This window comes from Streptomyces sp. NPDC101178 (assembly GCF_044767965.1).
GTDB lineage: Bacteria > Actinomycetota > Actinomycetes > Streptomycetales > Streptomycetaceae > Streptomyces.
In genome coordinates this window covers 435,427-491,565 of record NZ_JBIWOZ010000004.1, presented here as the reverse complement: position 1 = coordinate 491,565, position 56,139 = coordinate 435,427, and the positions used below count along the sequence as shown (strand labels likewise).

Sequence of the window (56,139 nt, the reverse complement as noted above, 5' to 3'; positions counted from 1 at the left end):
GCCCCCCCCCCGGGGGTGGGGCGGCCGCCGCCCCACCACACTGTTTGTTGGGGGGGGGCGGGGGGGGGGGCCCGCGCCCCCCGGGGGGGGGGGGGGGCGGGGGGGCCCCCCCCGCCCGGCCGGGCGGTGCGCCGCCCCCGTCCCCACGGTGCGGCGCCGGGTGGACCGCCCCCATCCGCTGGGACGGACGGTCCACGTCGGTCAGGACTCCGGTGTACCCGGGTCCCCGTCTGTCAGGGCTCCGGCCGGCGCCTCCGTCGTGAGCCCGAGCCCGAGTCCGGGCAGGATCGCCTTCTCGACGAACCTGCAGAGGTACGCCGCGTCCGCGTACCGCCCCTCCAGCAGCGGCCGCGCGCGCATCACGCCGAGCAGCTGGGCCGCCACGTACTCCGCACCCGGCAGGTCCGCCGCGATGTCGCCGCGCGCCCGGGCCCGCCGGACCATCGCGTCGATCGCCGCGATCTCCGGCAGGATCAACGCCTCGCGCAGCGCGCACAGCAGCTCGGGGCTCTGGAGCGCCGCGTGGCTGAGCGCGTGCATCAGCGGGGTGTCGCGCCCCGAGGCCTCGCCGATCGCCCGTGCCGCCTCCAGGAGGTCCCCGGCGAGCGTCCCGGTGTCGATGTCCGGGAGCCGCATCCGCCGGGTGCCGTGCAGTGCGGCGACGACCAGCTCCGGCTTGGAGCCCCACTGCCGATAGAGCGTCGACTTGCCGCAGCGGGTGCGGGCGGCGACGCCCTCCATGGTCAGCGACTCGTAACCGCTCTCCCGCAACAGGTCCAGTACCGCCGTGTAGAGCTCCTGTGCCCGCTCCGGTGTGATCTTCGACCGGCGGGAGGCGGGGGCCGGCTCCGATACGGAACGTACGGAATCGGGCGACGGCATGGGCGGTCCCTCCTGCGGCGGTGCGGCGAGGTTCTCGATACGCCAGTGTACCGATACGCATGTGTACCGATACGACTGTGTGTCGATACGCAGACGTATCGGTACACTGGCGTATCGATTCGGCACGGAGCGACCGTGCCGTCCTGATACCGCTTCGCATCCAAGGGGGCACCGGGTGACGTACGCCCGCACCGAGCCCACGGACCAGGAGCCGGACATACGTGCCCGACCGCCCCTCGTCCGCGAGTTCCTTCTCGTGGCCGGACTCTTCCTGGCCTACAAGTTCGGCCGCCAGGCGGCCAACGGCCATGTCGAGGAGGCGTTCCGCAACGCCGGGAACGTCTGGGACCTCGAACGCGCCCTGCACCTCCCGGGCGAGGGCGCTCTCCAGGGCCTGCTGCTGCAAAGCCAGACCCTGATCCACGCGGCGAACACCTATTACGCCACCGTGCACTTTCCGGCCACGGCTCTCTTCCTGGTGTGGCTCTACTGGCGCCGCCCGCTCCACTACCTCTGGTCACGGCGCATCCTCGCCGTCCTCACCGGCGGTGCCCTCGTGCTCCACCTGCTCTTCCCGCTCGCCCCGCCGCGGATGCTCCCGGCCGCCGGACTGATCGACACCGGCCAGGTCTACGGGCCGACGGTGTACGGCGCCACCCCCGCGACCGACACGATGGCCAACCAGTTCGCCGCGATGCCCTCCCTGCACGTCGGCTGGGCCGTGATGGTGGCCGTCGGCCTGATCGCCGCCACCCGCTCCCGGTGGCGCTGGCTCTGGCTGCTGCACCCGGCGGTCACGCTGTTCGTCGTCGTGGCCACGGCCAACCACTACTGGCTCGACGCGATCGTGGTCGTGGCGCTGCTGGCGGTGGCACTCGCCGTGCTCCGGCTGCCGCGTCCGGCCCGTGACGTACCGGCGCACCTGCCGTGGACGGCGGAGGGCGGGGCGGTGCCCGGCGGGCCTGCGGACGTACCGGCGTTCGCCGTCTCCGGTGCGGAGGTGGCAGGGGAGGCGTACGTCGTCGGCGCCGCGCACCCAGTACGGACCCCTGCCGGGCCCGTACACCCCGCAGATATTCCTGCCGGGCCCGTACACCCAGCACGGACCCCTGCCGGGACCGGAGCCGGCCGATGAACGCCACGCTGATCGCCGTCGCGCTCTCCCTCGTCTCCGCCGGCGCCTACGCGGCCGCCGCGGTGGCCCAGTCCCGGCTGGCGGGGCGTACCGAACCCTCCACCGGAGTCCTGCGGCTGCTCGGCCGGGGCGCCTGGTGGTCGGCGGTCGGCCTCAACGCCGGCGGAGCGCTCCTCCATGTCGCCGCGCTCAACTACGGCCCGCTCACCCTGGTTCAGCCGCTCGGCGCGCTGACGCTCGTCGCCGCCGTCCCGCTCGGGGCGCGTGTCGCCGGACGCCGGGTCGGGCGCACCGAATGGCGTGGCACGGCCCTCACGCTGCTCGGCCTCGGCGCGCTGCTCCTGACGGCGGGCGGCTCGGCCCCGCACGAGACCCTCACCCTGCCCGAGGCACTCGGCGTCGGCGCGGCCACCATGGCGGTCGTCGCCGGGCTCAGCCGGCCCGGCGCCCGCCCGGGGCTGCGGCACGCGGCGGCCTCCGGCATCACCTCCGGGGTCGCCTCCGCGCTGACCCAGACCCTCACGGTCGCCGTCACCGACCACTCCGGCGGGCCGCTGTTCAGCTGGCGGCTGCTCACGGTGGCGCTGCTCGTCTCCGCCTTCGCCATGGGCGGCCTGCTGCTGTCCCAGACCGCCTACCGGGGCGGCCTCGGCGCCCCGCTCGCCGTCGTCACCCTGGCCAACCCGGTGGCCGCCGCCGCGATCGGCCTGGCCCTCCTCGGCGAACGCCTCCAGGGCGGTCCGGTGAGCCTGGCCCTGGCGCTGGCCGGTACGGCGGCCGCCGTACGCGGGGTGGTCCTGCTCAGCCGGGCCCAGGCGCGCAGCGGTACGGACCCCGTCGCGGCGGCCGTGACTCCCGGGCCACTGGTGGACCCGCCTCCGTCCCGCGTCGTCATCGGCAGCCCCCGGCGCGCGGACAGTACGCCGTACGGCGCGGAACCCGTCGTCGTACGGGCGGGAGCGCACCCCCACCCGTGACGTCAGCCGTCCCCCAGGTCACCGATCGCGCGGGTCAGCCAGCCGATCCAGAACGTCTCCAGGTCGATGCCGCCGCGCAGCACCAGATGGCGCAGCCGGTCCGCGTCGGTCTCCGGCTCCGGAGTGAAGTCCCGTTCCTCGATCTCCCGGTACTCCGCCAACTGCCGCTCGTGCAGGGCCAGATGGCGGCGCAACTCCGCTCCCATCCCGTTCACCCCGACGACCGCCGCCGCCCGCATCCGCAGGAGCAGCGGATCACGGACCGGGCGCGGGTCCTCGGGGAGCGTCACCCAGGCCGCCAGCTCCTCGCGGCCGGCGGGCAGCACCTCGTACTCCTTCTTCCGCCCTCGGGCCGGAGCCGCCGTGGGCAGCGCCCTGATCCGTCCCGCCTGCTCCAGTTTTCCCAGCTCGCGGTAGATCTGCTGGTGCGTGGAGGGCCAGAAGTAGCCGATCGACCGGTCGAACCTGCGGGTCAGCTCCAGGCCAGAGGACGGCTTCTCCAGCAGAGCGGTGAGGATCGCGTGCGGCAGTGACATGACGTGCATCCTAAGGACGGGTGCCCACACGGCGGCCTACGGGCCTACAGCGCCGCCGCCAGCTCCGTGCCCTGGCGGATCGCCCGCTTCGCGTCCAGCTCGGCCACCACGTCCGCGCCGCCGATCAGGTGGACCGGTCCGCCCGCCGCGCGCAGTTCCTCGTACAGCTCCCGGCGCGGCTCCTGGCCCGCGCAGAGCACCACGGTGTCCACCGGCAGCACCCGCCGCTCACCGTCGACCGTGAGGTGGAGGCCCTCGTCGTCGATCAGGTCGTAGGAGGCACCGGCGATCATCTCGACGCCCCGGTGGCGCAGTTCGGTGCGGTGGATCCAGCCGGTCGTCTTGCCGAGGCCCGCGCCGACCTTGGTGGTCTTGCGCTGGACGAGGTGGACGGTGCGGGGCGTCTTGGGGCGCTCGGGAGCGCGCAGCCCGCCCCGGTCCGCGTAGGCCGTGTCGACGCCCCACTGCCGGAAGAACGTGTCCGCGTCCAGGCTCGCCGCGTCGCCGCCGTCGGTGAGGAACTCCGCCACGTCGAAGCCGATGCCGCCCGCGCCCACGATCGCGACCCGGTCGCCGACCGGAGCGCCGTCGCGCAGCACGTCCAGGTAGCTGACGACGTTCGGTTGGCCCGTTCCGGGGATCGCGGGGGTACGCGGCTCGACGCCGGTGGCGAGCACGATCTCGTCGAAGCCGTCCAGCGTCCCGGCGTCGGCCCGGGTGGACAGGCGCAGCTCGACGTCCAGCTCCGCCAGCCGCGTACGGAAGTAGCGCAGCGTCTCGTCGAACTCCTCCTTGCCCGGCACCCGGCGCGCCACGTTGAGCTGGCCGCCGATCTCGTCCGCCGAGTCGAACAGCGTCACCGCGTGGCCGCGTTCGGCCGCCGTGACCGAGCAGGCGAGCCCGGCCGGACCGGCACCGACCACGGCGACGCGTTTGCGGGTCCGGGTGGGGCTCAGGACGAGTTCGGTCTCGTGGCAGGCGCGCGGATTGACCAGGCACGAGGTGATCTGGAGGCTGAAGATGTGGTCCAGGCAGGCCTGGTTGCAGCCGATGCAGGTGTTGATCGCGTCCGCCCGGCCCGCCGCCGCCTTGGCGACGAACTCCGGGTCGGCGAGGAAGGGCCGCGCCATCGAGACCATGTCCGCCCGGCCCGAGGCGAGGACCTCCTCGGCGACCTCGGGCGTGTTGATGCGGTTGCTCGTCACCAGCGGTACGGAGACGGCTCCGCGCACCCGCTCGGTCACCCAGGTGAAGGCGGCGCGCGGGACGGAGGTGGCGATGGTCGGGATGCGCGCCTCGTGCCAGCCGATGCCGGTGTTGATGATCGTCGCGCCCGCCGCCTCGATCTCCTTCGCCAGCGCCACGACCTCCTCCAGCGTCGAGCCGCCCGGCACCAGGTCCAGCATGGAGAGCCGGTAGATCAGGATGAAGTCGCTGCCGACCCGCTCGCGGACCCGGCGGACGATCTCGACGGGGAACCGGATGCGGTTCTCGTAATCGCCGCCCCAGCGGTCGGTGCGGTGGTTGGTCGCGGAGACGATGAACTCGTTGATCAGATAGCCCTCGGAGCCCATGATCTCGACGCCGTCGTAACCGGCGAGCTGAGCCAGCTCCGCCGCCCGGACGAACTCCTCGATGGTCTCCTCGACCTGCTCGTCGGTCAGGGCGCTCGGGGTGAACCGGCTGATGGGGGCCTTGAGGGCGCTCGGTGCGACCAGGTCGGGGTGGTGCGCGTACCGGCCGAAGTGCAGGATCTGCATCGCGATCCGGCCGCCCGCCGCGTGCACCGCCGAGGTGATCTCGCGGTGCTGCTCCGCCTCCGCCTCTGTGGTCATCTTGGCGCCGCCCGGGAAGGAGCAGGCCCGTTCGCTGGGTGCGATGCCGCCGGTGACGATGAGCCCGACGCCGCCCCGTGCGCGCTCGGCGTAGAAGGCCGCCATCCGCTCGAAGCCGCGCTCGGCCTCCTCCAGGCCGATGTGCATCGATCCCATGAGGACCCGGTTGGGGAGGGTGGTGAACCCGAGGTCCAGCGGGCTCAGCAAGGTCGGGTACAGGCTCATCCGGGTCTCCTCCGCACAGGGTCGTCGCGTCCTCATGCCGGTCTCCTCCGCATGAGGGCGTCGGGTCAGTTGTAGACCACCGCGAACCGCTTATGCAACAAGTTGCACAATGATCTGTGTCGCACCCGCAGCCCTTGCGGCGCCGGGCCCGTGCCCCGTACGGCGTACTCGGCCGGGCCCGCCCGCCACCGGCCGACCAGAGTGGGATCCACAGCGCGTCCCCTCACCCCGGGAGTCCCCATGGTCAGCGTCAACCGGCGTGATCTCGGCCTGCTCGCCCTGCGCGTCGGCACCGGTGCGGTGCTCGCCGCCCACGGCAGCCAGAAGCTGGCCGGCTGGTTCGGCGGCGGAGGCATCCAGGGCACCACGGCCGCGATGGAGGCGATGGGCTTCCATCCGCCCAAGCACAGCGCCGTGGCCGCCGGACTCGGTGAGGCGGGCGGCGGTGTGCTGCTGGCCCTCGGTCTTGCCACGCCCGCCGCCGGTGCCGCGGCCGCCGGGGCGATGGCCGGCGCGGTCGCCGTACACGCTCCGGCGGGCTTCTTCGCGCAGGGCGGCGGCTACGAGTACCCGGCGTTCCTCGGCTTCACCGCCGCCGGCATCGGGCTGACCGGCCCCGGCCGCTACTCGGTGGACCACGTCACCTGCCACCTCTTCGACCGGCCCTGGATGGTCGCCCTCGCCTTCGCCGGCAGCGCGGCGGCGGCCGCCGCGGTGGTCGGCAAGCGCGCCAAGGGCCAGGCCGCCGAGGAGCGGGAGGCGGACCGGTGAGCGAGGACCCGCGCCTGTACGACGGCACCTCCGGCCCGCCTCCGGTGCCCGACCCGGAGAGTGTCTGGGTCACCGGAGGGGTGCTGTTCGCCGGGGTGCTGATGCTGTGCCAGGGTGCCGTGGCGGCCCTGCAGGGCATCGCGGCCCTCGCCGACGGCGACATCTACGGCACCGTCGGCGAGTACCTCTACCGGTTCAGCCTCACCAGCTGGGGCTGGATCCACCTGGCGCTCGGTCTCTGCGCGGTGATCACCGGCGCCGGGCTCCTCAAGGGCGCCGGCTGGGCCCGGGTGACCGGCATCGTCCTGGCCTCCCTCACGCTGTTCGCGCAGTTCCTCTTCCTGCCGTACGCACCGGTCTGGTCGGTGCTCATGATCGGGCTGGACATCTTCGTGATCTGGGCCCTGTCCGCCTACCGGCCCCCGGCCGCCGGCGTCTCTCCGCGCTGACCGCCGTCCGTGCCCTCGCGGCTCAGTACGCCCGGCCACCAGGCCTTCGGCCCGATGTCCCTGACCAGCGCCGGGACGAGGAGCGAGCGGACGACCAGGGTGTCCAGCAGGACACCGAACGCGACGATGAAGGCGATCTGTACGAGGAACGCCAGCGGGATCACGCCCAGTGCGGCGAAGGTGGCCGCGAGCACGACACCGGCCGAGGTGATGACCCCGCCGGTCGTGGTCAGCCCGCGCAGGATGCCCTCCCGGGTGCCGTGACGCAGCGACTCCTCACGGACCCGGGACATCAGGAAGATGTTGTAGTCGACGCCGAGGGCGACCAGGAACACGAACCCGTACAGCGGCACCGAGGAATCCGTACCGCTGAAGCCGAACACATGGGTGAACACCAGCGAGGAAATGCCCAGCGTGGCCAGGAAGTTCAGCGCGACCGTGGTCACCAGCAGCACCGGCATCAGCAGCGATCGCAGCAGGAAGACCAGAATCACCAGGATGATCGCCAGCACCACCGGAACGATCAGCATGCGGTCGTCCTCGGCCGTGCGCTGGGTGTCGTACTGCTGGGCCGTGTAGCCGCCGACCAGTGCGTCCGAACCCGGCACCGCGTGCACCGCCTCGCGCAGCGCGGCCACCGCCTCCTTGGCGTTGTCGCTGTCGGCGGCGTCCTCCAGGGTCGCGTCGATCCGGACCTTGCCGTCCACGACCAGCGGTTCGCCGCCGGGCCGGCCGCCCTCGCTCACCGGCGCGACCGAGGCCACCCCGTCGGTACGGGTCGCGGCCTCGCTCACTTCGGTCAGCTTGTCGGCCGCCGCGATGATCACCGCCGGATTGCCGGAGCCGCCGGGGAAGTGCTCGCCGAGCGTCTGCTGAGCGGCCACGGACGGGGCGTCGTTGACGAAGATCTCGTCCAGCGGCACGCCCTTGGAGGTGAGGGTGGGGGCGAAGGCGGCGCAGGCGATCAGCGCGGCGAGAGTGATCGCCCAGACCTTGCGGGGAGCCCGGTCGACCAGGTCGGCGACCTTGCTCCAGACGCCGTGACCGCCGGTCCCGTCCTGGGGGGCCTTGGGCTTCGCCGGCCAGTACGCCTTGCGGCCCAGCAGCACCAGAGCCGCGGGCAGGAAGGTGAGCGCGCTGAGGACCGAGCAGACGATGCCGATCGCGCCGACCGGCCCGAGCGCCCGGTTGTTGGTGAGGTCGCTGAGCAGCAGGGCGAGCAGGCCCACGGCCACGGTCGCGGCGCTCGCGGTGATCGGGCCGAAGGACTCGCGCAGCGCGACCCGCATCGCGGTGACCCGGTCACCCTGGACGGCGAGTTCCTCCCGGAACCGGGCGGTGAGCAGCAGCGCGTAGTCCGTCGCGGCGCCGATCACCAGGATCGACAGGATGCCCTGCACCTGGCCGTCCACCCGCACGATGTCGTGGTCCGCGAGCACGTAGACGATCGCGCAGGCCAGCCCCAGCGCGAACACCGCACCGAGGATGATGAGGAAGGGCAGCAGCACACTGCGGTACACGAGCAGCAGGATCACCAGCACGGTGATCAGCGCCACGCCGAGGAGCAGCCCGTCGATGCCCGCGAAGGCGTCGGAGAGGTCGGCCTGACTGGCCGCCGGACCTGCCAACTGCACCGTCGCGTCCGGCACTTCCGCACCGGCCTTCTCGACCTCCGCCAGCACCGTCGGCAGCTCCTCCCCGAGGTCGGGGCTCAGCTGCACGATGCCCTGGAGCGCGAGACCGTCCTTTGACGGCAGTGCGGGGGAGGCCTTCCCGACGACACCTTCGGTGCCCGCGAGCGAGGCGAGAGCGCCGGTGGCGGCTTCCCGCTGCGCCTCGCTCACCGGTGCGCCCTCGTCCTTCGCCGTCCATACGAGGATGACGGGAAGGGTCTCGTTCTGCTGGAACGCCTTCTGGGCGTCGATGACCTGAGTGGATTCCGCGTTCTGGGGCAGGAAGGACGCCTGGTCGTTGGTGGCGACCTCGCCGAGCTTGCCCGCGTACGGACCGAGTCCGCCGCCGATACCGAGCCAGGCGATCAGCAGGACGACAGGGATCAGCCAGCGGGCCGACCGTGCAGGGGTGAACATGCCTCTCCCGGGGTGCGAGCAGTATCTCAATGGTGAACAATCTCAATGATTGAAATACATTAGCGGAGAGTTCGCGGTGGGAGTCGCCCGGGCCCCGTCGCGGCTTCAGGGCTGGGCCTCTTCGCGTTCGCGGGGTGCCGGGCGGGGTGCGTACGGCCAGTGGTTCGGCGGCTCATCCCTCAACGGATGCACCCGGCGGCGGAGAAACTCGGCGGCGCGCCGGAGCGGTCCTCAGCGCGCCTGCGGAGCCTCGGACAGCTCCTCGTTCATGGCGGCGAGGAAGCGGAGGACGGTCGTCAGCTCCGCCTCGCTGAAACGCGCCCTCGCCCGGTCCGTGGCCTCGGCGAGCGGCATGAAGTAGTCGCGGGCGGCCATCCGGGCACTCGCCTCGTAGTAGACGTGCACCACCCGGCGGTCGCTGCTCTCGCGGGCCCGCCGGATGTGACCGGCCCGCTCCAGGCGGTCGAGACAGGCGGTCACCGCGCCGGAGGTGAGCCCCAGGTGCTCACGCAGCGCGCCCGGTGTCAGAGGGGCGGGGGCGTCGAGAATGGCCGCGAGCGCGGTCACGTCCGTCGGGTGCAGCTGCTGGTGCGCGGCGAAACCGTGGGTCATCCGGTTGATCTCGCCGTTCATCCGGCGGAGCTCGACCGCGAACGCCTGAAGACCGGCGGCAGCTCCGGGGTCCGGGGCGGCCCCGGACTCCGAGGCGCGGCCCCGGCTCTGTCGGCTGTCAGCGCTGGTCACGTACTCAGCGTATAGAACGGCTGCCCATGGCCGGTGCCCGGACCGTCACTCGGTCCGGGCACCGGCCGTGACGCGTGGCTGCCGTCAGTGCGGCGGCCCGGTCACCGTCACGAGGTCGGCATGAGCACCGTGTCGACCAGGTTGACCGTGGCGTTGGCCGTCGGCACATTGCCACAGACGATCTTCGAGGAGTCGTTCACCGTGAAGTCCGAACCGGAGCCCTTCACGGTGAGATCGGTGCCCTGCAAGGTCTTGTAGGTGCCGTCCTCAAGTTGCTTCGTGGTCAGTTTCTCGCCCACCACGTGGTACGTCAGTACCTTGGTCAGCTCCTCCTTGTTGTTGAGGAGCGCGTTGAGATCCGCCTGCGGGATCTTCTCGAAGGCGGCGTTCGTCGGTGCGAACACCGTGATGTTCTTGGCGTTGTTGAGCGTGTCCACCAGGCCGGCCTTCTGCACGGCGCTGACCAGGGTGGAGAGCTCGGGGTTGTTGGAGGCGGCGGTGGCGACCGGATCCTTCGCCATGCCCTCCAGACTGCCCGCGCCTTCCTTCGGGACGGAAGCGCAGGCCGGGCCGAACGGTTCCGCCGGAGCCTGTGCCTGCGCCTGCGGCGCGAAGAACGCCATGGAGGCGGGGAACGCGAGAGCTGCGGCGGCCGCCGCGGTGCGCTGCAAGCGGGTGATGGTGGTCATGATGTCTCCTCCGGCGGGTGGGGGTGATATTCACGCCGTACGGCCGTAGTGGGCCATGAAATCCAGTAGCACACAGAACGTGTTCCGGGTCAAATGCGGGATCCTCGGAAAAGGAATTCTGCCGCTGATTTCCACCGGGCGGTGAAGGTGACCGGGCGGTCATGGTGTCCGGGGACGTGCGGCCCGACGCCCGAAGACCCCGTCTCACGTGCGGATACTCCCCGGTTTCGACGCAGGAACGACGCGGCGGGCGAGGTGGGTGGGGTGTGGTGCACCGTGGTGGGAGCATCGGTCGGCACGACGAAATTCCTGCCGCCCGATAAGCCTCCGCATATCCTGCCGCCCGATTGACTTCCGTATATGACGTCCTGCGCATTGGCCAATAATGTGCACGGACTCATTTGTCTGCCCGCTCCGGCAGTCCGGTGGCCGCCCCGGAGGGCGTAGGCGCGGGCCCGCCGCCGGCGCCCGTCCGAACCCGGCCCCACCCCGGCAGGAGTTGATCCGCCAGGTCGGGGCAATCGGCATGACATGAATACCAGTTCAGTAGCAGCCCAGGGGCGCGGCCAGGCAAGACGAGCCGCCAACAGCAAGGCGCTGGAGGTCGGAGCCCGTGCCGGGTTCGGCGCCCGCGGAGTCATCTACGTGCTCGTGGGCGCCCTCGCCCTGCAGATCGCGCTCTCCGGAGGCGGCGGCAAGCAGGCGGACCGGGGCGGCGCGATCGCGGAGATAGCCGAGAAGCCGTTCGGCGAGATCGTGTTGTGGCTGCTGGGCGTAGCCCTGGTGGGGATGGCGCTCTGGCGGCTGTCCGAGGCCCTCTTCGGTTCGGCGGGACCCGACGGCGACAAGGCCTCCAAGCGGGCCATGGCCGCGGGACGGTTCGTCTTCTACAGCTTCGTCGCCTACTCCGTCCTGTCCTTCGCCGCGGGCGACTCGGGCAGTGGAGGCGGCTCCTCCGACCAGCAGTCCCAGGACGTCACCGCCAAGGTGCTGGGCTGGCCCGGCGGCCAGTGGATCGTCGGTATCGGAGGCGTGGTGATCGCCGGCGCCGGTATCTGGATCGCGGTCCGGGCCATCATGCGGAAGTACCACAAGGACCTGAAGATGGCCGAGATGTCGCAGAAGGTGCGCCGGGCGGTCGACATCACCGGGGTGTTCGGCGGCTCGGCCCGCGGCGCCGTCTTCGCCACCGCGGGCGGCTTCGCCGTCGCCGCGGCCATCAAGCACAACCCCGACCAGACCAAGGGGATGGACGACACTCTGCGCTCGTTCACGGAGACCCCTGTCGGTCCGTGGCTTCTGGTCGTCATCGCCCTCGGCCTGGTCGCCTTCGGCATCTTCTCCTGGTTCAACGCCCGCTACCGCAAGGTCTGACGGGCTACCCAACGTTCTGGCGGCTACCGCAGGGTGTGGCCGACGCCGCCCCCGGTCAACCGGGGCGGCCCGGCCGCCGCATCCCGGCGGGCCGCGTCCTCACGGGCGGCCTCCTCGGGGTGCCGGCTACGCCAGAAGGGGTTGTCATGCGGCAGCCCGCCGGTGACCCGCCCGTACATGCCGAACGTCAGGATCAGCAGCCCCATCACGAAGCTGAAGATCACGTTGGACATACCGAAGTCCAGGATGTTCGCGCTCTTGTCCAGGATGAAGATGTGGACGAACCCGCTGATCAGGAAGAGCGTGCCGACCGTCATGTTCACCATCGACGCGACGTTCCCCCCGATCACCGCCCCGGCCATCAGAACGAGTCCGACGACGACCGAGATCAGGCTCAGGAGTCCGTTCGTCGACAGCCCGGCCACATGAGTGCCGCTGGTGTCGAAGAAGGCCAGCTGGTTGGTGAAGCCGAGGATGCCGAAGGTCAGCAGGATGGCCCCGCACAGGCCCGCTCCGACCCGGTAGACGGTCGCGAGCCGATGGTCCACGGGGAGTTCGTCGCTCAGTTTCATGGCTGTCTCCTGTCGATGACTGATCCGAGACCCCCCTCTTCTTCTGCTGTGCCCCCGCACGTCACTCCCTCACGAGGGAGCCCTGCACGGAGGAGTCCTACGCGCAGGAGCCCTCCGCGACGGAGCGCCGGATGCGCAATATCGCGCGTCGGACGTGACTCTTCACTGTGCCGAGCGGAAGGCCGGTCCGCTCGGCGATCTGGACGTGGGTGAGGTCGTCGAAGAACGCCAGACGCAGGATGTCCCGCTGTACCGGCGGCAGCTTGCGCAGCTCCTGGGTCACCAGGACGCGGTCCAGCGCCGCCTCCGGCCGTTCGGCCGTCCCGGGGGCGTCGGCACCCTCGCGCGCCGCGTGGGCGGCGGCCAGCTCCGTACGCCGGGAACGGGCCGCGTGGGCGTCGGCGATCTTGCGGCGGGCGATGCCGACCAGCCAGCCGGGCAGCGGCCCGCGCACGGCGTGATAGCCGTGGCGACCCCGCCACGCGGCGAGGAACGTCTGCTGCGCCACGTCCTCGGCCTCCCGCGCGTCCCCCAGGGACCGGGCGGCCAGCGTGTACACCAGCGCGCCCCACCGCCGGTACACCAACGCGAAACTGTCCTCGTCACCGCGTACGAACCCGGCGGCCAGCCGCTCCGACTCGGCCCGGTCCTCGGTCCGGTCCAGGGCCCGTTCGACGGCCGGCGCGGGCACCCCGGCCGTCGTGCCCACCGTTCCTGCCGGGCTCAGGAGCGCCGTCATCTCGGTCCGTCCTCTCCGCTCCGCCGCGGTCCCATCCACCGGCACCGGCGGGCCGTCCCGCGCGCTCACGCGCCGGACGGGTGCCGTCCGGGTACGTTCGTCGCCCCGCCGATCACCAGGAAACCGGGCGGCGCCCTTCCGGGCAACATGCATCGTTTCTGCGTCGTATGGTGGAGGGCATGGACGACGCGGTTCCCACGCTCACCGCAGCAGCCGCCGCCGGTGGCCTGACCACCGGGGCGGTGGCCCGGCTGCTGGGAGTGGCGCCGACCACCCTGCGCTCCTGGGACCGGCGCTACGGGATCGGCCCGGCCTCCCGCGAAGGCGGCCGGCACCGCCGCTGGACATCGGCCGACATTAGGCTGCTGGAGTGCATGTGCGACCTGACGAACGCCGGAATGCCCCCGGCCGAGGCCGCCCGCGCGGCCCTGGCGGCGGCCTCTCCGCAGGGCCCCGCCCGGCCGGACGATCAGGAGGACGGCGCCAGGAAGCCGGCCTCCCACGCCCCCGGCGCACTCCCGCTCGGCCGGGCCCGCCAGGAGTGCCGCGGGCTGGCCAGGGCCGCCGTCCGGCTGGACGCGCGGGCCATGGACGACCTGCTGGCCGCCGCGATCGAGCGGTACGGCCTGCTCGCCGCCTGGGAGTCGGTCATCATGCCGACGCTGCACGCCGTCGGCCGTAAGTGGGAGACCGCGGGGGAGCGGTACATCGAGGTCGAGCACCTGCTGTCCTGGCACGTCTCCAGCGCGCTGCGCCGGGTCGCCGCGCAGCGCGCGCCGGTGGCCGGTTCCGGGGTCTCGCTCCTGGCCTGCACACCGGGCGAGAGTCATACCCTGGCCCTGGAGGCGCTCGCCGCCGGACTGGCCCAGCAGGGCCTTCCCGTGCGGATGTTCGGCGCGGCCCTGCCGGTGGAGGCGATGGAGGAGGCGGTACGCCGCACAGGCCCCGCCGCCGTGGTGCTCTGGGCCCAGTCCCGGTCCACCGCGAGCCGGGCGCTGGCGGCGCGGGTGGAGTCCATCGAATGGGGCGTACGGGGAGCCCGGCGCCGGCCGGCCGTCCTGGTGGCCGGACCGGGCTGGGCCGGACAGCTGCCGCCCGGCGCCCGCCACCCGTCCGGCCTCGCCGAGGCGCTGGACGCGCTCGCGGCGATCAACCGCCCCTGACCCGCCCGCTCTCGGGAAGCCGGGCCGCTCAGCCCAGGAAACCCGCCAGCCCCGCCAGCAGCCGCTCCACATCGTCGGTGTCGTTGTACGGGGACAGCCCCACCCGCAGGCCACCGTCGGCGCCGAGGCCCAGGTGGCGGGAGGCCTCCAGGGCGTAGAAGGAACCGGCCGGGGCGTGGACGCCGGACCGCGCGAGGAAGCGGTACGCGTCCGAGGCGTCCCGGCCCTCGAAGGTCAGCAGCAGCGTGGGTGTCCGCTCGGCCGCCCGCGAGTGCACCGTCACCCCGCCCAGCTCGCCCAGCGCCTTCTCGGCCACCTCCAGCAGTGTGTTCTCGTGGGCACCGATCGCCGCGAAGGCCGAGCGCAGCCGCTCCCGCCGTCCGCCCGCCGCGCCGCCCAGGTCCGCGATGAAGTCGACGGCCGCACGGGTGGCCGCCAGGGACTCGTACGGCAGGGTGCCGAGCTCGAAGCGCTCGGGAACCGCGTCGCCGGACGGCACCAGCTTGTCGGGGCGCAGGGTCTCCAGCAGCTCCGGGCGGGCGGCGAGCACGCCGTGGTGGGGGCCGAAGAACTTGTACGGCGAGCAGACGAAGAAGTCCGCGCCCAGCCGCTCCACGTCCACGAATTCGTGCGCCGTCAGGTGCACCCCGTCGACGTGGAACAGGGCACCGGCCCGGTGGACCAGTTCGGCGACGGCGGGGAGGTCCGGACGGGTGCCGATCAGGTTGGAGGCCCCGGTCACGGCCACCAGCCGGGTCCGCTCGGTCAGCACCGCGCCGACGGCCTGAGCGGGCAGCTCGCCGGTGGCCGGGTCGAACTCCGCCCACCGCACCACCGCACCCACCCGCTCGGCCGCCTGCACCCACGGCCGGATGTTGGCGTCGTGGTCGAGCCGGCTCACCACCACCTCGTCGCCCGGCGCCCAACTCCTGGACAGCACACGGGAGATGTCGTACGTGAGCTGGGTCGCGCTGCGTCCGTGGACGATCCCGCCCGGGTCCGCGCCCAGCAGATCAGCCAGCGCCTGCCGGAAGTCACCGACGATCGTCTCCGCGTGTATCTCGCCCGGCAGTGCGGCGCCCCGGATCGACAGCGGCCGGCTCAGCGCCTCGGTGAAGGCCGCGATGACGGGCGCCGGGGTCTGTGTCCCGCCGGGCCCGTCGAAGTGCGCCGTACCGGCCCGGAGGGCGGGGAACTGCGCGCGCACCGCGGTGACGTCGTAACTCAAGGAGACTCCCTCGCTTGTGGGCGCCCAGGCCGGGTCACGGTCGCGGCGCGCCGGCGGTTCTTCGCCGCGGCTCCGCCTCAAGGCGGAGCGCGCGGTCCGCCGCCGATCATCGCAGGCGGTACCCGCCCCCGGAAGCGCGCCTCACACCGACCGGTACGCGGGCGTACCGCCGAGGGCCGGGAGTGCACCTCCGCGTGCGGATGCGCATCGTGGCGCATTTGTGTGCGCCGGTCACACGGCACAGCGATGATCCGATGAGGGAATTCCTCGTACAAATTTACTCGCCCATAGATTATTGAGGCTCCGTGAAAGGGTCCCGCATTCTTCCGCTGTCGAAATCTCAATTCAGTGGCGCGGCGGTGATTAAAGCCGTGGGGATCGGAAATGAATCATCTGGGCCGATGGAGCTGGGGGGCATCGGTTCACGCCACGGCCCGATTCGCCGGAGCTGGTGTCCGGAATCGATCGATGCATACGACTGCTCGCGCCCTGGGTGACCACCAACCCCTCGGGCGCCCCCTCGGCAGCTCCTCAGGCGCCTCTGCACTGTGCTGATGCGATGTTTCTGCCTGGATCCCGTCTTCTGTGGAGGGTCACGGATGGATGAGCGTGAACGGTCCGCCGATGGCGAGATCGATTCGGTTGACTATTCGGCCGGCTTTACGTCCGGCCATTCGGGCGGAGGGGAGAGAGCGGCCGGAATCTCCCCGGCTTCCGTCCTCCGGGCGACCGCCTACCCACTTCTCTTGCTGGCCGTCGTCCTTGTCGGTGCGTCCGCACTGGTTCTCCGCTGGGATCCGGCCATCGTGAGCCCGCTTTTCCTGGTCGGCACCCTGACGTATCTGGCCCTACTCGAACAGCTGATTCCCTATGACCGCACCTGGCATCCCGGAAAGGACGAGTGGCGCTGGTACGGCATCTACTTTCTGCTCACCATGGCCGGAAGCGCTCTGGCGCAACTCCTGGTCACGGCCGCGGTCGGGTGGATCTCGGCCGAGGAGCGGGGCCGTCACCTGTGGGCCGAGATCCCGGGCGCCCTGCTGGCCGGATCACTCGTCAGCTATCTGGTGCACCGGCTGGGCCACACCAGCGCCCTCCTCTGGCGCCTGCACGGAGTGCACCACGTACCGCAGAAGGTCAACGTCGCCAACAACGGCGTCAACCACGTGCTGGACATCGTGCTCGCCCAGAGCCTCGTCCAGCTCACTTTGGCCCTGGCCGGATTCTCCCGCTCGGCCGTGCTGGTGACCGGGCTCTTCGTCGTCGCCCAGGGCTACTTCGTCCACGCCAACATCGACGTCCGCATCGGCCGGTTCAACCATCTGCTGGCCAGTCCCGAACAGCACCGCCTGCACCACAGCACCGACCTGTCCGAAGCCGGCCACTACGGCTCCGACCTCTCGTGCTGGGACCACCTCTTCGGCAGCTTCACCTGGCGACCCGGCCGCGAACCCGCCGCCGTGGGCCTCCACGACCCGGCCTCCTTCCCCGCCACCGGAGAGATCCTCGCCGCCCTGCTGCACCCCTGGCGCCGGCCGGGACCGGATCCCGTGGCCGGACCGGACGGCAACCTCTGATGCGCCACCACGACTTGAGGAGTTCGACCATGGCCGACGCGAACAACCGGGCGTTACGCGACAAGGTGGCGATCATCGGCATGGGCTGCCGCTTCCCCGGCGGCGCCTCGGACCACCGGACGTTCTGGCGGAACCTGGTGGCGGGCAAGGACTGCATCACGCCCACACCGCCCGACCGGTACGACGTCACCACTCTCGGCAGCCGCTTCCGCGACAAACCCGGCCGCCTCGTCGGCGGCCGCGGCGGATACATCGACGGCTTCGATACGTTCGACCCCGCGTTCTTCGGCATCAGCCCCCGCGAGGCCGACCACATGGACCCGCAGCAGCGAAAGCTGCTGGAGGTGGCCTGGGAGACGCTGGAGGACGGCGGCCAGCGCCCCGCCGACCTGGCCGGGGAGAACGTCGCCGTCTACGTCGGCGCTTTCACCCTGGACTACAAGATCCTCCAGTTCGCCGACCTGGGCTTCACCTCGCTGGCCGCGCACACCGCGACCGGCACCATGATGACGATGGTGTCGAACCGGATCTCGTACTGCTTCGACTTCCGCGGCCCCAGCCTCTCCATCGACACCGCGTGCAGCTCCTCCCTGGTCGCCGTCCACCTCGCCTGCCAGGCCCTGAGCAGGGGTGAGACCGATCTCGCGCTGGCCGGCGGCACCCTGCTGAACCTGGCCCCGCAGTACACGATCGCCGAGACGAAGGGCGGCTTCCTCTCGCCCGAAGGCCGCTCCCGTACGTTCGACGCCGCCGCCGACGGCTATGTACGGGCCGAGGGCGTCGGCCTGGTCGCGCTGAAGCGGCTGGCGGACGCCGTACGGGACGGGGACCGGATCCACGCCGTGATCCTCGGCAGCGGGGTCAACCAGGACGGCCACACCAACGGCATCACCGTGCCCAACCCGGACGCCCAGGTCTCCCTCATCCGCCGGGTCTGCGCCGAGGCCGGCATCGTGCCCGGCGACCTCCAGTACATGGAGGCGCACGGCACCTCCACCCCGGTCGGCGACCCGATCGAGGCCGGCGCGCTGGCCCGCGCCCTGGCCATCGGGCGTATGCCGGGCGCTCGCGCGTACGTCGGGTCGGTGAAGACCAACATCGGGCACACGGAGTCCGCCGCCGGGATCGCCGGACTGATCAAGACCGTCCTCTGCCTCAAGCACCGGCACATCCCGCCCCACATCAACCTGGAGCACCTCAACCCGGCCATCGACCAGGCCTCACTGCCGTACGAGATCCCGACCCGGCCGACGCCCTGGCCCGAGCACGACGGACCCGCCCGGGCCGGCGTGAACTCGTTCGGCTTCGGCGGCACCAACGCCCATGTCGTCCTGGAGGAGGCCCCGGCACCCGTTCAGGAGCCCGCCGCCTCCGAGGAACGGACCTGGAGCATCCTGCCGCTCAGCGCCCGCCACCCGGACGCCCTGCCGGAGCTGGCCGCCGGCATCCGCGCCGAACTGGCCGGCGAGAGGGGCCCAGCCGTGGCCCTGTCCGACCTCGGCCACACCCTGGCCCACCGGCGCCAGCACCTCCCGTACCGGCTCTCCGTCGTCCACTCCTCGCGCGCCTCCCTCGACGAGGCGCTCGCCGCCCAGCTGCGCGGCGAGGCCCACCCCCGGATCGCCCAGGACCGCGCGCGGGACGCCGAAGCGCGCCGCCTGGTCTGGGTGTTCACCGGGATGGGGCCGCAGTGGTGGGGCATGGGCCGCCAACTCCTGCGCGATGAGCCGGTGTTCCGAGACGCGGTCACCGCATGCGACCACGCCCTGCGGGAGTTCGCCGACTGGTCGCTGATCGAGGAGCTGACCGCCGACGAGTCCGCCTCCCGCATGGCCGAGACCTGGCTCGCGCAGCCCGCGAACTTCGCCCTCCAGGTCGGTCTCGCGGCGCTCTGGCGGGCGTACGGCGTCCGGCCGGACGCCGTCGTCGGTCACAGCACCGGCGAGATCGCCGCCTTCTACGAGGCGGGCGTCTACTCCCTCCGCGACGCGGCCCGGATCGCGGTGCACCGCAGCCGCCTCCAGCACACCCTGGCCGGGACCGGCACCATGCTCGCGGTGGCGCTCACGGAGGAGGAGGCGGAGCGCCGGGTGGGCCCGTACCGGGAGCGGGTCTCGATCGCCGCCGTCAACAGCCCCACCTCCATCACCCTGGCCGGAGAGGCGGAGGCCCTGGCGCTGCTGGCCGAGGAGCTGCGGGCCGAGCGGCAGTTCACGAAGTTCCTCACCGTACAAGTGCCGTACCACAGCGTCGTAATGGAACGGATCAAGGGCGAACTACTGGATGCTCTGGCCGTTCTGGAGCCGCGCCCTGCCCAACTGCCGCTCTATCTCACCGGGTCCGAAGGGACCGCCCAGGGCGGTGAGCTGGATGCCGGCTACTGGTGGACGAACGTACGCGAGCGGGTACGGTTCCGGGCCGCGGTCGACCGGCTCGCGGGCGACGGCCACCAGGTGTTCCTGGAGATCGGCCCGCACCCGGTCCTCGGCCATGCCATCCGCGAGTGCCTGGAGGCCACCGGGGCTTCCGGGCTGACGCTGCCCTCGATCCGCCGACAGGAGGACGAGAGCGAGCGGTTCGCGCTCTCCCTGGCCTCCCTCCACAACCTCGGCGCCGACATCGACTGGGACGTCCTCCAGCCCACCGGCCGCCCGGTCACCCTGCCCCCTCACCCCTTCCGCCGCGACCGGCACTGGACCGAGCCCCCGGCCGTCGCCCAGGTCCGCCTCGGCCGGATCGACCACCCGCTGCTCGGCCGCCGCACCGAACCGGCCTGGCAGGCCCGCCTGGACACCGAGACGCTGCCCTATCTGGCCGACCACCGCATCCAGGACACCGTGGTCTTTCCGGCCGCCGGCTACATCGAGATGGCGACCCAGGCCGTCCTGCGGCTCACCGGTGGGACCACCGCCGTCCTCGCCGACATCGACCTGCGCAAGGCACTCTTCCTGCCGGACGGCGAGGACCGGACCGTCGAGGTGTCGCTCTCGACGGAGGACGCGGCCTTCACGATCGCCTCGCCCGCGACCGGCGACGACGGCGAGCGGACCGTCCACGCGAGCGGGATCGTCCGCACCGGACAGCGCCGCAGGACCGGTACTCCGCTCGACCCCGCCGCGATCCGGGCCCGTACCGTACGCCGACTCGACGGCCCCGACTGCTACACCGCGCTGGCCGGGCTCGGCTACCACTACGGACCCGCCTTCCGGGCCATCGAGGAGGTGTGGATCGGCGACGGCGAAGTCCTCGCGCGGATCCGGCCGCCCGAGGGTGTCGACACCTCCGGCCATCACCTCCACCCGGTCCTGCTCGACGCCTGCTTCCAGGCGCTGCTCACCCCGCAGCTCCTCCACGACCTGGCACCGGCAGCCGGGATCAAGCTGCCGCTCTCGCTGGCCGAGGTCGCCGTCGAACCGGTCGGAGACCGGCCGCTGTGGGCGCATGCCACGGTGCGGCCCTCGGACGCCGACACCACGCTCGGGGACATCGCGCTGTACGGGGACGACGGCACACCGCTCGGCCGGATCGAGGGGTTCCGGGCCGCCGACGTGGAGAAGGCGGCCACCGCCGTCGCCCGCACCACCATCGACTCCTGGCTCGCGGAGACGGTCTGGACCCGGTGCCCGGAGCCGGTGGAGGAGGATCCGCTCGCGCCCGCCGTGATAGCCGCCCGGGAACACGGCTGGCTGGTCCTCGCCGACACCCAGGGCGTCGCCGACGCCTTCGCCGCGCTCGTGGAGGCGCGAGGCGAACGCTGCCGGCTGGTGCGCCGAGGAGAGGCGTACGCCGGCGCGGGGCCGGACGGCTCGTACACCGTGGACCCGGAGTCCACCGCCGACCTGGAGCGCGTCCTCGCCGGCCTGGACCGGGACGGCGAGCCGTTCCGCGGGGCCGTCCTGCATCTGTGGAACCTCGACCGGCCGTCGCTGGCCGCCTGCGGCCCGCAGGCCGTACGCGACCATGCGGGCCCGGGCTCGTACTCCCTGATCGCCCTGGCCCGGACCCTGCTCGCCCGAAGCGGAAGCGGCCGCCTGCACATCGTCACCCGAGGCGCCCAGCCCGTCCTGCCCGACGAACCCGTCGAACCGCTCGGGGCACCCGCCTGGGGCGTCGGGCGCGTCCTGCGCCACCAGGAACTGGCACACCACCCAGGCAAGTTGATCGACCTCGACCCCGAGTGGCGGCCAGGTCCTAAGGGAGCCGTCGCCGAGGCCGAGGCGCTCCTGCGCGAGGTGCTGACCGACGACGAGGAGGAGATCGCGCTGCGCGACGGCGTGCGCCGCACGAGCCGCCTCCGCCCCGCCGAAGGCCTCACCCGGCCGCTGCCGCCACGGCTGCGGGCCGACGGCAACTACCTGGTGACCGGAGCCTTCGGCGCACTCGGCCGACTGCTGTGCCGCACCCTCGTCCGGCGCGGGGCCCGCAGGCTCATCCTGGTGGGGCGCACGCCGGTGCCCGCCCGCGAGAAATGGGCAGCCACCGACCCCACCACCCCCGAGGGCCGCGCGGTGGCCCTGCTCCGCGAGCTGGAGGCGCTCGGCGCCCAGGCCGTTGCGGCTCCGTTCGACATCACCGACGAGGACGCCCTGACGGGCTGGCTCGACGCCTACCGGCGCACCGGCTCCCCGCCCGTACGCGGAGTGTTCCACCTCGCCGGACAGGTCCGCGACACCCTGGTCACCGACCTGGACCGGCCCGCCTTCGACGCCGTCCACGACCCCAAGACCGTCGGTGCCTACCTCCTCCACCGGCACCTGCGGGACGAACCTCTCGACCACTTCGTCCTCTTCGCCTCCATCGCCTCCCTGCTCACCACCGCCGGCCAGACCAACTACGCGGCGGGCAACGCCTTCCTGGACGCGCTGGCCCACCACCGCCGGGCGCACGGCCTGCCCGCGCTCAGCCTCGACTGGGGCCCTTGGGCCACCGGAATGATCGAGGAACTCGGCCTGGTCGACCACTACCTGCACAGCCGCGGCATGAGCTCCCTGGCCCCCGACGCCGGCATGGCCGTCCTGGACCGCGTCATCGGCCAGGACCACGCCCAACTGGTCGTCGCCACCGTCGTCGACTGGCCCACCTTCCTCGCCTGGTACCCCTCCCCACCTCAGCTGGTCACCGCCCTGGCCGCAGCGGCCGCCCCGCCCCCGGCCGCCACCCAGGGCAACGGCTTCCTCAGCACCTTCCGTACCGCCGACGAGGGGACCCGCCGCTCCCTGGTCGCCGACCGCTTCGCCGCCCTCTCCGCCGCCGTCCTGCGCACCGGCACCGACCGCATCGACCCCGCCGAAGGCCTCGGCCGACTCGGACTCGACTCCCTGCTCGCCATGGAGCTGCGCGCCCGCATCCACGCCGAACTCGGCGTCGCCCTCCCCGTGGTCGCCCTGCTCAGCGGAACCCCGGCCGGCGAACTGGCCGCACAGCTCCACGACGGCCTGGTGGAACTCGCCTCCGCCGAGGACACCCACACCACGGACCGGACCGTCCTCCTCCACGACGACCCGACGCGCTACCCGCTCACCCAGAACCAGAAAGCGCTCTGGTTCCTCAAACACCTCAACCCCGACGGGTACGCCTACAACATCGGCGGAGCCGTCGAGGTCGACGTCGCCCTCGAACCGGACCTGATGTTCGAGGCCGTCCGCCGGCTCATCGCCCGCCACCCCGCCCTCCGCACCAACTTCCTGCTGGAGGACGGACAGGCCGTGCAGCGGGTCTCCGAGGACGTCCAGCCCGACCTCGCCCTCTTCGACGTCCAGGGCGAGGAGTGGGAGACCATCCACGCCACCATCGTCGCCGAGTACCGCAAGCCCTACGACCTCGCCCACGATCCGCTGGTCCGCTTCCGCCTCTTCAAACGCGGCCACGACCGCTGGATCATCATGAAGGCCGTCCACCACATCGTCTCAGACGCCATCTCCACGTTCACCTTCATCGAGGAGCTCTTCCAGGTCTACGAGGCCCTGCGGCAGGGGCACGAACCCCAACTCCCGCCCGTGGAAGCCCGCTACCTCGACTTCCTCAACCAGCAGAACACCTTCCTCGCCGGTCGCGAGGCCGCCGGGATGCTCGACTACTGGCGCTCGCACCTGCCCGCCGAGGTCCCGCTCCTGGACCTCCCCACCGACAAGCCGCGCCCGGCGGTCCAGACCCACAACGGAGCCTCCGAGTTCTTCGTGCTCGACGCCGAACTCAGCTCCCGCGTCCATGCCTTGGCCCGCGCGCACGACGTCACGCCGTTCATGGTGCTGCTGAGCGCCTACTACCTGCTGCTCCACCGCTACTCGGGCCAGGACCACATCGTCGTCGGCTCACCGGTGACCGGCCGCACCCGCCAGGACTTCGCCTCCGTCTACGGCTACTTCGTCAACCCGCTTCCGCTCCACGCCGACCTCACCGGCGACCCCACGGTCGCCGAACTCCTGGAACAGGTGCGCCGGACCGTCCTCGGCGGCCTGGACAACCAGGAGTACCCGTTCGTCCTGCTCGTCGACGAACTGGGGCTCCAGCACGACCCCAGCCGCTCGGCCGTCTTCCAGGCGATGTTCATCCTCCTCACCCACAAGGTCGCCACCGAACAGTACGGCTACCGGCTGGACTACATCGAACTACCTGAGGAGGAAGGCCAGTTCGACATCACGCTCTCCGCCTACGAGGACGAGGCGGACCTGCGCTTCCACTGCGTCTTCAAGTACAACACCGACCTCTTCCTCCCGCAGACCATGCGCCGCATGGCCGCCCACTACACCCGCCTGCTCGGCCACATGACCCGGACCCCCGGCGAACACCCCTCCTCCCGGCTGGAGATGCTGGACGAGGAAGAACGGGAACAGCTGCTGGGGGAGTGGGGCCGGCCCGACCTGCCCGCGGTGGCCACTGCGGATTCGCCGTTCAGGCCGGTCCACGAGCTGGTGAGCGAGGTGGCGGCCGCTCACCCCGCGTCGGTCGCCGTCACCCTGCCGCTTCCGGGCGGAGGCGCGCGGCGGCTGACGTACGGGGAGCTGGAGCGGCGGGCCGCCGACGCGGCCGCCCGGCTGCGCGCCCTGGGTGTCACCGCCGGCTCGGTGGTCGTCGTCTGCCTGGACAAGTCGCCGGAGCTGATCGTCACCCTGCTCGCCGTGCTCAAGGCCGGCGGCGCCTACCTGCCACTGCGGCCCGGCCAGCCCGCCGACCGCGTCGCGCACCTCGTCCGGGCCACCGGAGCGGGTCTCGTCATCGTCTCCGGCGAGCCCGCACGCGAGGGCACGAACGTGCTGCCGGTCATCACCCTGACCCTCGACGCGCTCCACGCCACCGAGCCGGATCCGGAGGGCCCGAGCCGGGACACGGACCCGGACTCGACCGCGTACGTCATCACCACCTCCGGCTCCACCGGCCGCCCCAAGGCCGTCCGGGTCAGCCACCGCAACCTCGCCTCCGCGTACGAGGCATGGCGCCGGGAGTACCGGCTCGAGAGCGACGTCCGCGTGCACCTCCAGCTGGCCGAGCCGTCGTTCGACGTGTTCACCGGCGACCTGGTCCGTGCGCTCTGCTCGGGCGGCACCCTCGTCCTGGCCGACCGCGATCTCTTCTTCGACACCGCACAGCTGTATCGGACGATGCGCCAGGAACGCGTCGACGTAGCGGAGTTCGTCCCGGCGGCGGTGCGCGGCCTGATGGACCACTGTGTGCGGGAGCGGCTGCGGCTGGACTTCCTGCGGCTGCTGGTCGTCGGCTCGGACGCCTGGAAGGTGGTGGAGTACGAGAGGCTGAGCGAGCTCTGCGGTCCGGCGACGCGGCTCGTCAACTCCTACGGCCTCACCGAGGCGACCGTCGACAGCGCCTTCTTCGAAGGGCCGGTCGACGACCTGGAACCGGGCCTGATGGTGCCCATCGGCCGGCCTCTGCCCAACAGCACCCTCCACGTCCTGGACGCCCACGGCGAACCCGTGCCGCCGGGAGTCCCCGGTGAGCTGTGGATCGGCGGTGACGGTGTGGCGCTCGGCTACGCCGGAGATCCCGAGCAGACGGCGGCCCGTTTCGTCACCCGTACGCTCAGCAAACGCCCAGGCGCCCGCCCCGAACGGCTCTACCGGACCGGCGACACCGCCCGCTGGGACGCCCACGGCCGTGTCCACCTGCTCGGCCGAACGGACAGCCAGGTCAAACTGCGCGGCCACCGGATCGAGATCGGCGAGATCGAGGCCCACCTCGCCCAGTGGCCCCCGCTCGCCCGGGCCGTCGTCACCGTGGCCACGGACACCGGGGGCGAGGCCGCGCTCGTCGCCTACTGCGTACCGGCGACACCGGGCGCCGCGCTCGACCGCCGGGCCCTGCGCCGCCATCTGGCCGGCGCGCTGCCCTCGTACATGATCCCGTCGTACGTCGTCGAGCTGCCCGCCCTACCGCTCACCGCCAACGGCAAGATCGACACCGCCGCCCTGCCCGCACCCCGGGCCGAGACCGGCGAACGTCCTCACGAGGAGCCCGTGACGCTCTACGAAGTCGGCGTGGCCCGGCACTGGAAAGCGCTGCTCGGCCTCCGACAGGTCGGGCTGGAGGACGACTTCTTCGAGATCGGCGGCTCCTCCATCAAGCTCATCGAGCTTCTCCACCACCTGCGCACCGAATTCGGCGTCAGCGTCCCCGTGAGCCGCCTCTACCAGGTCACCACCCTCCACGGCATGGCCGCCACCGTCCAGGAGGTCCTGCACAGCACCAGCGCCGACGAACTGCCCTACCTCACCTTCAACTCCGGTCAGTCACCGCACCTCTTCTGCTTCCCGCCCGCCGGCGGCCACGGCCTCGTCTACCGGGGCCTCGCCGCCCAGCTCCCGGAGTACGCCGTCATCGGCTTCAACTACCTGCCCGGCGACGACAAGGTGGTCCGGTACGCCGACCTGATCGAGGCCGCCCGGCCTAAAGGCGCCTGCCTGCTCCTCGGCTACTCCCTCGGCGGCAACCTCGCCTTCGAGACGGCCAAGGAGTTGGAGCGGCGCGGGCGGCGGGTCGGCCATGTGGTCATCATCGACTCCCGCCGCATCATGGAGCGTTACGAGCCCGGGGACGAGGGCATCCGCGTCTTCGAGGCGGAACTCGCCGACCACCTGCGGAAACACACCGGCTCGGAGGCCGTGGCGCAGGAGACCCTCGCGCACGCCGCCGAATACCTCACCTTCTGCGGCCGTACCCCCAACACCGGAACGGTCGACGCGCCGCTCAGCGTGATCACCGACGAGGAGAAGGCCGCTCTGTACGCCGTCGGCAGGCACGGCACCTGGCACGGCAGCTCCACCGCCACCACCGTCGTCCTGCGCGGCTCCGGCGTCCACGCCGACATGCTCGACCCCAAGCACCTCGCCCGCAACGCCGCCCTCGTGCGCTCCGTACTGACGGGAGACGCGGCCCATGGCGGATGACCCGAGCACCGTCGAAACCGCTCCCGACGACTGGACCAGCCGCGAGCGCACCCCCGGCACACCGCCCCGCGTCATCGTCATCGGCGCGGGCGTGGCCGGCCTCTCCACCGGCTGCTACGCCCAGATGAGCGGCGCCAGGACCCGCATCTTCGAGAAGCACGTCCTGCCCGGCGGCTGCTGCACCGCCTGGTCCCGCGACGGCTATCTCTTCGACTACTGCATCGAGTGGCTGATCGGCACGGCGCCGGGCAACAACGCCCACCAGGTGTGGCGGGAGCTGGGCGCGCTCGACGGCAAGACCGTCACCAACTTCGAGCTGTTCAACAAGGTCGAGGACGAGAGCGGCCGCTCGGTCACCTTCTACAACGACCCGGACCGCCTGGAGGCCCACCTGCTGGCGATCTCACCCGCCGACGCGCCCCTGATCCGCGCCTTCACCCGCGATCTGCGGCGGTTCATCGCCATCGAGCTGTACCCGTTCCTCACCGCACCGGCGCTGCGGACCGTACGCGAGCGGGCGGCGACCCTGCGCACGGTGCTGCCGGCCTTCCGGCTGTTCTGGCGGACGGCCGCCACGCCGATGCACGTCTTCGCCGACAGGTTCCAGGACCCGTTGCTGCGACGGGCGTTCCGCAACATCTTCTTCCAGGATCCGGAGGGCTTCCCGCTTCTGCCGTACCTGTTCAACATGGCGGCCGCGTACCACCTCAACGCCGGATTCCCGCAAGGCGGTTCGCTCGGTCTCTCGCGCTCGATCGAGGAGCGCTATCTGAGCCTGGGCGGACAGGTCTCCTACCGGGCCCGTACGGAGCGGATCCTGGTCGAGAACGACCGCGCGGTCGGCATCGAACTCCGCAACGGCGCACGGTACTTCGCCGAGCACATCGTCTCCGCCGCCGACGGCCACACCACCGTCCACGAACTGCTCGGCGGCCGGTACACCGGACCCAGGATCGACAAGCTCTACACCGACCTCCTCCACCGCCCCGGCACACTCTTCCCCGCCGTCGTCTCCGCCTTCGTCGGCCTGCGCGGCGACTTCGACCCCGACGAGGCCCACAGCACCACCCACCTCCTCACCGACGCGGACGGCAAGCGGCTCCCCGGCGCCCTCCAGAACAGCCTGGTCGTCCAGGCGCGCTCCCGCTACTGCGACGGCTTCGCGCCTCCGGGCCGTTCCGTCCTGCACTGCACCTACTTCAGCGACTACGCGTACTGGAAGGAGCTGCGCACCAGGAACCGCAAGGAGTACCGCCGACGCAAGGAGGAGGTGGCCGACTTCGTCCGCACGTTCCTGGAGCGCCGCCACCCGGGCATCAACGACCGCATCGACCTCGTCGACATCGCCTCGCCCGCCACCACCCACCGCTACACCGGCAACCACAACGGCTCCATCCTCGCCTGGAAGGCCTTCTCCGATGCCGACGACGTCTCCGCCCGGCTGGTCGGGCGGGACCGGATGCGACTGCCCGGCCTGACCGGTTTCTCCATGGCCGGGCAGTGGGTCGGCATGGGCGGTCTGATCCGTGCCGCCTCCACCGGCCGCTTCGCCGTCCAGTACCTCTGCCGTGAACTCGGCCTGCGATTCCACGCGTCGGAGAGCGAGGCCACCGAGCCCTGGCACCCCGGAAAGCTCGGCCGGCTGCCTCAGCTGGACCGATGGCCGGCACGGGAGGACACCAGCTCATGACCGCCTCCACGACCGGCAGGGCCCGGCGGCCACGTGAGTCGATGATCATCATCGGCGGTGGCCTCGGCGGTCTCTCCACCGGCTGCTACGCCCGCATGAACGGCTACCGCACCCACATCCTGGAAATGCACGAACTGCCCGGCGGCTGCTGCACCGCCTGGGAGCGCGGCGGCTTCACCCTGGACGCCTGCGTCAGCTGGCTCCTCGGCAGCGGCCCCGGCAACGAGATGCACCAGATCTGGCTGGAGCTGGGCGCCTTGCAGGGCAAGGAGATCCGGCACTTCGACGTGTTCAACATCGTGCGCGGACAGGACGGGCGGGCCGTCCACTTCTACTCCGACCCGGACCGGCTGGAGGCCCATCTCATCGAGGTCTCGCCCGCCGACGCCCGTACCGTACGCAGGTTCTGCGCCCAACTCCGCAGCTTCCGCAAGGCGCTCGCCGTCTACCCGTTCCTCAAACCCGTCGGCCTCATGGGCCGGTGGGAGCGGTGGCGGATGCTCGCCTCGTTCGTCCCGTACGTCAACGCCGTACGCACGACGATCACGGTCCTGATGACCGAGTACTCGGCGAAGTTCAGGGACCCGCTCCTGCGGGAGGCGTTCAACTTCATCCTGTACGAGAAGCACCCCAACTTCCCCGTCCTGCCGTTCCACTTCCAACTCGCTTCCCACGCCAATCTGTCGGCAGGCGTCCCCGAAGGCGGTTCGCTGGGTCTCGCCCGGTCGATCGAGGCCCGCTACCGACGGCTCGGCGGAGAGATCTCGTACAACACGAAGGTCGTGAAGGTGATCGTCGAGGACGACCGCGCGGTCGGTGTCCGGCTCAGCGACGGCCATGAACTGCGCGCCGACATCGTGGTGTCGGCATGCGACGGATACACCACCACCATGAAGTTCCTGGACGGCAAGTACCTGGGCGAGGAGTACCGCAAGCTCTACACCCGGACCATCCACGAGCCGGGCATGGTCTTCCCCGGCTACTTCACCCTCTTCCTCGGCCTCTCCCGGCCCTTCCCGGCCGGCGACCCCTGCACGACCTACCTGCTCGACGACGCCACGGCCGCCGAGCTGACCGGCATCCGCCACGCCAGCATCAACGTCCAGTTCCGCAGCCGCCATTACCCCGAACTCTCCCCGGACGGAACCACCGTCGTCTACGCCACCTACTTCTGCGACATCGCCCCCTGGCGGGCCCTGGACGAAGGCCCCGAACAGGTCACCCGCTCCCGTGGCGGCCAGGAGCTGCACACCTTGCCCGTCCGCCACGGCCGCGGCTACTACGCGGCCAAGCGGCGCGCGCGGGAGGCGCTCGTGGACTTCCTGGAGCAGCGTTTCCCGGGCCTGCGCGACGCCATCGTCGTACGCGACGTCTCCAGCCCGCTCACCCAGGTCCGCTACACCGGCAACTACGACGGTACGGTGCTGGGCTGGCAGCCGTTCGTGGAGAGCGGCGAGACCCTCGAAGAGCTGGTCAAGAAGTACGGCCCCGGGCTGCCGGGCCTCGCGAACTTCTACCAGTCCGGCGTCTGGGCCACCACCGGCGGGCTGATCCGGGCCGCCGCCGCCGGGCGGCACGTCACCCAGTTCATCTGCCGCGACGACGGCAGACCCTTCACCGCGTCGGTCGACCACACCGCGCCCCCGCCGACCCACCGCGTCATCCCCGTACCGACGACAGGGAAGAGCACATGAAGATCGAGAAGTGGGTGGTCCGCGAGCACGTCGAAGGCGTGCCCGACGTGGACCGCGTCTACGCGAAGGTCGTCGAGAACGTCGATGTGTCCCTGGCCCCCGACGAGATGCTCCTGCGCACGCTGTACGTCTCCGTCGACCCCTACCTCCAGGGCATCGCCCTCGACACCCCGATCGGGACCCACATGGGCGCCGACTCGATCATGGAGGTCGTCGAGGCCGGACCGCGCGCCGCCCACGGCGTCGGCGACCTCGTCCAGGGCTTCGGCGGCTGGCGGTCCCACGTCGTCTCCAACGGGGAGGCCGAGCTCTGGCAGACCGGTACGTTTCCCATGGTCTTCCCGGCCTACCGCAGGCTGGACCCGCAGTGGTACGACGACGCCCTGCCGCTCCCGACCGCGCTGAGCGTGATGGGCGGACCGGGGATGACGGCCTGGGGGACCCTCGCCAAGTACATGACGGTGACCCCGGGGGACACCTTCGTCATCAGCGGGGCCTCCGGTGCGGTCGGCGCGCTCGTCGGCCAGCTCGCCGCGCTCGCGGGTGCCCGCGTCGTCGGCACGACCTCGTCCCCGCAGAAGGCGGAGTACCTCCTCGGCCTCGGCTTCGACACGGTCGTCGTCTACCGCCACACCGACAGCGCCGGCACCGTCCGCGAGGCGCTGGCCCGGGCGGCCCCGGACGGCGTCGACCGCTACTTCGACAACCTCGGCGGCACCGTCACCGACGTGGTGTTCTCCATGCTCAACGTCGGCAGCCAGGTGGCGGTGTGCTGGCAGTGGGCGACCCAGGTCGGCAACGAGGGCACCGGCCCCCGCCTGCTGCCCTATCTGATGTTCCCGCGTGCGACGGTCCGCGGGATCTTCTCGCTGGAGTGGTTCACCGAGCAGAACTGGAAGGACCTGCACGCGGAGCTGGGCGGCCGGGTCCGGCGCGGCGAGGTCGTGTGCGATCACACGCTCCACCACGGCTTCGACGCCATCCCGGCCGCCTACGCGAGCCTCTTCCGCGACCGGTCGGACCACCGGGGCAAGGTGCTGGTCGCGCTGTGAGGACCGTCGAGCCTCAACCGCTCTCCCCGCCTCAGGAGTTCACCATGACCACCGCCGATCCGTCCCTGATCCCCCTGCACCGCCTGAGCTTCGAGGAGCCGGGCCCGCCCCGGCTGGGCGAGCTGCCCGGCGGCGCGCCCGCTTGGCTGGTGAGCCGGTACGCGGACGTCCGCCAGGTGCTGTCCGATCCGCGCTTCGGCAGGTCCCGGCTGTACGCGGTGGACGCACCCGCCCTCTCCGACGTACCGGACCTCGTGAACGACCCCGACCTGATGTTCAACCAGGACGGGCCCGACCACCTGCGGCTCCGCCGGACCCTGCGCCGCGCGTTCACCCCGAGGGCCGTGGCCCGGTGGCGGCCGTGGATCGCCGCGATCGTGGAGGAGCGCCTGGACCGGCTGGAGGAGCGGGGACAACCGGCGGACGTGGTCGAGGAGTTCACCCTGCCCCTCCCGGTGGCGGTGATCAGCCGGCTGATGGGCCTGGACGCCGCCGCCCGCGACCGGATGCGCCACTGGAGCGAGCACGCCTTCTCGGACGGCTCGCACGGCGGCGAGGAGGTGGAGGCCGTGCTGAAGGAGTTCAGCGCGTTCGGCGCGGAGCTCCTCACCGAGCGGCGGCGCAGTCCCGCCGACGACCTGATCAGCAGCCTGGTGCGGGCCGCCGACGAGGAGGGAGGCCTGCCTGAGGCACAGTTGGTGAGCCTGGTGTGCGGTCTTGTGGTCGGCGGCCACGACAGCACGATGACGATGCTGGGCAACGCGCTGCTCTACCTCCTCGGCGAACGCCCGGAGAGCTGGCCGCGCATCGGCGCGGACGAGGACGCGGCCGGACGCGCGGCGGACCGGCTCATCCACCTCGTCCCGCTGGGCGACGACCGCGGCACGGCGCGCCATGCCGCGGCGGACGTCGAGGTCGGCGGAGTGGTGATCCCGGCCGGCGCGGTCGTGCTCGCGGACTGCGGCGCCGCCAACCGCGACCCGGCCGTCTTCCCCCGCCACACCCGCGAGGACCTGTTCGCCCCGCTGGAGGCCCCCACCCTCTCCTTCGGAGCCGGGGCGCACTACTGCCTGGGAGCCTGGCTGGCCCGTACGGAACTCCAACTCGCCCTGCACCGCCTCTCCGCCCGCTTCCCGGAGCTGTGCCTGGCCGAGCCGGTGGACGCCGTCGTCTGGCGGACCGGAACCACCTCGCGCAGTCCGCGGAGGCTGGGGGTGCGGTGGTAGGACGGTCCCGCCTCGGCTGACCCGCCCGAAGCCCGGCCCGCAGGCGCCGGCCCTGACCCGCACGGCCGCCGCCATCCCGCAGGTCTGTCCGGCCGCCGTCAGGGAACACGGCCTAGCGCCGGGAAGAACAGGCTTCCCCGGCCCGCCGTCCGGCGGACGACCCGGGGGATCCGATGGAGACCACCACACCCGCGAGAGCCACCGCCCCGACCGGAGCTCCGGCCCCGCCACACCTCGGCGACTCGCCGGCCCTGCACAGCGGCGCCGGCCGCGCGGTGGCGCGGATCGCGGCGTTCGCGGTCTGCCAGGCGGCGATGATCGCGGGCCTCGGCCTGCTGATCACCGGGCCGGCACGGAACCTGTGGCCGCTCTCGGCCGAGGACGCGCTGAACGACGCCTTCGAACGCGTACGCAACGACTCCCTGACCACCGCATCGGCGATCGCCTCCGGGGCGGCAGACACCCACGTCATCGTCGGCGTCACCGTCCTGTGCTGCCTGGCGCTCCTCGTGGTGCCTCCGCTGCCCCGTTGGCGCGCGGCGCTCTTCCTGGCCCTGGCCGTGTGGCTCCAGTCCCTGGTCTTCCTGCTCATCACGGAGGCCGTGGACCGGACGCGTCCTGATGTGGAGCGCCTGGACGCCTCGCCACCGACGTCGAGTTACACCTCCGGGCACACCGGAGCGGCCACCGCGCTCTACGCCGGTCTCGCCGTCCTGGTGCTGTCCCGGGTCCGTGGCCGCTGGGGCAGGGTGGTCGCGGTCCTCCTGTTGCTGATCCCGATCCTGGTGGGACTGGCCCGGCTCTACCGCGGCATGCACCATCCCAGCGACGTGGTGGCGGGGCTGCTCAACGGCGCGCTCTCACTGTTCGTCGTCGGCCGTGCCGTGCTCGCCGACGACGCCTGGGCCGCACGGCCGCCCGCCGACGCGGTGGACATCGCCGTGGCCGCCGCCGAGCGCCGGCCCGGACCGTCGCGCGAGCGCGCGGTGGTGATCGTCAATCCGACCGTCACCGACGCCGCCACCCGCGACCGGCTGCGGCTCGTCCTCGCGCAACAGGGTTATACCGGCGTGACGTTCGTCGAGACCACCGAGCACGACACCGGCGGCGGCCAGGCAGCGGACGCGGTCCGTGACGGAGCGGGCCTCGTGGTGGCCTGCGGCGGCGACGGCACCATCCGCGCGGTCGCCGACGCTCTGGCCGGAACCGGCGTCACGCTGGCCGTCGTGCCCTGCGGTACGGGCAACCTGCTGGCCCGGAACCTCGGCCTGCCCCTCGACCCCGCCGACGCGCTGGCCGCAGGGCTCACCGGCGAACCCCGGGCGCTCGACCTCGGCACCATCAGCGGCGACGGCATCGCCCGCACGCACTTCACGGCCATGTCGGGGGCCGGACTCGACGCGGCGGTGATGGGCTCCACCTCCGACCGCGCCAAGTCGGCGATCGGCTGGCCCGCCTACGTCCTGTCCGGATTCGGCGAACTGCGGGGCCCCCGGATGCGGCTGGTGGTCACGCTCGACGGCGGACCGGCGCTGCACCGCACCGCCCGCATGGTCCTCATCGCCAACATCGGCACCGTCCAGGGCGGCACGGCCCTCGTTCCCGGCGCCCGGCCCGACGACGGGCTCCTGGACCTCGCGCTCTTCGACCCTCACGGCGCGGGCGGCTGGCTGCGCACGGTGGGCGTGCTCCTGCGCGGATCGCGGCCCACCGGCAGCGGGCCCGCTCCCGGATCACACCGAGGCCCGGTCGAGTTCTTCACCTTCCGCCGCGCCGAACTGACCTTCACCCGGCCCCAGCCCCGCGAGGTCGACGGCGACCCGGTGGCCCCCGGCCGGCGGATCACCGCGGAGGTCAGGCCCGGTGTCCTCACCGTCCTGCTGCCCGCCGGGCCCGAAGCGAACGGAACCGCCGTGCCGCCGCCCGCCGCGCGGAAAGTGGGGGGAACCCGGCGCGGAACGCCGGCAACCGGCCGGGAGACGAAGAAGACCACCGTCCCACCCCCCGCCGGAGAGAAGTGATGGGAACCGCGACCCGGGTGCCGGTCACCCACGACATGACCGGCGACGAACTCTCCGCCGACGAAGCCCTCGTGGCGCTCCGCCGGTACGGCCGCTGGCCCCTCCTGCGCGACGCCTTCGTACGCTTCCGCTACGCCGACGGCTTCAGCCACTCCCGCGCGCTGGCCCTCCAGACGATCCTGGCGATCATCCCGCTGGTGATCGCGTTCGTCGGCCTCTCCACCGCACTGCACACCGAGAACGCCGGCCGACTCGCCGAACTGACCATCCGCAGCATGAGCGAAGGGCCGAGCGCCTCCGTGGTGGACGAGGCACTGGACCGCAACCGGAGCGGGGACGGCGACGGAGCCGAGATCGCCCTCTGGTTCGGGCTCCTCTTCTCCCTGGTCAACGTCACGACGGCGATGTGCCAGATCGAGCGCGGCGCCAACCGCATCTACGGCGTCGAGCGGGACCGGGTCTTCCACCGCAAGTACCTGCGCGGCCTGGTCATGTCGCTGAGCGCCGGGATACCGCTCGGCATCGCCTCGATCATGATCGTGGCCGGCGGGGACTTCGTGAGAGCCACCACCACCGTCTACGGACTCGGCGACGGCGCCCGGACGGCCTGGGACCTGCTCCGCATCCCGCTCGGCCTGCTGCTGGCCCTGCTCTCCGCCAGCGCGATCTTCCGCCGCTCGCCGCGCCGCAAGCAGCCCGGTTACACCTGGCTCGCCTTCGGTGCCGCCGTGTACCTGGTGCTGTGGACCCTGCTGACCTGGCTGCTCAGCCTCTACCTCCAGCTCAGCGGCTCCTTCGACACGGTCTACGGCCCGCTCAGCCTCTTCATGGCCCTGCTCCTGTGGTCCTACCTCACCTCCCTCTCCCTCTTCCTCGGGCTCTCCTTCGCCGCGCAGCTCGAAGCCGTACGCGCGGGGAAGCCCGGCCCGATCACCGCCGATCCAGGAACCTGACATGCCGACACGCACCACCACCCCGCCCACCGCGGCGCAGCGCACGCGCCGCGCCGACCGCCGGTTCGGCGTCCGCCTGCTGGGAGCCGTGGCCGTCGCGGCCGCCGCCGCGATCCCCTTCGCGCTGGTCCTCGTCCTCGTCGAAGCGAGCTGGCCACCGCTGCGGCGCGTCGACGCGGGAGCGGCCCGCCGACTGCACGCCGTCGCGCTCGAACACCCGGCGTGGACCGGTACGCTGCGGTTCCTTTCCGACGTGGTGTGGGACCCGGCGACCCTGCGCATCGCCGTCGCGCTGCTCACGCTCTGGCTCCTGCACCGGCGCGCCTGGCGTCTCGCCGCCTGGGCCGCGGTGACGGCGACCGGCGGGGCGCTGACCGGTGTGCTGGTCAAGGTGGTCGTGGAGCGGGCGCGGCCGTCGCTGGAGGATCCGGTCGCGCAGGCGCCCGGCTACTCCTTCCCCTCCGGCCACGCGATGACGGCGACCACCTCGTTCGCCGTGCTGCTCCTGGTACTGCTGCCGATGGTCCCCCGTGCCTGGCGCGCGCTCTGCTGGAGTGTGGCGGTGCTGTCGGTCCTGGGCGTGGGCTTCACGCGGATCGCGCTCGGTGTCCACTGGTTCAGCGACGTCATCGGCGGATGGCTGCTGGGCGCCGCCGTCGTGGTCCTGACCGGCTGGGCCTTCGAGGCGTGGCGGACGGATGCCGGCCGCCGCCCCACGAGCGTGGCCGAAGGCCTGGAACCCGAGCTCACCGACGAGGACCCGGAGCCGCCGGCTGCCGTCGGTCACAGGTGAGCCGTCGGCACCGCACCGCTCGGCTGCCGGACATTGGACGTCTCGGTGCCGTGCCGCTCAGCGCCCCGGCGCGCCCGCGCGCAGCCCGTCCATGACGAAGTCCAGCAGCCGGGCGGCCCGCGGCTGCCATTCCTCCCGCGGATCGAGCTGCCAGAGCCCGGCTATGGCCAGGAAGAAGTCGTCCGGCGTCACGCCCGCCCGTACGGTGCCGGCCTCCTCGTTGGCGCGGAGCAGTGTTCCGGCGGCCTCCAGCACCGGCGCGGGGCCGGGCTTGGCCGGGCCGCCCGGGGCGCTGGTGACCAGCCGGATCGCGTCCGCCAGGCCCGCTTTGGTCATGGCGAACCCGGCGAGCCGGTCCATCCACTCGCGCAGGGCCGCCTCGGGCTCACGGTTGGACAACAACTCCGCTGCTGCGTCGGCCACTTGCTGCATCTCGTAGCGGTAGATCTCCAGCACGAGCGCTTCGCGGTGCGGGAAGTTGCGGTAGAAGGTGCCCTGCCCGACGCCCGCCTTCTTGGCGATCGTGCTCAGCGGGACGTCCGGACGCACCGTCAGCTCGGCCATGGCGACGCGCAGGATGCGCTCGCGGTTGCGCACCGCGTCCGAACGTGCCGGCCCGTCCGCACGCGTGGGCGCATCCGAACCTGCCTGCCCGTCCGCACGTGCGGGCGCGTCCTTCCTCGGCTGGGACACGCGTCCTCCTCCACGGGTTCGTGGCCGAATCCCGTCCTTGATAAGCGGACAGCTGTCCGTTACGTTGAATGGCAAAGCGGACAGTAGTCCGGATAGGGCTACCTTAGCGCGGCCCGCCGCCGGTGGACACCCGGTGGCGGCTCCCGGACCCGACACGCCGCGGCGGCCCCGGACCGCTGCCGCCACGCCGATCTCCTGTCACCGGACACCGAAGAAGGCTGATCATGGCCCCAGCATCCTCGTCGACCACCAGCGCGATCACCCTGAACATCAACGGCGAGAAGCGCCACCTGTCCGTCGACCACCGCACCACCCTGCTCGACGCGCTCCGCGAGCGCCTCGATCTCACCGGCACCAAGAAGGGCTGCGACCAGGGACAGTGCGGCGCCTGCACCGTCCTGATCGACCGGCGTCGCGCCGTCGCCTGCCTCACCCTCGCCGTAGCGGCCAAGGGGCGCGAGGTCACCACCATCGAAGGCATCGCCGACGGCGACGACCTGCACCCCGTCCAGCAGGCCTTCCTCGACCTCGACGGCTACCAGTGCGGCTACTGCACCCCCGGCCAGATCTGTTCGGCCATCGCCGTCATCGAGGAGCACGCGGCGGGCTGGCCGAGCGCCGCCACCGACGACGTACGACCCGGGTCCGCGCCACCACCCCTGACGCCGGACGAGATCCGCGAACGCATGAGCGGCAACCTGTGCCGCTGCGGCGCGTACGTCTCCATCGTCCAGGCCGTCGCCCGAGGCGCCCAGGCCCACGAACAGGCCCGTACGGCAGAGACTGAGGAGGCCGCCGCGTGAAGGAGTTCGGCTATCGGCGAGCCCACGACGTCGGCGGCGCGGTCGCGCTGCTCGCGGCCGACCCCGAGGCGCGGTTCCTCGGCGGCGGCACCAATCTCGTCGACCTGATGAAGACCGGTGTCGAACGGCCCGGCCTGCTCGTCGACGTGACCGAACTGCCCCTGGACCGGGTTGACTCCACGGCGGAGGGCGGTCTGCGCATCGGAGCCACCGTCACCAACAGCGACCTCGCCGCCCACCCCGAAGTCCGCAGCCGCTACCCGGCGTTGGCCCAGTCCGTCCTGGCCGGAGCCTCCGGACAGCTGCGCAACATGGCCACCGTCGGCGGCAATCTGCTCCAGCGCACCCGCTGCGGCTACTTCTCCGACGTCAGCGGGCCCTGCAACAAGCGTGTCCCGGGCAGTGGTTGCCCGGCCGTCGCCGGTGAGCACCACAACCACGCGGTCCTCGGCGCCTCCGACCACTGTGTGGCCGTCCACCCGTCCGACATGGGCGTGGCCCTGACGGCGTTCGACGCCCAGATCGCGTACGAGACGCACGACGGGCCGGGCCAGATGCCGCTCACCGACCTCTACCTCCCCGTCGACGACACCCCGCACCGCGAAACCGCCCTGCCGCCCGGCGCGTTGATCACCCACGTCACCCTGCCCGCCGCCCCGGTCGCCACCAACTCCCGCTACCGCAAGGTACGCGAACGCGCCTCGTACGCCTTCGCCATCGGCTCCGTCGCCGCGGCGCTCGCCGTCGAGGACGGGCGGGTACGCGAAGCCCGGCTCGCGCTCGGTGCCGTCGCCTCCCGGCCCTGGCGTGCCCGTGCCGCGGAATCCGTCCTGACCGGCGCACCGGCCACCGGCGACACCTTCGCCGCCGCCGCGGACGCCGAACTCGCCGCCGCCAGGCCTCTGCCCGACAACGCTTACAAGGTGACCCTCATGCGCAACCTCGTGGTCTCCGTCCTCACCGAACTGGCCGAAGGAGGCGCCCGATGACCACCACCACACCGGGCCCCCGAGCCCTGCGCGCGACCGTCGGCACCGCCCGTACCCGAGTCGAGGGCCGCGACAAGGTCACCGGCGCCGCGCGTTACGCCGGAGAGATCCCCTTCGCCGATCTGGCCCACGGCTGGCTGGTGCTCTCCACCGTCACCCGAGGCCGCATCGTCACGATCGACACCGCCCCGGTCCTCGCCCTGCCGGGCGTCCTCACCGTGCTCCACCATGCCAACGCCCCGCGCCTGCACACCGATTACGTCGGCATGCTCGGCACTCCGCCGGACCCGGCCGCCGCCGTCTTCCAGGACGACAGAGTGCCGTTCGCCGGCTGGCCCGTCGCTCTGGTCGTCGCCGAGACGCCCGAACAGGCCCGGGAGGCAGCGGAAGCGCTGGTGGTGACGTACGACGAGGAGCCGCACACCACCGCGCTGCTGGCCGACGACCCCGCCGCCTATCCCGCCGCCGGTCACATGCCCGCGGAGACCGGGAAGGGCGACCTGGCGGCCCAACTCGCCGCCTCCGCAGTCGTGCTGGACGAGGAGTACACCACTCCCGAGGAACAGCACAGCATGATGGAGCCGCACGCGGCGACCGCGCTGTGGGACGGCGGCCGACTGGAGGTCGTCGACTCCAACCAGGGCACCACCTGGGTCCAGTCCGAGCTGGCGACACTGTTCTCGCTCGACGCGTCCTCGGTACGGGTGCGCTCCGAACACATCGGCGGCGGCTTCGGCAGCAAGGGCCTGCGTGCTCACCAGGTGTCCGCCGTCATGGCCGCCACGGCGCTGCAGCGGCCGGTGCGCGTGGTCATGACGAGGCGTCAGACGTTCTCGCTGGCCGGATACCGCAGCCCCACCACCCAGCGGATCAGGCTCGGCGCCGACGCCGACGGCAGGCTGCGCGCTCTGGAGCACCGCTCGCTCAACCAGACCTCGACGGTGTACGAGTTCGTCGAGCCGAGCGCGGGCGTCGCGCGGGTCATGTACGACGCCGACGCCCACCGCACGGCCAACCACGTCGTCCGGCTCGACGTGCCGTCCCCGACCTGGATGCGGGCACCGGGCGAGGCGCCGGGTTCGTTCGCCGTCGAGGCGGCCCTCGACGAACTCGCCGAACGCGCCGGTCTCGACCCGATCGGACTGCGGCTGCGCAACGAGCCCGAGGCCGGTCCCGTCTCCGGCCTGCCCTTCAGCAGCCGCAACCTGGCCGCCTGCTTCCACGAGGGCGCCCGCCGGTTCGGCTGGGCCGACCGCGACCCGCGCCCCGGCCTCCGCCGCGACGGCCGCTGGCTGCTGGGCACCGGAACGGCCGCGGCCTCCTTCGGAGCCGGAGCGGCCCCCTCCACCGCCCTGGTGACGGCGGAGGCGGACGGCTCCTTCACCGTACGGATCGCCGCCGCGGACATCGGCACCGGAGCCCGCACGGCGCTTACCCAGATCGCCGCCGACGCCCTGGAGACCACGCCGGAGCGGGTCCACGTCCGCATCGGTGACAGCGACTTCGGCCCAGCGATGATCGCCGGAGGATCGATGGGCACCCGCTCCTGGGCCTGGGCGATCACGGCGGCCGCCACCGTACTGCGCGAGCGGCTCGCGACGGCCCCGGACGTTCCTCCCGAAGGCATCACCGTACGCTCCGACACCACCGAGGCCCTCCGCGCCCTCGCACAGAAGGAACGGCACTCCTTCGGCGCCCAGTTCGCGGAGGTCGCCGTGGACACCACCACCGGCGAGGTCCGGGTCCGGCGCATGCTCGGCATCTTCGCCGCGGGCCGGATCGTCAACCCGCTCACCGCCCGCAACCAGCTGGTCGGCGGTATGACGTGGGGCATCTCCATGGCCCTGCACGAGGAGGCGGTCCGCGACCGGAACAGCGGCCGCCACTACAGCCCGGACCTGGCCGGCTACCACGTGGCCACGCACGCCGACGTCCCGGACATCGAGGCGGACTGGGTGGACGACCACGACCCGGACGACCCGGTCGGCATCAAGGGCGTCGGCGAGATCGGCATCGTGGGCGCGGCGGCGGCCGTCGCCAACGCGGTCTGGCACGCCACCGGCGTACGCCACCGGAGTCTGCCGATCCGCCCGGACCGCATCCTCGCGGCATCGGCATCCCCCGCTGCGGGTGGGGGAGTGGCGGATGCTTGACATCGCCGACGACCTCCACCACTGGCTGTCCGAGGGCCGGGAGTTCGCGGTCGCCACCGTCGTCTCCGTCAGCGGCAGCGCCCCGCGCGGCCCCGGAGCCGCCCTCGCCGTCGACCGCGACGGCACGGTGATCGGGTCGGTCTCCGGCGGCTGTGTGGAGGGGGCGGTGTACGAGCTGTGCCAGCAGGCTCTGGAGGACGGGAAGTCCGTCCGCGAGCGCTTCGGCTACAGCGACGAGGACGCCTTCGCGGTCGGCCTGACCTGCGGCGGCGTCATCGACATCCTGGTCACACCGGTACGGGCGGACTCACGCGAGCGGCCGGTGCTGCGGGCCGCGCTCGCCGCCGCCACCGCCGGGGAGGCCGTGGCCCTGGCCCGCGTGGTACGCGGCCCGGCGGATCTGCTCGGGAGGGCCCTGCTGGTCCGTCCCGACGGCAGTCGTACGGGCGGGCTCGGCGGCCCCGAGGAGCGTGACCGTACGGCGGCTGCCGAAGCCGGAGCCCTTCTGGACACTGGCCGGACCGGCACCGTCACGCTCGCCGAGGACGGCTCGCACTGCCCCGGCGGGCTGACCCTGCTCGTGGAGTGCGGCGTGGAGCCGCCGCGCATGATCGTGTTCGGCGCCGTCGATTTCGCGGCGGCTCTGGTCCGGGCCGGAAAGTTCCTGGGCCACCATGTGACGGTGTGCGACGCCCGGTCCGTCTTCGCCACCCGGGCCCGCTTCCCCGAGGCGGACGAAGTCGTCGTCGACTGGCCGCACCGCTACCTGCGCTCCACCCGCACCGATGGGCGCACGGTGCTGTGCGTGCTCACCCACGAGGCCCGGTTCGACGTGCCACTGCTCACGGAGGCGCTGCGGAGACCGACCGCGTTCGTCGGCGCGATGGGCTCACGCCGGACCCACGAGGACCGGCTGCGGCGGCTGCGCGAGGCCGGACTGAACCAGGACGAACTGGCGCGGCTGCGATCACCCATCGGCCTGGACCTCGGAGCCCGTACGCCGGAGGAGACGGCCCTGTCCATCGTCGCGGAGATCATCGCGGCCCGGCGCGGCGGGACCGGTCTGCCGCTGACCGGCGGGGCGGAGCCCATCCACCGAGCGGCCTGACGGCTTCGCCGCCCGCCCGTCCGCCTCAGCGCACACGCCGAATGCGGATCGGCCCACGCGCCGCGTCCGGATCGGCGGGCCGCCCCCCTTGGGTGACCTCCACCTCCCCGGCCGCCACCAGCCGCCGAGCCGCCCGGCGGGCCGGCTCCATGAGCGCGCGCCAGCCGTCGTCATCACCGTCGTAGACCGCTCGCGCGGCGTCGGACGGGCAGATGGTGGCGGTGGGCGCGCGCCCGTCCAGCAACTCCAGGATGGCCTGTTCGAGCCGCTGGTCCTCCCGCTGTCCGTTTCCGGTCATGCGGCGAGTGTCCCACCCGTACCGAAAGGCCGCGCGGAGAACGCCCGGGCAGCACATCGACCGGATCGACCGGTCAGCCGAATCGCCCGCCGTCTCCCGGGGCCACCAGCCGACGCAGAGCGAGACGGGCCAACGGCGCGTACACCACGACCACCGCTGCCGGCCCCTCGATGCGCAGCTCGGTCTCCGCCCCGGACGGTGCGCGATCCCGCACGGCATGCCACAGCCGCATGCGCACCGGTCCCACCCGAACCCGCCAGCACCAGGTACGCGCCTCATGGTCGACGGCCTCGACGAGAAAGTCGACGCGCGGCCCGACAACAGGCACCACCCGCCCACGCATCCCGGCCCTCAGCCGCGCCTCCGCCGCCTCCACGGTCCGGATCTGCGGAGCCCACACCGGCCAGCAAGCGGTCTCCACGTACCGCTCCCAGACCCTCTCCGCGCTCACCGGGCCCATGGCGCTCACCGTTCGTCTCACGCCCCCACCCTGCTCACGGCGCCCCTCCACGGCAAGCGGGGGACGCCGGCCGGACAGCCAATACGTTCATCACGGTTGGGTCCCGAGCCGGAATTATGGCTTCCGTCACAGCCAAGGCGATCTTGTCCTGGTGAGATCACCGGGTGCTCGGTCTCCTCTTCCGGCTCCTGCCCTTCTGGGTCCGTGAGCCCCTGTTCATCGTGGTCGGATCGGTTTTCGGCGTACGCATCATGTATCTCGCACTCCACGAGCGCGCATGGCCGGCGGTCGGGATCGGCGCGGTGTTCCTGGTGTTCACCGCGGTGCGCGTCCACACGGTGGTCCGGGCGCTCCGTGCCCGCCGGGACGCGAGGTCGGCGGCGCTCCGGGACGACGCTGCGCCCGAGGCTCCTGTCCAGCCGCAGCCTCCAGTTCAGCCCCAGACCCAGCCTCCGGCGGGGCAGCGGCTCGCACCGGCCGCCCGGGAGAAGGAACCCAACGCGTGGCTCCAGGCCTTCGCGGCCGTGGCCGTGTTCGCGGCGCTCGGTGCGGTGCTGTGGCTGGGCCCGCAGCTGCTGCCTTCCGACGAGCCCGGCACGCCGCAGGCGGCCTCGTGTTCGCGCGAGGAGGGCGAGGCGCTGCCGGGCGCGTACGGGAAGACGCCCGGGGCGGTCACCGGCGACGAGCTGTGCAAGGCGCTCAACAGATCCGACCTGCCCCAGCTCCTCGGAACACCCACGGAGATCGTGACCGCGGCATCCGGAACCAACAGCACCGCCATGCTGACCGACGGAAAGGTCGCCCAACCGGAGGCTCAGGTCCAGTTCGACACCTACACCGTGAACGTCTCGGTCACGTACAACAAGTTGTCGATCGCCCAGTACGTGGACCTGATGGAATTCGGGAACAGCACGGACGTCAGGAAGCTCTCGGTCCTCGACCGGCCCGCGGTCCTCTCCTCGGATCACACGATGGCGATCGAGATCGATCTCGGGTCCAGCGGATCCGGCGGACCCGTCGGGCAAGGCCCCCTGGCCAGAACACTGTCCGTGGCCCTCGACGGGAAGGACCGGGGCGGCTACTGCGACATCACGGTCTGGAGCAAATCGGGAGCACTGCCCAAGGACAGCGCGCTCCTCGGCATTGCCGAGGCGATTCTGCCGGCGATCCCCGAACGGACCGTGTGACGAAGCGCTCGGAGCCTCAGGAGCAGGACGGGAGCTGACCGGAACCGCGCCTCGTCGTGGGGTGACTGCTGATCGCGGTCCGCGTCCACCGCGAGGCGGATGGCGGCGATGTTCAAGGCGCTTTCCGACCCGGTTCGGCTGCGACTGCTCTGCGTCCGACCGCCACCGGCAGCTGAACTCCGGCCAGGTCGTGGCTGCCGCTCCCGCCATGGCGCAGGGTATTTCCGCTCACCCGGGGTCGGCTGCGGCCCCGGGTGGAAGGGGGTGAAGCTGTGGCACCTGAGGTTTGGGCAGCTCGGTGTGAACCCCGTGGCCGGTGGGCAGGGCTTGACGGACCTGGCAGGTGCATGAGTGGCTCGTGATCCGGGCGGGGGGAGCGTCGCCCGGGGTCTTTGCGCCATCCATCGAGGGTCCGGTGGGCGGCCGACCATGCTGCCGAGTCTGTCTCCGAAAGGTCACGAATGAAGCACTTCCGGCTGCTCGTGGTGGGTAACGGCTTATCCGCGTACGGCAGTTACCTGAACATGGTGGCGCTGAACGTCTTCGTCTACGACGTTACCGGGAGCGCCCTGGCCGCCGGGCTCTTCATGGCCGTACGGCTGGGGACGAGTGTCGCCTCGGGCTTCGTGAGCGGGCGACTGGCCTCGGCCTTCGACCGTAAACGCCTGATCATCGGTGCGGACCTCGGCCAGGCCGCTGCGCTGCTGGCGCTGCTCCTGGCACCGGAAGCCGGCCGGCTGCCTCTGCTGTACGGCCTCGCCGTGGTCACCGGATTCTGTTCCACGCTCTCCCAGGTGGCCCTGCGGAGCAGCATCCCGGAGATCGTTGGGCCCGAACGCAGGGCCCAGGCCAACGGTCTTCTGGTGACAGGCCGTTCGCTGGCGATGATCGCCGGATTCTACTCTGCGGGCGTCGTAGTGGCACAACTGGGCTACACGGCGGCCTTCCTGCTGGACGCGTGCACCTTCCTGGCGTCCGCCACCATCCTCATGCTGCTGCCGATCCGCACGAGGGCATCTGCGGGGAAGGGCGCGGGCACCGAGCAGAGCGAAGAGGGAGCCGGACGACGGTCTCTCAGGCTGCTGTGGGCCACGGCGCCGGTACTGATGGCGATGATCGCCCTGCGGGCCGTGGACGGTCTGGGCTCCTCATCGCACAACGTCGCGCTGCCCGTCTACTCCAGCATCCTCGACCCCGACCATCCGGCCACCTTCATCAGCCAGTTCTGGGCGACCTGGGCGGTCGGCACGATCATCGCCCAGCAGGTGCTGGCGCGGTACAACCGCCGGAGCGGCCGCACCCTGGGGGAACGGGCCTTCGCGATCGGCGCCTGTGTCATGTCGGCGGCGTTCATCGTCGTGTTCACCGGTCTGCCGACCGGGCCGACCCTCGCGGTGGCGCTCGTCGCCGGAGCGGCGGACGGCCTTACCGAAGTCGTCTACGTGTCGCGCCTCCAAACGGTCCCGGACGCGGAGCGGGGCCGGATCTTCGGGCTTTCCGCCTCGGTCGAGAACGCCGGGTTCGGTCTGGGCATGCTGGTCAGCGGTTTCCTCCTGGACTCCTACTCCCCGCTCCAGGTGGTCGCCTCCCTGCACGGCCTCGCCATCGCGGGGTGCCTCGCCCTGCTGGCGTATCTCGTGCTGCGCCGTCCCTCCGCCGAGCCGGACGCCCGGGTGCGACCACCCGGCGGTGGCGTTCTACGCGAGGAGCGAGGCTGATGGGCACCGGCGGGCCGGACCCGCGCCTCGCCGTGATCGGGATGGCCTTCCGGCTCCCCGGCGCGGACACGCCGGAGGACCTGTGGCGCGTCATCCGTAACGGAGAGCGGCGCTTCACCCGGTTCAGCCGGGAGGAGCTGAAGGCCGCGGGCGTGCCCGAGGAGCTGTACCGGCGCGACGACTTCATCGGAACGTCGGCCGTCCTGGACGACATCTCCGGCTTCGACGCCCGGCACTTCGGGATGAGCGCCCGCGAGGCACGCCTCACCGACCCCCAGCACCGACTGTTCCTGGAGTGCGCGCAGCACGCACTGGAGAACGCCGGCTATCCCGACGAGCGGGACGGGAAACGGATCGGGGTCTACGCCAGCGCCGGCTACCACCTCTACAACATGCAGTCCTACCTGCTCAACAACGTGCTGCCGAGCGAGGACATCGGCGACTGGCTGGCCGGGATGCAGGTGATGGTCGGCAACTTCACCGACTTCAACGCGACCCGGGTCGCCTACCGGCTCGGCCTCACCGGTCCCGCCGTCAACGTGCAGACGGCCTGCTCCAGTTCGCTGGTCGGCGTGCAGCTGGCCGCCCACTCCCTGCTGCTCGACGAATGCGACATCGCGCTGGTCGGCGCCGGTTCCGTCCATGTCCCGCAGATCCTCGGCTACCACTACGTGAAGGGGTCGATCCTCTCCAGGACCGGCGATCTGCGGGCGTTCGACGCGGCCGCGAACGGCACCGTCGGCGGCACCGGTGTCCTGGCCGTCGTGCTCAAAAGGCTGTCCCGCGCGCTCGCGGACGGGGATACCGTGCACGGCGTCATCCGCGGCTGGGGTGTGTGCAACGACGGTGCCGGCAAGAAGACGTACGCGGCTCCCAGCGCCCAGGGCCAGCAGAACGCCGTACGCCGGGCCCTGGACCACGCGAGTGTCGGCGCCGACACCATCGGGTATCTGGAGACCCACGGCACCGGGACCCTCAAGGGCGACCCCATTGAGCTGGCGGGAGCGACAGCGGCGTTCCGCCAGGACACGGAGCGGACCGGCTACTGCGCCCTCGGAGCCGTCAAGAGCAACATCGGCCACCTCGACGTGGCCTCCGGGCTGGCCGGCCTCGTCAAGGCGCTGCTGGTGGTCAGACACGGGGTCATCCCGCCGATCGCCGGCTTCACCGAGCCCAATCCGCTGCTCGAACTGGAGACCGGCCCGTTTTACGCCCCCCGCTCCCTGCGGCCATGGCCCGAGACCGGTCACCCGCGGCGGGCCGGGGTCACCTCGCTCGGCATCGGCGGCACCAACGTCCACCTCGTCCTGGAGGAAGCCCCCGAGCCCGCCCCGCGCACCGCCGTCACGGCCCCGCCTGACGTGCTCCTGGTCTCCGCGACGAGCGGAGAAGCCCTGACCGACAACGTACGGTCCCTGCGCGACGTTCTCCGCAGACGGACCGCTCTGCCCTTGGCCGACCTGATCACGACCACTGCTCTGGGCCGGTCGCACGGCCGTCACCGCGCCGCGTTCCGGGGAACCAGTCCCTCCGCACTGGCGGACGCCCTCGACGCCTGGCTCGTCCGTCCCGGTCCGCCCGCGTCCGTCGATGACCCCGGCCCGGCGTCGGACCAGACCGCCGGGGCGGTGTTCCAGTTCACCGGCCAAGGTGCTCTCCGCCCCGGAGCGGCAGCCGACCTGTACGAGCGGTTCCCCGTCGTACGCCAGGTGCTGGACGCCTGCGAGGCACAGCACCGCCGGCTCACCGGCGAATCGTTACTCCGGTATCTGCTGGCCGGGGTGGACGATGCTCCCGGAGGTGTCCTGCCGACCGAGGCGGGGCAGCCCGCCCTCTACGCCCTGCAATGCGCCCTGGTCCGGCTCTGGGAGGAGTCCGGTATCCGTCCCCGGGCGGTGACGGGCCACAGCGTCGGGGAGTATGCGGCGCTCTTCGCGGCCGGTGCGCTGTCCCTGGCCGACGGTCTCGAACTCAGTACGCAACGAGGCCGCCTGATGCGGGACCACTGCGAGCCGGGCGCGATGGTGGCGGTGGCCCTGGAACGGGAGGCCGCGCTGGAGCTGAGCGCCGCACACCCCGGCCTGGAGCCGGCCGTGACCAACGGGGAGCGTTCCCAGGTGCTGGCCGGGCCCGACGCGGTGGTCCGCCGGGTGTGCGCCGTCCTCGACGAACGGCGCATCCCGTACGAACGCCTCGCCGTGGACCGTGCCTTCCACACCGCCGCCGTGGAGCCGATGCTCGACCGGTTCGGCAAGGTCCTGGCCAAAACCCCCCTCGCTCCCGTACACACCCGCTTCATCAGCTCACTGGACGGCCGGACCCGCGAGCCGGGCTGGACGCCGGACGCGGACCACTTCCTGCGCCATGCCCGGGAGCCCGTGCGCTACGACGCCGCACTGCGCTCCGTCGCCGCCGAACGGCCCGCCGTCCTTGTGGAGATCGGCCCGCACACCACGCTGACCGGTCTGGCCCGCCGCTCCCTGCCCACCGTGCGGGCGGCCTCGTCGCTGCACCGCACCACCGGACTCGGCGCACTCTTCGGTGCCGCAGCGGCACTGCACAGCGCCGGGGCGGACGTCCGCTGGGAGACATTCCTGGCGGGCACCGGAGGGCGGCGTGTCCCGCTGCCCGGCTACCGCTTCCAACACCGCCCCTACTGGGTCGGCAGACCTCCTATGGACCCCGGACCCAAGCCCACGCCAAGAGAGGAACGCACAGTGACGGCAGAGACGATGGAGATCGGGCACCTCTTGGACGGCATTCTCGGTGTGCTCTCCCGCGCCTTCGGCGAGGATCTGACCCCGCTTTCGGCCGACACCCCGTTTTTCGACCTCGGCGCGGACTCACTCCTCATGATCAACGTGCTGCGGGAGATAGAACAGGAGCACCAGGTCAAGGTCACCATGCGGGAGCTGTTCGACGAGACGGGCACGCCCCGACTGCTTGCCGAACTCGTCGCGGCGCGGCTGCCCCGGCAGTACGGGAGGAGCGCCCCCGCGCCCGTCCCGCGGCCGCGCGCGGCGGAGCGGGTGACCGCGCGGGAACCGTCCCCGGAGCCACGGTCGCCCGGCGACTCGGCCGAGGCCGTCACCGCGGCTCCCGTCCCTGCTCCGGCCTCGGCCCCGAACGCCGTTCCGGCTCCGGCTTCCGCGTCCGTCACCGACCCGCAGGACACCGGATTCGTCACCCGGCAGGAGTTCCTGGAGCTGTCCCAGCGCGTTCACCAACTGTCCCAGATCCAGCTCCAGATGCTTTCCCAGCTCTCCCAACTGCTCGCCCTCCAGGCCAACGCGACGGCGGCGCCTCTCGCCGGCGGCGAGGAGGCCCGATGAGCGAGCAGCAGGAGATCGTGGCCGCCCTGGACCGTGACCTGGCAGCGATGGCCGAGCTGGCCGACCGCGTCACCGCGCAGATGGAAGCCGGGCGACCCGGGGGCAACCCCGGCGCCGCTCCCTCCGCGGCCCAGGAGGACGACCCCGGCACCGCCCCCGTGACGGACCCGGACGCCGCCCCCGTCGCCGAGGAGACCCGGGTGCACGGGCCGCGCGTCGAGGTCGCCCCCGGCGCCGGCATGGTCGGGGCCGCATCGCCCACCTCTCAGCAGGAGCACCTCGACGACCTCGTACGCCGGTACACGGCACGGACAGCGGCCTCCCGGAGCCTGGCGCAGCACCACCGCCGCCGTCTCGCTGACAGCAGGGCTGTCGTCGGCTTCCGCAGGGCGACCAAGGAGATGCTGTACCCGATCGCCGCCCGGCGCGCCCAGGGGGCGCGGATCGAGGACATCGACGGCAACAGCTACACCGACATCACCATGGGTTTCGGCGTGCTCCTCTTCGGCCACGAACCCGGCTTCGTCAGCGAGGCCGTACGCGAACACCTCTCCCGGGGCATCCGGCTCGGCCCACGCAGCGTCGAGACGGGCGGGGCGGCCGAGCTGCTGTGCGACCTGACCGGAGCGGAGCGGGTGGCGTTCGCCAACTCGGGTACGGAGGCCAACGCGGCGGCCATCCGTCTCGCCCGGGCCGCCACCGGCCGCGACCGGATCGTCACCTTCGAGAGCTCGTACCACGGCCATGCCGACCAGGTGCTGGGCCGGTCGGCCGGGAGTGAGGGGACCGTGCCCGTCTCCCGGGGCATCCCTCTCAGCGCGGTCGAGGAGCTGACGGTTCTCCGCTACGGCAGCGAAGAGGCCCTGCACGCGATCGAGCGGGACGCCGAGCGCATCGCCGTGGTCATCGTCGAACCGGTGCAGAGCAGGAACCTCTCGCTCCAGCCGGTCGGGTTCGTCCGCAGACTGCGGGAGCTGACGGCCCGGCACGGAATCGTGCTGATGTTCGACGAGATGCTCACCGGGTTCCGGCCCGCCCTGCGCGGCGCACAGGACCTCTACGGCGTCAGCCCGGATCTCGCCACGTACGGCAAGCTCCTCGGCGGCGGATTCCCCATCGGTGCCGTCGCGGGCCGCGCCGACATCATGGACGGGATCGACGGCGGCTACTGGAGTTACGGGAACGACAGCGGCCCCACCGCCGACACCACCTTCTTCGGTGGGACCTACCTCCAGCACCCCGTGGCGATGACCGCGGCCCACGCCGTGCTCACCCACCTCCGGGACCACAGCCCGCATCTGCAACAACGGCTCAACGAGCGGACGACCCGACTGGCCACCGGGCTCAACGATTTCTTCGAGGCCGAGGACTACCCTCTGCGCACGAGCTGGTTCGGCTCGCAGTTCCGCTTCGAACACCGCGCCGACATGGAACTCCTCTACCACCACCTGATGCTGCGCGGCGTGCACGTATGGGAGTGGCGCAACTTCTTCCTCTCCACGGCACATACGGACGGCGACATCGAGCAGGTGACCGATGCCGTGCGGGGGTCGTTGCGGGAGCTGCGGCAGGCGGGTTTCTTCCGTACGGCCAGGGACTCTTCTCGGCGGCCCGGGAACCGGCAGCCCGTCCCGGCGGAGAACCTGGCGACCACGGGCCCGGCACGCACGGCCACGGCTCCCACGGTGTCGACCCCGGCACCTGCCCCTGGATCCGCCCCGGTCTCCGAACCCGCCGCCGCGGCCCTGCCCTCGCGGCGCGCGGACTTCAGCCTCTACTTCTTCGGTGACTATCCGGAGGAGGGGCCCGGATCACCGAACGGCCGCTACGAACTGCTGATGGAGGCGGCCCGGTTCGCCGACGAGCACGGGTTCGAGGCACTGTGGATGCCCGAGCGGCACTTCAACTCCTTCGGCGGCCTCTTCCCCAACCCCGCCGTCCTCGCGGCGGCTCTGGCCCGGGAGACCCGGCGCATCCGCCTGAACGCGGGCTCGGTCGTCATGCCGCTCCACGACCCGATCCGGGTGGCGGAGGAGTGGTCCATGGCGGACAACCTCTCCGGCGGACGGATCGGCCTCGGTGTGGCCAGCGGCTGGAACGCCGACGACTTCGTCTTCTTCCCCGATCGGTTCGGACGGCACAAACAGGAGCTGTACGACCGCCTGGACGACGTACGGCGCCTCTGGCGAGGCGAGGCTCTGCTCCGGAGGACCGGGGACGGCGAGCGGGAGATCCGGCTCTTCCCCCGCCCGGTGCAGCCGATGCCGCCGCTCTACACGGCGGTGGTGGGCAACCCGGAGTCCTACGAACGGGCCGCCGAGCACGATCTCGGCATCGTGACCAACCTGATGACCCAGGACATCGACCAGCTCCGGGACAACATCTCCCGCTACCGCCGGGCCCGTGCCCGCCACGGACTCGACCCGGACGCCGGGCGGGTGGCCGTCCTGCTCCACACCTACCTCGGCACGGACCACGACACCGCCCGGGCCGACGCCTTCGAGCCGATGGCCCGTTACATGCGGGCATCCTTGTCCCTCTTCAGCGGCGTCACCAACAGCCTCGGCGTCACCGCCGACCTGAAGTCGCTCAGCGAGGACGACCTGGGCGTGGTCTTCCGGCGGGCCTACGGTCGGTACTGCGACCAGCGTGCCTTGATCGGCGACGTGGACTCCACCCTGCCCGTGGCCCACGCGGTCGCCGACGCGGGCGCGGACGAGATCGTCGCGCTGGTCGACTTCGGCGTCGGCCCGGACCAGCTGCGGGCCGGCCTTCCCCGGCTGGACGCCCTTCGACGCCGCCACCGGGACCGGCAGCCGTCCATGCCGCAGGCGCCTCTCTCACCCGGCCAGGAGCGCATCTGGTTCCTGGAACGCCTGCTTCCCGGGCGCACGGCCTACAACGAGGTGAAGGCGATCCGGCTGACCGGCCGCCTGGACACCGAGGCGCTGCGCAACGCCGTACGACGGCTCGTCGGCCGCCACGAGATGCTGCGCACCGTCTTCCGGGCAGCCGGCGACTCGGCGGTCCAGCTGGTACGGCCCTCCTGCGAACCCGACTTCGCCGTGATGGACGGCACCACAAAAGCCACGGACGCCGTACGCGAAGTGCTGAAGCAGGAGAGCAACCGCCGCTTCGACCTGGAGAACGGACCGCTGTTCGTCACCCGCGTCGTCCGTACCACCGCTGACGAGCACGTCCTGGTCCTGTCCTTCCACCACATCGTGGTGGACGCCGCGTCGGCGACCGTGCTGTGCCGGGACCTCTCCGCCTTCTACCGTGCGGAGCTGGACGGGACCGAGGCCGCTCTCCCCGAACTGGCCTGGAGTTACGCCCAGCACGCCCGTGAGCAGCGCGCGGCGGTGGCCGGCCCCGACACCGAGCGCGACCTGGCGTACTGGCTGCGGGCGCTCGGCGGAGACCTTCCCGTCCTCCGACTGCCCACCGACCGGGCCCGCCCGGCGGAGATGGCCTCCGAGGGCCGCGCGGTCTTCCACTCCCTCGACACAGGCCTGAGCGACCGGCTCAGGCAGCTGGGCCGACATCACCGCGCCACCCTGTTCATGACGCTGATGACCGGCTGGGCGGCCATGCTCCAACGCGTCACGGGGCAGGAGGACATCGTTATCGGGGTGCCCGTCTCCGACCGGCCCGCGCGGGCCGAAGAGCTGGTCGGCTTCTTCGTCAACACGGTGGCCCTCCGCGTCGACCTCACCGGCGATCCGGCATTCGCGACGCTGCTGGAACGGGTGCGTGCCGTCTCCCTCGACGCCTACGACCACGCGGCAACGCCGTTCGACGCAGTGGTGCGCTCCCTGGCTCCACCCCGCGCGACGGACCGCACACCGGTGTTCCAGACGCTCGCCGAGTTCCAGTCGGACGAGCCGTTCCGTCTCGACCTCCCCGGCGTCGAGGCAGCGGCCATGGACGCGGGCCCCGACAAGGCGCTGACCGACCTGACGGTCTACTTCACCGACCGGCCGGAGGGCATCCGCTGCCATCTGGAGTACAACGCGCAGCTGTTCGACCAGGTCACCGTCGACCGGTTCTTCACGGTCTTCCACGACCTGCTGACCGCCGCCGTCGAACGGCCGGGCACGCCGCTCTCCCTGGTAGCGCGGGAACCGGCCGACGGCGACGAGGTCCCGGAGAGCTGGCGCAGAGGCCCCCTGCGTCCGGTGCTCGACACCACCGTCCACGACTGGGTGGCCCGGCGGGCGGCCGAGCACCCCGGCCGGACCGCGGTGGTGGGCGCGAATGCCGAGCTGACGTACCGGGAGCTGGACGAGGGAGCGGAACGACTCTCCACCGTGCTCGCGGAGTTCGGGGCCGGCGAGAGCCCGGCACCCGTAGTCGCCGTCCGGCTGCCACGTGGCCCGGAGTTCGTCACGGCCCTGCTCGCCGTGGTGAGGGCAGGCTGCGCCTATGTGCCCCTTGACCCGGCACTCGGCGCCGCACGCGCCGCGCAAGTCATCGCGGAGAGTGGCGCCCGGCTGCTGATCAGCGGGCCGGACGGGGCGAGGGAGCTGGGACTTCCCGCATCCGTGCAGGTCGTCCCCCCGGACGCGGCACCGACCGGTGACACCGGGCACCGTTCTCGTCCGACGCCGGACAGCGGACTCTCCTCTCCGTTCGCCGTCATCTACACCTCGGGCAGTACCGGCACGCCCAAAGGGGCCGTGCTCACCCATCGGGCGGTTGTGGATCTCTGTCAGTGGCATCACGCACGTTTCGCGCCCGACGCCGAATACCGCGGCGCCATGGTCTGCGGCCAGAGCTTCGACGCATCGCTCATGGAGATCTGGCCGGCCTTGACGGCGGGCGGCACCCTGGTGGCCGCCGACGACGAGACCCGCCGCGATCCGCTGGCCCTGGCCGAGTGGCTCACCGGCCAGAGGATCACGTTCAGCATCATGCCGACGGCCTTGGGGGAGGAGCTGCTCCGTCTGCCCGCGGCCGATCAGCCACCGCTGCGACATCTGCTGCTGGGCGGCGAGACGCTCCACCGCCGGCCGAGGCCGGAGGCCCTCTACGAGACCCTCAACGTCTACGGTCCGACGGAGGCGACCGTGCTGTGCGTCGTGGACACGGTCCTGCCCCTGGCGGAGAGCGCCGTCGCGGTCGACGGGGCGGACGTCGCCCCGATCGGCCGCCCCGTGGACAACGTCACTGTGCGCGTCGTGGACGCCTCGGACAAGCCGGTACCCATCGGGGCGGTGGGGGAGCTGCTCGTCGGCGGTCCCGGCATCGCGCAGGGCTACCTGCACCGGCCCGACTTGACGGACGAGCGGTTCACGTCCCTGCCGGAAGGCGTCGGGGAGACCCGTTGCTACCGCACGGGCGATCTGGTCCGCTGGACAGCGGACGGACGGCTGGTGTTCGTGGGCCGTATCGACGACCAGGTGAAGATCCGCGGATTCCGGGTGGAGCCGGAGGAAGTGGCGCGGGTACTGGGCCGCCTTGAGGGTGTCCGCCAGGCAGCTGTCGTCAGCCGGCGCCGGGACAATGGCGAAGCGGTTCTCGCCGCCTACGTGGTGCCCACCGAGGAGGGCTCCGGAGCAGCGGCGGAAGAAGCTCGCCGCACGGACCGATGGGCCCGGGAGCTGGGCCACCGCCTGCCGGAGTACATGGTGCCGCGCAGTTGGCGCACTCTGTCTCGACTGCCGTTGAACAGCAGCGGCAAGCTGGACCGGGCGCTCCTCCCGCCGGCTGTTCCCCTCGCCTTGGCGGACACCGGTGAGGCGCGTGATCCTGAGGGACCGACGTCCGAGGACGCCCCCATCACATCGGTGGAGAAGGGGTTGCGCAGTCTCTGGGCGGCCGAGCTCGACCTCACCGATGCGGGCGTCGATCCGGATGTCTCCCTCTTCGACCTGGGTGGGCACTCCCTGACCGCGATGAGGCTGGTCAACCGAATCCGGGAGACGTGGGGTGTCGAGTACCCGTTGACCCGTCTCTACCAGCAGCCCACGCTCCGCGCCCTGACGGAGTTCGTGGACGGGGGCCGGTCGGGGAGGGTGGTCCGCCGAGGTCCAGCCACCGAACAGCAGACCCGCTTCGCCACCCTGCACTCCCGCCACGCCAGGCCGCAGGTCTTCAACGTCGCCCTGAGCATCACCTTCTCCGGCCGGCTGGACCCCGCAGCCCTGCACGGCGCGCTGGAGGACCTGGTGAGGCGTCACGAGTCCCTGCGGACACGTCTGGTACGCGAGAGCTCCGGTACTTGGCGACAGGAGGTGCTCCGATTCCGGCCGCTCGACCTGCCCGTCGAGGACCTCACCTCGCGAGCCGAACCGGAGCGGGGGGAACAGTTGCGCCGGCTCGCCGAGCAGGCGGTGGAGACGCCCCTCGACCCCTTCACGGGAGATGTCCTCTCCACCCGTCTGCTGCGCACGGGTGCTGAGGAGTGGGTGCTGCTGTTCGTGACGCATCACTGCACGTGCGACGGGTGGGCGTTGACCACCCTGTTGAAGGAACTCGCCGCGTTCTACCGTGCCGCGGCCACGGCCGCCGGGCATGGTCTGCCACCCGCGGCACCCCAACAGGTGGAGTACGCGCACTGGCAGGCCGCCCATCAGGAGGCGACCGACGGCCGCCGTACCGACTACTGGCTCGAAGAGCTGGCCGACGCCCCCTTCACCCTGGACCTGCCCCTGGACCGGCCGAGACCGGACGCGCTCAGCGGCCGGGGCGGAGTCATTCGATTCACGGTGCCCGCCGAGGTCCGGACCGCTGTGGAAGGGCTGGCCGCCCGGCGGTCGACCACGCCCTTCGTGGTGGCAGCTGCCGCGCTCGGCCGACTGCTGACGACCAAGGCCGAGCAGGACGACGTGGTGATGAACATCTCCTACGCCGGCCGGGAAAGCCGTGAGTTCGAGTCCCTGGTGGGCTGCACGGCCACAGGTTTCGCCCTGCGGGTCCGCGACGCGCGCTCCGGCTCCTTCGCCGAGCTGACGGACCGGGTCACACGCACGACCGTCCTGGGCATGGAACACGCCATGCCGCCACGCCGGGTGGCCCCGGCGATGCGGCAGCGCAAGGGCATTCGCATACCGGAGGGCCTGGCCATCGGCCTGGCCTACGAGAGCTCGCTGGACACCGGCATCGACATACCGGGACTCACCATCACGGTGGCGGAGATCGCCCCTTCGGCTTCCCGGTCGGAGTTCATCATGGTGCTGTCCCCGACCGGTGACGTTCTGGAGGGAGCGGTGGAGTACTCGGCGGATCTATGGGACGCGGCGACGGTCGAGGCGTGGTCGCGGGACTATGTGCAGCTGCTGCGGGAGGGCGCGGAGGAATTCCTCGCCGACGAGACGGACCGGGCCTCCGCTGAAGAGGACGCTCGGACGGGCCCGTACGCCGATGAGGAATCCGCGTCGGACCACCATTCCAAGGTCGAATTCCCGTGAGGCCTTTCCGGGGCGGTACGAGCTCTGCTGGGAACCTGTGAGGACCGCGCCGTGGTGTGCCGAGGGCCTGAGAGGCGTTGACCGCACAAGGGGCGTTGCTTCCGTCTGCTGCCTTCGGGCGGACGTACGTCCGCCACTCCCGCGATCAGCTGAAACAGTTGAAGGCCCATGCC

The 56,139-nt window shown here is 71.9% G+C and carries 35 protein-coding genes; 23 read left to right on the top strand and 12 right to left on the bottom strand.

Features of this window, described 5'->3' with window-relative positions:
* Nucleotides 1-201: 201 nt before the first annotated feature.
* Nucleotides 202-882 (bottom strand): TetR/AcrR family transcriptional regulator, encoded by a 681-nt coding sequence (locus tag ACIRR8_RS14545; RefSeq protein ID WP_404063667.1) that lies wholly within the window; start codon nt 880-882, stop codon nt 202-204.
* A gap of 175 nt (nt 883-1,057) precedes the next feature.
* Between ACIRR8_RS14545 and ACIRR8_RS14540 the strand changes: the two genes are divergently transcribed.
* Both ACIRR8_RS14540 and ACIRR8_RS14535 read left to right on the top strand, forming a co-directional pair.
* On the top strand, nt 1,058-2,017 hold the full coding sequence (locus ACIRR8_RS14540; protein ID WP_404063664.1) for a phosphatase PAP2 family protein: 960 nt from the start codon (nt 1,058-1,060) through the stop codon (nt 2,015-2,017).
* Nucleotides 2,014-2,994 carry a hypothetical protein gene (locus ACIRR8_RS14535; RefSeq protein ID WP_404063661.1) on the top strand — a complete coding sequence of 327 codons (981 nt, stop codon included), beginning with the start codon at nt 2,014-2,016 and terminating at the stop codon, nt 2,992-2,994. Before ACIRR8_RS14540 ends, ACIRR8_RS14535 begins: the two co-directional genes overlap by 4 nt.
* A 2-nt stretch (nt 2,995-2,996) precedes the next feature.
* Here the strand turns inward: ACIRR8_RS14535 and ACIRR8_RS14530 are convergent, their stop codons facing one another.
* Complete coding sequence (locus tag ACIRR8_RS14530; protein WP_404063658.1) at nt 2,997-3,530, bottom strand: PadR family transcriptional regulator; 534 nt, start codon at nt 3,528-3,530, stop codon at nt 2,997-2,999.
* A gap of 44 nt (nt 3,531-3,574) precedes the next feature.
* Nucleotides 3,575-5,590 carry an FAD-dependent oxidoreductase gene (locus ACIRR8_RS14525; protein WP_404063655.1) on the bottom strand — a complete coding sequence of 672 codons (2,016 nt, stop codon included), beginning with the start codon at nt 5,588-5,590 and terminating at the stop codon, nt 3,575-3,577.
* A 240-nt stretch (nt 5,591-5,830) separates the two neighbouring features.
* Here ACIRR8_RS14525 and ACIRR8_RS14520 point away from each other — a divergent pair, with 240 nt between their 5' ends.
* Nucleotides 5,831-6,361, top strand: coding sequence for a DoxX family protein (locus tag ACIRR8_RS14520; protein ID WP_404063652.1), 531 nt, complete (start codon nt 5,831-5,833; stop codon nt 6,359-6,361).
* Nucleotides 6,358-6,810 carry a hypothetical protein gene (locus ACIRR8_RS14515; RefSeq protein ID WP_404063649.1) on the top strand — a complete coding sequence of 151 codons (453 nt, stop codon included), beginning with the start codon at nt 6,358-6,360 and terminating at the stop codon, nt 6,808-6,810. The genes ACIRR8_RS14520 and ACIRR8_RS14515 overlap by 4 nt, the downstream gene beginning before the upstream one ends.
* Here ACIRR8_RS14515 and ACIRR8_RS14510 read toward each other — a convergent pair.
* The 3 genes from ACIRR8_RS14510 to ACIRR8_RS14500 all read right to left on the bottom strand — a co-directional run bounded on the left by ACIRR8_RS14510 (nt 6,774) and on the right by ACIRR8_RS14500 (nt 10,333).
* The gene (locus ACIRR8_RS14510; RefSeq protein WP_404063646.1) at nt 6,774-8,900 is read right to left on the bottom strand and encodes an MMPL family transporter; all 2,127 of its coding nucleotides are present in this window, start codon (nt 8,898-8,900) and stop codon (nt 6,774-6,776) included. The two genes, ACIRR8_RS14515 and ACIRR8_RS14510, sit on opposite strands and share 37 nt — an antisense overlap.
* A gap of 231 nt (nt 8,901-9,131) precedes the next feature.
* Nucleotides 9,132-9,644, bottom strand: a complete 513-nt coding sequence (locus tag ACIRR8_RS14505; RefSeq protein WP_404063643.1) for a MarR family winged helix-turn-helix transcriptional regulator — start codon at nt 9,642-9,644, stop codon at nt 9,132-9,134.
* 107 nt (nt 9,645-9,751) lie between these two features.
* Entirely contained in the window at nt 9,752-10,333 is a 582-nt protein-coding gene (locus ACIRR8_RS14500) for a fasciclin domain-containing protein (protein WP_404063640.1), read from the bottom strand.
* Nucleotides 10,334-10,864: 531 nt separating this feature from the next.
* Here ACIRR8_RS14500 and ACIRR8_RS14495 point away from each other — a divergent pair.
* Nucleotides 10,865-11,707 carry a DUF1206 domain-containing protein gene (locus tag ACIRR8_RS14495; RefSeq protein WP_404063637.1) on the top strand — a complete coding sequence of 281 codons (843 nt, stop codon included), beginning with the start codon at nt 10,865-10,867 and terminating at the stop codon, nt 11,705-11,707.
* A gap of 23 nt (nt 11,708-11,730) precedes the next feature.
* On the opposite strand, the gene ACIRR8_RS14490 is transcribed toward ACIRR8_RS14495, so the two are convergent.
* Nucleotides 11,731-12,279 carry a DUF4383 domain-containing protein gene (locus tag ACIRR8_RS14490; RefSeq protein ID WP_404063635.1) on the bottom strand — a complete coding sequence of 183 codons (549 nt, stop codon included), beginning with the start codon at nt 12,277-12,279 and terminating at the stop codon, nt 11,731-11,733.
* Nucleotides 12,280-12,376: 97 nt separating this feature from the next.
* Nucleotides 12,377-13,018, bottom strand: coding sequence for an RNA polymerase sigma factor (locus ACIRR8_RS14485; RefSeq protein ID WP_404063632.1), 642 nt, complete (start codon nt 13,016-13,018; stop codon nt 12,377-12,379).
* Between the two features lie 179 nt (nt 13,019-13,197).
* Between ACIRR8_RS14485 and ACIRR8_RS14480 the strand changes: the two genes are divergently transcribed.
* On the top strand, nt 13,198-14,181 hold the full coding sequence (locus tag ACIRR8_RS14480) for a MerR family transcriptional regulator (protein WP_404063629.1): 984 nt from the start codon (nt 13,198-13,200) through the stop codon (nt 14,179-14,181).
* 28 nt (nt 14,182-14,209) lie between these two features.
* Here ACIRR8_RS14480 and ACIRR8_RS14475 read toward each other — a convergent pair whose 3' ends face one another.
* Entirely contained in the window at nt 14,210-15,409 is a 1,200-nt protein-coding gene (locus ACIRR8_RS14475; RefSeq protein WP_404063626.1) for a cysteine desulfurase-like protein, read from the bottom strand.
* A 599-nt stretch (nt 15,410-16,008) separates the two neighbouring features.
* Between ACIRR8_RS14475 and ACIRR8_RS14470 the strand changes: the two genes are divergently transcribed.
* The 9 genes from ACIRR8_RS14470 (at nt 16,009) to ACIRR8_RS14430 (ending at nt 35,813) form a co-directional block, all read left to right on the top strand.
* Nucleotides 16,009-16,986, top strand: coding sequence for a sterol desaturase family protein (locus tag ACIRR8_RS14470; RefSeq protein ID WP_404063623.1), 978 nt, complete (start codon nt 16,009-16,011; stop codon nt 16,984-16,986).
* Nucleotides 16,987-17,015: 29 nt separating this feature from the next.
* Nucleotides 17,016-26,384, top strand: coding sequence for an amino acid adenylation domain-containing protein (locus ACIRR8_RS14465; RefSeq protein WP_404063620.1), 9,369 nt, complete (start codon nt 17,016-17,018; stop codon nt 26,382-26,384).
* Entirely contained in the window at nt 26,374-28,074 is a 1,701-nt protein-coding gene (locus ACIRR8_RS14460) for a phytoene desaturase family protein (RefSeq protein ID WP_404063617.1), read from the top strand. The genes ACIRR8_RS14465 and ACIRR8_RS14460 overlap by 11 nt, the downstream gene beginning before the upstream one ends.
* Nucleotides 28,071-29,768: a phytoene desaturase family protein gene (locus ACIRR8_RS14455; protein WP_404063614.1), complete on the top strand. Its 1,698-nt coding sequence runs from the start codon at nt 28,071-28,073 to the stop codon at nt 29,766-29,768. The genes ACIRR8_RS14460 and ACIRR8_RS14455 overlap by 4 nt, the downstream gene beginning before the upstream one ends.
* Nucleotides 29,765-30,820: an MDR family NADP-dependent oxidoreductase gene (locus ACIRR8_RS14450; protein ID WP_404063611.1), complete on the top strand. Its 1,056-nt coding sequence runs from the start codon at nt 29,765-29,767 to the stop codon at nt 30,818-30,820. Before ACIRR8_RS14455 ends, ACIRR8_RS14450 begins: the two co-directional genes overlap by 4 nt.
* Before the next feature lie 44 nt (nt 30,821-30,864).
* A complete protein-coding gene (locus ACIRR8_RS14445; protein WP_404063608.1) occupies nt 30,865-32,046 on the top strand; it encodes a cytochrome P450 in 1,182 nt (393 codons plus the stop codon).
* A 173-nt stretch (nt 32,047-32,219) separates the two neighbouring features.
* On the top strand, nt 32,220-34,067 hold the full coding sequence (locus ACIRR8_RS14440) for a diacylglycerol kinase family protein (protein ID WP_404063605.1): 1,848 nt from the start codon (nt 32,220-32,222) through the stop codon (nt 34,065-34,067).
* Nucleotides 34,067-35,020, top strand: a complete 954-nt coding sequence (locus ACIRR8_RS14435; RefSeq protein ID WP_404063603.1) for a YihY/virulence factor BrkB family protein — start codon at nt 34,067-34,069, stop codon at nt 35,018-35,020. The genes ACIRR8_RS14440 and ACIRR8_RS14435 overlap by 1 nt, the downstream gene beginning before the upstream one ends.
* A 1-nt stretch (nt 35,021) precedes the next feature.
* Nucleotides 35,022-35,813: a phosphatase PAP2 family protein gene (locus ACIRR8_RS14430; protein ID WP_404063600.1), complete on the top strand. Its 792-nt coding sequence runs from the start codon at nt 35,022-35,024 to the stop codon at nt 35,811-35,813.
* A gap of 57 nt (nt 35,814-35,870) precedes the next feature.
* Here ACIRR8_RS14430 and ACIRR8_RS14425 read toward each other — a convergent pair whose 3' ends face one another.
* On the bottom strand, nt 35,871-36,506 hold the full coding sequence (locus ACIRR8_RS14425) for a TetR/AcrR family transcriptional regulator (protein ID WP_404063598.1): 636 nt from the start codon (nt 36,504-36,506) through the stop codon (nt 35,871-35,873).
* Nucleotides 36,507-36,730: 224 nt separating this feature from the next.
* Between ACIRR8_RS14425 and ACIRR8_RS14420 the strand changes: the two genes are divergently transcribed.
* Genes ACIRR8_RS14420 through ACIRR8_RS14405 form a run of 4 tightly spaced genes read left to right on the top strand, consistent with a single transcriptional unit; the run spans nt 36,731 to nt 41,559 of the window.
* Nucleotides 36,731-37,309 (top strand): 2Fe-2S iron-sulfur cluster-binding protein, encoded by a 579-nt coding sequence (locus ACIRR8_RS14420; protein WP_404063596.1) that lies wholly within the window; start codon nt 36,731-36,733, stop codon nt 37,307-37,309.
* Entirely contained in the window at nt 37,306-38,298 is a 993-nt protein-coding gene (locus ACIRR8_RS14415; RefSeq protein ID WP_404063593.1) for an FAD binding domain-containing protein, read from the top strand. The genes ACIRR8_RS14420 and ACIRR8_RS14415 overlap by 4 nt, the downstream gene beginning before the upstream one ends.
* A complete protein-coding gene (locus ACIRR8_RS14410) occupies nt 38,295-40,451 on the top strand; it encodes a xanthine dehydrogenase family protein molybdopterin-binding subunit (protein WP_404063591.1) in 2,157 nt (718 codons plus the stop codon). The genes ACIRR8_RS14415 and ACIRR8_RS14410 overlap by 4 nt, the downstream gene beginning before the upstream one ends.
* A complete protein-coding gene (locus ACIRR8_RS14405; RefSeq protein WP_404063589.1) occupies nt 40,444-41,559 on the top strand; it encodes an XdhC family protein in 1,116 nt (371 codons plus the stop codon). Before ACIRR8_RS14410 ends, ACIRR8_RS14405 begins: the two co-directional genes overlap by 8 nt.
* Before the next feature lie 25 nt (nt 41,560-41,584).
* Here the strand turns inward: ACIRR8_RS14405 and ACIRR8_RS14400 are convergent, their stop codons facing one another.
* Both ACIRR8_RS14400 and ACIRR8_RS14395 read right to left on the bottom strand, forming a co-directional pair.
* Nucleotides 41,585-41,857, bottom strand: coding sequence for a DUF3253 domain-containing protein (locus tag ACIRR8_RS14400; RefSeq protein ID WP_404063586.1), 273 nt, complete (start codon nt 41,855-41,857; stop codon nt 41,585-41,587).
* A 73-nt stretch (nt 41,858-41,930) separates the two neighbouring features.
* Nucleotides 41,931-42,338 carry an SRPBCC family protein gene (locus ACIRR8_RS14395; RefSeq protein WP_404063583.1) on the bottom strand — a complete coding sequence of 136 codons (408 nt, stop codon included), beginning with the start codon at nt 42,336-42,338 and terminating at the stop codon, nt 41,931-41,933.
* Nucleotides 42,339-42,481: 143 nt separating this feature from the next.
* Here ACIRR8_RS14395 and ACIRR8_RS14390 point away from each other — a divergent pair, with 143 nt between their 5' ends.
* From ACIRR8_RS14390 to ACIRR8_RS14375, 4 genes are all read left to right on the top strand, one after another.
* Nucleotides 42,482-43,504 (top strand): DUF6215 domain-containing protein, encoded by a 1,023-nt coding sequence (locus ACIRR8_RS14390; RefSeq protein WP_404063580.1) that lies wholly within the window; start codon nt 42,482-42,484, stop codon nt 43,502-43,504.
* Between the two features lie 461 nt (nt 43,505-43,965).
* A complete protein-coding gene (locus ACIRR8_RS14385; protein WP_404063577.1) occupies nt 43,966-45,222 on the top strand; it encodes an MFS transporter in 1,257 nt (418 codons plus the stop codon).
* The gene (locus ACIRR8_RS14380) at nt 45,222-48,554 is read left to right on the top strand and encodes a type I polyketide synthase (protein WP_404063575.1); all 3,333 of its coding nucleotides are present in this window, start codon (nt 45,222-45,224) and stop codon (nt 48,552-48,554) included. Before ACIRR8_RS14385 ends, ACIRR8_RS14380 begins: the two co-directional genes overlap by 1 nt.
* Nucleotides 48,551-55,966, top strand: a complete 7,416-nt coding sequence (locus tag ACIRR8_RS14375; RefSeq protein ID WP_404063572.1) for a MupA/Atu3671 family FMN-dependent luciferase-like monooxygenase — start codon at nt 48,551-48,553, stop codon at nt 55,964-55,966. Before ACIRR8_RS14380 ends, ACIRR8_RS14375 begins: the two co-directional genes overlap by 4 nt.
* Nucleotides 55,967-56,139: the final 173 nt, after the last annotated feature.

What these genes read in the sequence shown, in the direction of transcription:
- ACIRR8_RS14500 (WP_404063640.1), bottom strand. Translation starts at nt 10,333, where the DNA reads ATGACCACCATCACCCGCTTGCAGCGCACCGCGGCGGCCGCCGCAGCT.
- ACIRR8_RS14450 (WP_404063611.1), top strand. Translation starts at nt 29,765, where the DNA reads ATGAAGATCGAGAAGTGGGTGGTCCGCGAGCACGTCGAAGGCGTGCCC.
- ACIRR8_RS14495 (WP_404063637.1), top strand. Translation starts at nt 10,865, where the DNA reads ATGAATACCAGTTCAGTAGCAGCCCAGGGGCGCGGCCAGGCAAGACGA.
- ACIRR8_RS14385 (WP_404063577.1), top strand. Translation starts at nt 43,966, where the DNA reads ATGAAGCACTTCCGGCTGCTCGTGGTGGGTAACGGCTTATCCGCGTAC.
- ACIRR8_RS14420 (WP_404063596.1), top strand. Translation starts at nt 36,731, where the DNA reads ATGGCCCCAGCATCCTCGTCGACCACCAGCGCGATCACCCTGAACATC.
- ACIRR8_RS14400 (WP_404063586.1), bottom strand. Translation starts at nt 41,857, where the DNA reads ATGACCGGAAACGGACAGCGGGAGGACCAGCGGCTCGAACAGGCCATC.
- ACIRR8_RS14375 (WP_404063572.1), top strand. Translation starts at nt 48,551, where the DNA reads ATGAGCGAGCAGCAGGAGATCGTGGCCGCCCTGGACCGTGACCTGGCA.
- ACIRR8_RS14455 (WP_404063614.1), top strand. Translation starts at nt 28,071, where the DNA reads ATGACCGCCTCCACGACCGGCAGGGCCCGGCGGCCACGTGAGTCGATG.
- ACIRR8_RS14530 (WP_404063658.1), bottom strand. Translation starts at nt 3,530, where the DNA reads ATGTCACTGCCGCACGCGATCCTCACCGCTCTGCTGGAGAAGCCGTCC.
- ACIRR8_RS14380 (WP_404063575.1), top strand. Translation starts at nt 45,222, where the DNA reads ATGGGCACCGGCGGGCCGGACCCGCGCCTCGCCGTGATCGGGATGGCC.
- ACIRR8_RS14445 (WP_404063608.1), top strand. Translation starts at nt 30,865, where the DNA reads ATGACCACCGCCGATCCGTCCCTGATCCCCCTGCACCGCCTGAGCTTC.
- ACIRR8_RS14520 (WP_404063652.1), top strand. Translation starts at nt 5,831, where the DNA reads ATGGTCAGCGTCAACCGGCGTGATCTCGGCCTGCTCGCCCTGCGCGTC.
- ACIRR8_RS14465 (WP_404063620.1), top strand. Translation starts at nt 17,016, where the DNA reads ATGGCCGACGCGAACAACCGGGCGTTACGCGACAAGGTGGCGATCATC.
- ACIRR8_RS14480 (WP_404063629.1), top strand. Translation starts at nt 13,198, where the DNA reads ATGGACGACGCGGTTCCCACGCTCACCGCAGCAGCCGCCGCCGGTGGC.
- ACIRR8_RS14405 (WP_404063589.1), top strand. Translation starts at nt 40,444, where the DNA reads ATGCTTGACATCGCCGACGACCTCCACCACTGGCTGTCCGAGGGCCGG.
- ACIRR8_RS14470 (WP_404063623.1), top strand. Translation starts at nt 16,009, where the DNA reads ATGGATGAGCGTGAACGGTCCGCCGATGGCGAGATCGATTCGGTTGAC.
- ACIRR8_RS14460 (WP_404063617.1), top strand. Translation starts at nt 26,374, where the DNA reads ATGGCGGATGACCCGAGCACCGTCGAAACCGCTCCCGACGACTGGACC.
- ACIRR8_RS14525 (WP_404063655.1), bottom strand. Translation starts at nt 5,590, where the DNA reads ATGAGCCTGTACCCGACCTTGCTGAGCCCGCTGGACCTCGGGTTCACC.
- ACIRR8_RS14435 (WP_404063603.1), top strand. Translation starts at nt 34,067, where the DNA reads ATGGGAACCGCGACCCGGGTGCCGGTCACCCACGACATGACCGGCGAC.
- ACIRR8_RS14545 (WP_404063667.1), bottom strand. Translation starts at nt 882, where the DNA reads ATGCCGTCGCCCGATTCCGTACGTTCCGTATCGGAGCCGGCCCCCGCC.
- ACIRR8_RS14440 (WP_404063605.1), top strand. Translation starts at nt 32,220, where the DNA reads ATGGAGACCACCACACCCGCGAGAGCCACCGCCCCGACCGGAGCTCCG.
- ACIRR8_RS14510 (WP_404063646.1), bottom strand. Translation starts at nt 8,900, where the DNA reads ATGTTCACCCCTGCACGGTCGGCCCGCTGGCTGATCCCTGTCGTCCTG.
- ACIRR8_RS14430 (WP_404063600.1), top strand. Translation starts at nt 35,022, where the DNA reads ATGCCGACACGCACCACCACCCCGCCCACCGCGGCGCAGCGCACGCGC.
- ACIRR8_RS14485 (WP_404063632.1), bottom strand. Translation starts at nt 13,018, where the DNA reads ATGACGGCGCTCCTGAGCCCGGCAGGAACGGTGGGCACGACGGCCGGG.
- ACIRR8_RS14410 (WP_404063591.1), top strand. Translation starts at nt 38,295, where the DNA reads ATGACCACCACCACACCGGGCCCCCGAGCCCTGCGCGCGACCGTCGGC.
- ACIRR8_RS14535 (WP_404063661.1), top strand. Translation starts at nt 2,014, where the DNA reads ATGAACGCCACGCTGATCGCCGTCGCGCTCTCCCTCGTCTCCGCCGGC.
- ACIRR8_RS14490 (WP_404063635.1), bottom strand. Translation starts at nt 12,279, where the DNA reads ATGAAACTGAGCGACGAACTCCCCGTGGACCATCGGCTCGCGACCGTC.